This is a genomic window from Streptomyces sp. 142MFCol3.1, assembly GCF_000424945.1.
In the GTDB taxonomy this organism is placed as follows: domain Bacteria; phylum Actinomycetota; class Actinomycetes; order Streptomycetales; family Streptomycetaceae; genus Streptomyces; species Streptomyces siamensis.
Genome location: NZ_AUKV01000001.1, coordinates 1 through 57,671, shown reverse-complemented (window position 1 = coordinate 57,671; position 57,671 = coordinate 1). Strand labels below are relative to the sequence as shown.

The window sequence follows — 57,671 nt, the reverse complement described above, 5'->3', positions numbered from 1 at the left end:
TGTCGGCGTCGTGGATGAGGCGCAGCCGGATGGGCGGCTCGCCGTACCGGATGGCGTTGGTGACGAGTTCGCTGACCACCAGCTCGGCAGGGAACGTCACTTCGGGCCTTGTCTGCTCGGTGAAGTCGTGCGCGGCCACACAGACGCCGCGCACCTGTCCGTCGGCGTCGGTGAGCGGGGCCATCCGGGTCAGCCAGGCCTGCGGGCGGCCCTCGCCGCCCGTCCGCAAGGTGGTCTCCACGTCACGGCCCCGTCCGGAGACGAGGACGTCGTACATGTCCTCCTCCAGCCGCTCGCCGGCCCGCTCGCCGCCGATCTCGGAGATCCGCAGACCCCGGATGCGGTCCTCCACGAGGCCGAGCACCCCGGCCATCGCGTCGTTGATCCCGAGCAGCCGCAGTCGTGTGTCGTAGACGGCCGTGGGGCAGGGCGACTGGGAGAGGACCGCCCGGATCAGCGGGTCGTCCCGGGGCGGCGGTTCCGCGCCCGTGAGGGGGGTGACGACGAACCAGCCGTCGCCCTGGTCACGGCGGTGTGCCAGCAGCCAGACCGGCAGGACGTGGCCGTCCCGGTGGCGCAGCGGGAGGGTGCCGCTCCAGCGGTCACCGGCGGGTTCTGACGGTGCGGCGGCGACGGCGTGGTCCAGCAGGGCCGTCGCGGGGCGGCCCTCGACCTCGTCGGGCGCGTACCCCAGCAGTCGGCGGGCCCCCTCGCTCCAGTGGATCAGGGTTCCGTGCTCGTCGATGAGCGCCCGTGCCGTGGCTGCCTCGTCGAGGTGGTGGACCGGCCTCATCGTCGCCACTCCATTGCGCACACCCACAGTGAACAAGCGCGTCACTCGGGCTCCAGCCTAGTGCGTGGGCGCCCTGCGCACCCCTGAACACGGGCCGACGGGACGACATCCACAGGGCGGGATTCCGGCGGATGTGTTCGGTGGGTCGGAAGTGAGTTCCGCACCCTTGACGGCCACGTGTGCCACCTCGTCAGAATCTGTTTGTTCACGATCAGTTGTGATGCCTTCTGGGTCCTGATGAGGGAGAGTCGCCATGACGGTCACACGAAGAGCGGTATTGATCGCGGGCACGGCCGTGCCCGCGGCCGGCGCACTCACGGGTGCCGCCGACACCCGGGCCGCGGCCGGGCACACCCCGGGGCGGCACACCGTCGAACTGCGCGACGGCTGGCGTTTCGCGCTGGTCGATCCGGGCGGCGTCACCGACCCCACCGGCGCCTACGCGGACGCCGCGCGGCCGGGCTACGACGACTCGGCGTGGCGCGAGGTGGCCGTACCGCACGACTGGAGCATCGAGCAGACGCCCACCACCGAGCACGGCACCACCAGTGGGACGGGATTCTTCCCCGGCGGTCTCGGCTGGTACCGCACCTCGTTCACCCTGCCGCCCTCGTACGCCGGCAAACGGGTGTCCGTGGAGTTCGACGGCGTGTACATGGACTCCTACGTGTACTGCAACGGCACCGAGGCCGGCCGGCACCCCTACGGCTACACGGGCTTCGCCCTCGACCTCACCGGACTGCTGCACACGGACGGCAGGACCCCGAACGTCCTCGCCGTGAAGGTGCAGAACCAACTCCCCAGCAGTCGCTGGTACTCGGGCAGCGGCATCTACCGCGACGTACGCCTGGTCGTCACCGAGCCGGTGCACGTCCAGCGGTGGGGCACCTACGTCACCACGCCGGAGATCACCAAGGAGCGGGCGCTCGTACGGGTGCGGACGACGGTCGTCAACGCGTCGGGCAGCCCGGCCGAGGTCCAGGTGATCTCCCGGATCCTCGACCCCGACGGCCGGACGGCCGCCCGGACGACCACCACGGCCACCGTCGCCGAGCAGGCCGACGAGACCCACGAACTCTCCGTGCCCGCACCCAGGTTGTGGGACTTCGCGACGCCGCAGCACCGCTACACGGTGGAGACCGAACTGCGTACCGGCGGCACGACCGTCGACACCTGCCGTACCCCCTTCGGCATCCGGTCCTTCCGCTTCGACCCGGACGAGGGCTTCCATCTCAACGGCACCCACGCGAAGATCAAGGGCGTCGACCTCCACCACGACCAGGGCGCTCTCGGCGCGGCCGTGAGCCTCGACGCGGTGCGCCGCCAGATGACCGTCATGAAGTCGATGGGCGTCAACGCCTTCCGGACCTCGCACAATCCGCCCTCCCCGCAGATGATCCAGGTCTGCGAGGAACTGGGGATCGTGATGATGGTGGAGGCCTTCGACTGCTGGCGCACCGGGAAGACGAAGTACGACTACGGGCGGTTCTTCGACGAGTGGTGCGAGAAGGACGCCACCGAGATGGTCCTCGCCGCCCGCAACTCACCCGCCGTGGTCCTGTGGTCCATCGGCAACGAGATCCCCGACTCGACCTCCACGGCCGGACTCGCCATGGCCGACCGGATCATCGCCGCCGTCAGGGCCGCCGACGACACCCGGCCGCTGGTGATCGGCTCGGACAAGTACCGCCGCCTGCCGGCGAAGGGCTCGGCGGCCGACCTCATGCTCGCCAAACTGGACGGGCTCGGCCTCAACTACAACACCGCCAAGTCGGTCGACGCCCTGCACGCCGCCTACCCGCACCTGTTCCTCTTCGAGTCCGAGTCGTCCTCCGAGACCTCGACCCGGGGCGCCTACCAGGAGCCCGAGCACCTCAACACCGGGGAGAACCACACCCCCGGCCGGCGGGCCACCTCCTCGTACGACAACAACCTCGCCTCCTGGACGATGAGCGGCGAGTACGGCCACAAGAAGGACCGGGACCGCAAGTGGTTCGCGGGCGAGTTCCTGTGGTCGGGCATCGACTACATCGGCGAGCCCACCCCGTACGACGTCTTCCCGGTGAAGGCCTCCTTCTTCGGCGCTGTCGACACGGCGGGCTTCCCCAAGGACATGTACCACCTGTTCAGGAGCCAGTGGACGACCGAGCCCATGGTCCATCTGCTGCCCATGACGTGGAACCACGAGCCGGGCGACACGGTCGAGGTCTGGGCCTACGCGAACGTCGACACCGTCGAACTCTTCCTCAACGGCACGTCCCTCGGCACACGCCGGTTCGACACCAAGAAGACCACCGACGGCCGCACTTACCTGGAGACCACCGAGGCGACCGGAGACGACAAGACCTTCACCGACGGCCCCTATCCGGGCAGCTACACCAGCCCCAACGGCAGCGCCGGCAAGCTCCATCTCACCTGGAAGGTCGCCTACGAGCCGGGCGAGTTGAAGGCGGTCGCCCGCCGCGAGGGCAAGGTGGTCGCGACGGACGTCCTGCGCACCGCGGGGGCTCCGCACGCGCTACGTCTCACCCCGGACCGCGCGTCGCTGCCCGCCGACGGGCGCTCCCTCGTGTTCGTGACCGCGGAGGTCGTCGACGCCCACGGCGTGGTCGTGCCCGACGCGGAGCACCGGATCGCCTTCGACGTCGACGGCGGCTCGGTCGCCGGACTCGACAACGGCCGGCAGGAGAGCGCCGAGCGCTACCAGGCCGCGACCCGCACCGCCTTCCACGGCAAGGCGCTCGCCATCGTCCGGTGCGGGACGAAGACGGGCACCCTGAAGGTGACGGCCCGGGCGGAGGGTCTGCGCAGGGCGGCCACGAGCGTGCGCGCCACACAGGCCCGGTCGCGAGCGACCACTCCGGCGCCGGTGTTCGGGCCCGACCACCCGGCCGCCCCGAACCATCCGCACGCGGACGCCAGTTACTCGGGCCGCCCCGACACCCTGCCCGCCGCCATGCTCGACGGCGACGCCACCACCGGATGGTCCAACGCCTTCCACAAGTCGGCGACGGCCCTGCTGCCCGCCTTCGACGGGTCCTGCGCCGAGGACTGGGTCTCGGTCACCTGGGCCCGCCCCCGCACCGTCGACCGCGTCGAGGTGTCCTTCACCGTCGACGCGGCCCACGCGCAGCCCGCCTCCGTCGAGGTCTCCGTGTGGGACGGCGAGCGGTACGCCCCCGTGAGGGGGACGGTGCTCGACCGCGCCACCACGTCCGACGCCCCGACCGTGATCACCTTCGACGCGGTGCGCGGCTCACGGCTGCGTCTCGTCATGGCCGGCGCCCACCCGGGGGCGGCCGGCGGCGCGATCAGGATCAGCCGTCTGGAGGTCCCCGCCGCCTGACGGGCCGGCCGGGTGAGCAGACGGCAGCCCGCGTCGCTCGTGCTCGGTCAGGGTGTGGAGCTCGGCAGGGTCGAGGGGCCGGTGGACCTCGACGTACTCGCCGTGCGGCAGGCGTCTGACGACCCCTGTCGCACGGCCGTGCGCGACCAGTTCACGGTCTCGCAGCCGAAGGCCCAGACAGATGCGCCGGGTCACGACGAAGACGACGGCCGGCACCACCGGCAGGGCGATCCGCACCGCCCAGGTCACGGTGTTGATCGACAGGTGGAAGCGCGTCGCCACGATGTCGTTGCCGCCGCCCGCGAGCAGGACCAGATAGAGGCTGATCCACGCGGCGCCCAGCGCGGTGCGCACCGGACGGTTGCGCGGCCGGTCCAGCAGATGATGCTCGCGCCGGTCCCCGGTGACCCAGGACTCGACGAACGGGTAGACGCCGATGAGGACCAGCATCAGCGGGAAGACGACGATCGGTATGAGCACGCCGAGGACGAGGGTGTGGCCCCACAGCGTGATCTCCCAGCCCGGCATGACCCGGACCAGGCCCTCGGCGAAGCCCAGGTACCAGTCGGGCTGCGCGCCCGTCGACACCTGGTCGGCGCGGTAGGGGCCGTACGCCCAGACGGGGTTGATACTGGCGATCGCCGCGATCAGCGCGATGACACCGGACACCAGGAACAGGAAGCCGCCCGCCTTCGCCATGTACACCGGCATGAACGGCGTTCCCACGACGTTGCGTTCGGTCTTCCCCGGCCCGCCGAACTGGGTGTGCTTGTGGTACACGACCAGGATCAGGTGCGCGACCACGAGCGCGGCCATGATGCCGGGGATCACCAGCACGTGGAGCGAGTAGAAGCGCGGCACGATGTCATGGCCCGGGAACTCCCCGCCGAAGAGGAACATCGACAGATACGTGCCGACGACGGGCACCGACAGGAGCGCCCCGTCCACGAACCGCATGCCGGTCCCCGACAGCAGGTCGTCCGGCAGCGAATAGCCGAACAGTCCCTCGAACATGCCGAGGAGCAGAAGCGTCCAGCCGAACAGCCAGTTCACCTCGCGGGGCCTGCGGAAGGACCCCGTGAAGAAGTGCCGCATCATGTGCGTCAGCATCGCCGCCAGGAAGATCAGCGCCGCCCAGTGGTGGATCTGCCGGATCAGCAGTCCGCCGCGCACGTCGAAGCTGATGTCGAGGGTGGACGCGTACGCCTCCGACATGCGGATGCCGTTCAGCGGCACGTAACTGCCGTGGTAGACCACCTCGTTCATCGACGGGTGGAAGAACAGCGTCAGGTACACCCCGGTCAGGACCAGTACGACGAAGCTGTAGAGGCAGATCTCGCCGAGCAGGAAGGACCAGTGGTCCGGGAAGACCTTGCGCAGGTACTTCGCCCCGAAGGCGTGGATGCCGAGCCGGCCGTCGAACCAGTCCGCCACGCGCTCGCCGGACGACGCCGTGCCCACGGGGCGTGCCGCGGGCCCGGCGTCGGCGCTCTCGGCGCCGCTGTGCGCACGGGTGACCGTCCCGTGCCGTTCACCGGTCGTCATGGCTGCCTGCCCTCCGGCGCGTCCGTCTCCTCCTCGCGGCGCACGTGCGCGAGCTTCTCGGGGTTGGTGACGATGTAGACGTCCGAGACGTGCTCGCCGTCGGGCGCGAGGTCCATGACCATGACGGCGTACGGGGAATCACCCTCGAAGATCACGGCGGAGTCGTCGCCGTTGACCCGCCGGTAGCGGATGTCGAGACCGGTCGCGCGACGGGTCGCGAAACCGGCGAACAGACGCGCCACCTTGTCCCGCCCGTGCACCGGCCGCAGCCCGGCCCGCGGGGTCTTGCCACCGCCGTCCGTCCACACCGTGACGTCCGGCGCCAGGATCTCCATCAGCGCGGTGATGTCACCGCCCAGCGCGGCCTCCACGAAGAGTTCGGTCGCCTGCCGGCGCACCCGGGGGTGGGCGCGGTAGAGCGGCCGGCGCGCGTGCACGTGCTGCCGGGCCCGGTGGGCGAGCTGGCGCACCGCGGCGGGGCTGCGGTCGAGGACCCCGGCGATCTCGGTGTGCGCGTAGCCGAACACCTCGTTGAGGACGAAGACCGCGCGCTCCAGCGGGGTCAGCGACTCCAGCACCACGAGCATCGCCAGGGACACGGACTCGGAGCGCAGGGTCCGGTCGTCGGCAGCGCCGGCGGGGGCCGGCTCGTCGAGCAGCGGCTCCGGCAGCCAGGGGCCCACATAGGTCTCCCGGCGGCGGGTGATGGCGGCGCGCCGGGTCAGCGCTTGGTTCACGGCTATCCGGACCAGGTAGGCGCGCGGGTTGGCGATCTCGTCCAGCGGGGAGCGGCCGGCGCGGCCCTGCCAGGACAGCCAGGTCTCCTGGAGCACGTCCTCGGTGTCGGCGACGCTGCCGAGCATGTTGTAGACGATCGCGAACAGCAGCTCGCGGTGGTCCACGAAGATCCGCGTCGCGCCGTCCGCACCACTCGGTCCGCCGGTCTTGGCGCCCGGCCCGCCCTTCGGGCCGCCCGCCCCGTCGTTCGTGCCGCCCGCCCCGTCGTTCGCGCCGCTCGCCCGGTTGTTCGCGCCGCTCGCCTCGTCCCGCGCGCCGCTCGTCCCGTCGTTCGTGCCGCGCGGCCCGTCCTGCGGGAGCGCCCCCGAACGGCGGCCCGGGGACGCCCAGTCGGGCCTGCCGGGCCTTTCGGCGCCGCCGGGTGACGCGCCCCGCGGCCGCGACCCGCCTTCGACTGCGCCGGCCGGCGCGCGGCCCGCGCCCGGACCCACGCCGCCGGTCCCCGCTCGGTGGCTCTCGGACATGCCTCGCCTCCCTTGGTGTGCTCACTACTGCGAGGGGCGGAGGGGGCTCGGATGTGACATCCCGCGGGCCGAATGTGACGTATGTCTCAGGACACTTCTCCGGCGTCACACCCGTCGGCGAGAGCGCCCTCTTGAACGCGAGTTCGCAGCTCCGGCACAAGGAGACACACATCGTGTTCAAGAAATGGCACGGCAACCCATGGGCGATCCTCGTCACGCTCTCCCTGGGGTTCTTCATGACCCTCCTCGACCTGACGATCGTGAACATCGCGATCCCCGAGATGGGCCAGGACCTGGACGCCTCCCTCGACGAGATCCTGTGGGTCGTCAACGCCTACACCCTCGCGCTGGCCGTCCTGCTGATCACCGCGGGCCGGCTCGGCGATCTGCGCGGCAAGCGGAATCTGTTCATGGCGGGCGTCGCCGTGTTCACGCTCGCCAGCCTGGCCTGCGCCCTCGCGCAGGAGCCCGCCCAACTGATCGCCTTCCGCGCGGTCCAGGGGCTGGGCGCGGCGCTGCTCATGCCGCAGACCCTGTCGATCATCACGGAGGTGTTCCCGGCCGACCGGCGGGGCGCCGCGATGGGTGTCTGGGGCGCCGTCGCCGGAATCTCCGGCGCGCTCGGACCGATCATCGGGGGAGCGCTCATCACCCGGCTCGACTGGCGTTGGATCTTCCTGGCCAATCTGCCGCTCGGGGTGCTCGTCCTGGCCCTCGCCGCCGCGGTCGTTCCCGCTTCCCGCCGTACCGTGCGCCACCGCTTCGACACCCCCGGCGTGCTGCTCGCCTCAAGCGCCCTGTTCTGTCTGGCCTTCGGCCTGACGGAGGGACAGCGCTACGACTGGAACGGCTGGATCCGGTCACTGTTCGGTGCTGCGGCGGTGCTCTTCGCCGGCTTCCTGCTGCACGAGCGCGGCCGGCAGACCCGTGACCCGCTCGTGCCGTTCTCTCTCTTCAAGGACCGCAACTTCGCGCTCGTCAACCTGGTCGGCATCACGGTGTCCTTCGGCGTCATCGGGTTGTTCCTGCCGCTGACGATCTACCTCCAGTCGGTGCTGGGCCTCAGCGCGCTCAAGTCCGGCCTCGTGCTGCTTCCCCTGGCCCTCGGATCGTTCGTGACGGCCGGCCCCGCCGGTGTCCTCGCCGACAGGATCGGCGGCAGGTTCATCCTGATGGCCGGCCTGCTGGCCTGGGCCGCCGCGCTGCTGTGGATCGTGGCCGTGGCGGACGCCGGGTCCGGCTGGACGGCGGTCGCATTTCCGCTCCTCCTGGCCGGGCTGGGGGCGGGCTGCACCTTCACACCCATGGCCACGGAGGTCATGCGCGACGTCCCGGTCCGGTTGTCCGGAGCCGCCTCGGGTGTCAACAACGCCCTGCGCCAGGTGGGTTCCGTGCTCGCGGGCGCCGTCGTCGGTGCCGTGCTCCAGGCGCAGCTCGCCTCCTCGCTCACCGACCAGGCCCGGCAGCGGGCATGGCAGCTCCCCGCCCCCTACCGGGACGGCTTCGTCGCCGCCTTCTACGAGGCGGAGTCCGACGTCGGCGCCCGGCAGTCGGCCGCTGCCCCCTCCGGTGTGCCGCACGACGTCGCCGACCGCATGCGGGCGCTCGGCGGTCAGGTCTTCGGCCACGGCTTCGTCGACGCGATGGGCCCGGCCCTGCTGGTCTGTGCCGGGGTCCTGCTGACGGGTGCGCTCGCCTGCCTGGCCGTACGCCGGCATCGCGGGCCGTCCGCCGACCCGCACGCCCTTCCCGTGTACGAGCCCGAACCGGAGGAAGCCACCTCATGAGCATCGACCTCACCGTGATGTACGCCGCCCACGACGCCTTCCGGCGTGACCTGGAGCGGCTCGGCAAGGCGGCCGCGGACGGCACCGCCTTCTCGCCACCGGTCCGGGCCGGCTGGGAGAACTTCAGGAAGCAGCTGCACATCCACCACACGGCCGAGGACAGCGATCTGTGGCCGCGCGTGCAGCGCAAGGTCGAGGGGCGCCCCGAGGACCTCGCGCTCCTCGCGGAGATGGAGGCGGAGCACGGCCGGCTGGACCCGCAGCTCGCCGCCGTGGACGCCGCCCTGACGACTCGGCTGAACGAACTCCCTCGACTGGTAAGGGCGTTGACCATCACTCTCGACGATCATCTGGCACACGAGGAGAGGAGTGCCCTGCCCCTCGTCCAGGAGGTGCTGACCCCCGCCGACTGGGGCGCCTTCACCGGGCGCATCCGTGAGACGCAGGGTCTGCGCGGGGCGGCCCTCTTCGTGCCCTGGGTCGTCGACGGCGCCCCGCCCGCCGACCGCGCTCGCTTCTTCGGCACCGTGCCGCCACCGGTGCGTGTCCTCAACCGCCTTTTCTGGGAGGCCGGTTACCGCAGGCGGGGGCTGTGGCAGACCTGACCGGACCGCGTTGCCGACCGCGGTCCACGGGGGCGGGTGGGCCCTGGCTCCCGAACTGCCGGGGCCCGGGCGGACACGGGCTCCCTCCGATCGCCGGAAGCGGAGCCGCCGCCGGAAGGGGGGCCGCCGCCGGGCACGGTCCGCGCGCCGAGCGTCTGCCGCGGCAGACACAGCGAGCCGGGTGGTCGCGTGCGTCGGCGGCGCCCCGTGCCAGGTGGCCGGGTGGCCGCGTGCGCAGGCTCCGTGCTCGACAGGCACCCGTGCTCGGGTGAACCCGCGCCTGCGCGGCCTCGTGTCCGGGTGGGGTGGGCCGCGCCGGGGTGCGTCCGTTCACGGGGACGGGGCCGGGACCGTCGGCCGGCCGCCCTTCGACGCCGTGGCCGGGACCCGTGAGGACGGCCCCCTCCGCTGGGCCGGAGCCGCCGCCCGGTCCGGGCCCCGCCCTCGGGGCCGCCGACCGAGGGCGGGAGGATCGGGGTCGGCGGCCGGTTTCGCGCGGGAGAGCCGCCGTCCTGCGCGGGGCCTTTGAGAAGGGCCGATTCCAGTGGACTACGGAGTTCCGCGCGCCGGGAGCGTGCGAGGGCCTCCGGCGCGTGCGCCCGGTTCACACGGGGCGTGTCGAATTTCGAAAGCCGGTGCGAGCGGGGCGAGTTGCCGCAGGATCTGACTTTATTTCAATGGGCCTGAGGTTGCTCAAGTGCCTTGTTGGCCGTGAGCGTGTTGTGCGAGGGTGAACTCCCTGCGCCGGGCCAATGGCCGGGTCTGAATCGCTGTTCGCCATTCCGAGTCGTCGGTAGGCTCAAAAAGCCCCTGACCGGCGGTCGTCGTGCGGCCTTCGTCCTCGCCGTTTCCCCGGCGCACCGTCAAAAAGGTATGCACCAACCAGCGCTCCTTTTCGGCGGTCAGGAATTCTGTGTGCCACCTTGCACCTCGGAAGGAACCCGCTCCGTGCGCACCCCCCACCCCCCTCGTCCCCCTTATCCGCCCGGCGGCGTTCCCGGCGAATCCGACGAGAGTCTCGCCGCCCGGCTGAGAGGAGCGGCACAGGACGACGCCGCCCACCCCGTCGCCCTGCTGATGGCCCGGCACTGGCAGCCGGCGTACGACTACGCGGTCATCTGCCTCGCCTCCTCGGCACCCGCCGCCGCCATGGTGGCGGCGACCTCCTTCCACCGGGCGCTCGACCGCCTCGGGGAAGGCGACTCCGCGATCGCCCTGCGGCCCGAACTCCTCGTGGACGTACGCGACACCGTCAGGGAGTGGTCCGCGGACGACCGGATAACCGGTGTTCTGCCGGACCTGGGGAAACCCGCGGGGGGCCGCGGCATGCGTGCCGCGAAGTCCATGACGGCCGAAAATCGCAAGCTGGCGGAGCGTGCTTTCCATACTCTGCCGGGAGTGTCCCGGTGTCTTCTGTGGCACATCGAGGTCGAGGCGGAGCCCATATCCGTACCGGCCGGTCTGTCGGGCATGGACACCGACATCGCGTCGGCCGCCCTGGAGCAGGCCCGCGAGCAATTCCGTGAGGGCTGTGTACGCGCTCACCGGGAACTGGCGCCCAGCAAGGAATGCGGCTTCCACAACCGCCTCCTCGATGTGCCGATCCGCCGCGGCGGCGCCTTGCTTCCCGATGTCCGGCAGCATCTGGCGGAGTGCTCGTACTGCCGGCACGCGGCAGAACAACTCGGCCATTTCGAGCGCGGGTTGGGATCGCTGATCGCAGAGGCCGTGCTCGGCTGGGGCGCACAGCGCTATCTCGACTCACGCCCTGGGCGTGCGGGACAGCGCTTGCGCCCCCGTGGTGGTACCCCCTTCGGCGGACGCCTTCCTGGGAGCGGCGGGCGTACCGGCGGCGGCCGCCGCGACGGCGCGGACGGACGGCCGGGAACCGGCGGGCGTCAGGGCGGCGGTGGGCGGCACCGTCTGCTGGGGCAGTTCCCCACGCCGGGCCGCGGGGCGGCCCGGCAGGGCGAGGCCCCTCCCAAGGCTCTGCTGACCGGCGTCGGGCTGTCGGCCGTCCTGCTCGCGACCGTCCTCGCGGCCGGTCTGTGGCCGCACGACGAGGGAGGTGCCGACCCCACGGCCTCCACGGGCGCCGGCAGCAGCCACAACCTGTCCGAGGCCCCCGCCTCCCGGACCCCGCCCGCCGCCTCGTCGCCCCCCACCTCGGCGGGACTGCCGACGGGCACCGAGCAGACCCGGCTGCGCAATCTCGCCGCCGACCTGTGCCTGGACATCAGGGGCGGCAGCGCGACTCCCGGCGCCGAGACCGAGCTCGCGGTGTGCTCGTCGGCCTGGACCCAGCAGTGGTCGTACGAGTACGACGGACTGCTGCGCAGCATCGCCGATCCCGGCCTGTGCCTGGACTCGCACGCGGACAACGGTGTCGTCCTGCTGCAGCGCTGTGTCGCCGAGAACGCGGCCCGCGGCAAGGACATGCGCTACGACCTCACCGTGCGGGGCGAGTTGCTGCCCCGCCGACGCGAGGGGCTCGCCGTCACGCCGGCGTCGGACGACCCCGACACCGACGTCGTCGTCAAGGTCCGCGACGGCTCCGACGAGCAGCGCTGGCGCACCGACCCCCCGCCGGACCGCCCCAAGTCGCTGTCGGTCGCGGGCACGTCCGGCCCGTCGGCCCCGCCCGCGAGCGACGAGCCCACCGCCGAGGACACTCCCGCGCAGCCGGGCGAGGAACACGGCGAGCCGTCCGCCGAGGTGCCTGCCGACCCCGGGCCCACCGCGGCGGAGCCCTACCAGGAGCCGCGCGCGGTTGCCGTCGGCGACGGCCACGACGACGCGGACCCGCAGTCCGCGCTGCCCCTCGGCCCGTCCGGACTCGTCGACGACGCGGGGCTCCAGGACAGACAGGCCGCGGCCACGACCGCACAGTGAGAGCGGCGGTGTGACACCACCGCGAGGGCACGCCGTGATGCCACCGCGAGTCGTGGCCTGACGCCGGCGTCGGGGCCGTGGCGCGCCGGCCCGTGCCGGATCTCGCGCCGCGGCCTCGCGGTGCCGGGGCGACAGCTCTACGAGACGACGTCCCGGGGCGGCCTGCCCGCCACGAAGTCGGCCGCGTTGTGGACGGCCGCCAGCGCGATCCGCACCAGCGTCTCGCGCGTGACACCGGCGACGTGCGGGGAGAGCAGCACGTTCGGTGCCTTCAGCAACCGCAGGGCGGGGGTGGGCGGTTCGGGGTCGAACACGTCGATGCCCGCGCCGGCCAGGGCGCCCGCCTCCAGCGCGTCCGCGAGGGCGTCCTGGTCGATGAGGGCGCCCCGCGCGGTGTTCACGACGAACGCCGTCGGTTTGAGCAGCGCGAGCCGCTCGGCGTTCAGCAGATGCCGGGTGTCCTCGGTCAGGGGCGCGTGCAGAGTGATGTAGTCCGAGGTCCGCAGCAGTTCGTCGAGCCCGACATGGCGGGCCCCGCCGAGCCGGGCCGCCGTCTTCGCGTCGAGCGGCCGCGGACCGGCGTACACGATGGTCATGTCGAAGGCGACCGCGCGGCGGGCGACCTCCTCGCCGATGTGCCCGAGCCCGACGATGCCGAGCGTCTTCCCGGACAGCTCGGTGATCGACTGCTGGAGCCGCGGCAGGGCCCAGTCGGCCTCGACGAGGGCGGTGTGCGCGGGGACGAGCTGCTTGGCGAGAGCGAGCATCAGGGCGAAGGTCTGCTCGGCCACGTTCTGCTTCTCGGCGCCGCCGGAGCCGATGTTGCAGACCAGGACGCCCTGGGCGCGAGCCGCGTCCAGGGCGACGTAGTCGAAGCCGTGACTGGCGCACTGGATCAGCTCCAGGGCCGGTGCGGCGGCGATGTGCTCGGCGGTCACCGGGGCCAGGCCGGTGATGACGACATGCGCCTCGCGGAGCGCCACGGGGTCCTCGTCGGTGGCCTCCACCACGGTCACCCGGGCCTCGCCGGGGAAGACGCCGGCGAGCGCGGCGCCCGCCGTCCGTCCGCCCACGTGCGGCGAGACGACGGCGAGGACGTTCTTCGGGTCGCTCATACACTGTCCTCGGTCAGGTCGTCGGGGCCGACGACGTCCGGGCGGGCGTGCCCGGACAGGGCGAGCGTCAGGTCGAACTCGGCGAGCAGGCAGCGGATGACGTGCTCCACGCCCGCCTGCCCGTCGAGGCCCAGCCCGTAGGCGTACGGGCGGCCGACGAGCACGGCCCGCGCGCCGAGCGCGAGCGCCTTGAAGATATCGTCGCCCGTGCGGACGCCGCTGTCGAACAGGACGGTCAGCCGGTCGCCCACCGCTTCGACGACACGGGGCAGCGCGTCGGCGGCGGCCACCGACCCCGCCACCTGCCGGCCACCGTGGTTGGAGACGACCACGCCGTCCATCCCCGCGTCGGCCGCGAGCCGCGCGTCGTCCGGGTGCAGGATGCCCTTGAGGACGATCGGACCGTCCCAGTTCTCGCGCAGGAAGGCCAGGTCGGGCCAGGTCTTGCCGGGGTCCGCGAACATGCCCACGAAGTGCATCACGGCCGCGTTCGGATCCTCGTGGACCGGCTTCGCCAGACCCGCCCGGAACGCCGGGTCGGAGAAGTAGTTGGCGGTCCCCACGCCGTGCAGGAACGGCAGGTACGCCTGATCGAGGTCGCGCGGCCGCCAGGCCAGCAGGGGAGTGTCGAGGGTGACGAACAGCGCGGTGAACCCCGAGGCCTTGGCCCGGTCCAGGAAGCTCCGGGTGACCTCCCGGTCCTTCGCCCAGTACAGCTGGAACCAGCGCTCCCCGTCGCCCATCGCCTCCGCGACCTGCTCCATGGGGGTGCTGGAGGCCGACGACAGGATGTACGGGACGCCCTGCGCCGCGGCGGCCCGCGCGGCGGCCGGCTCGGCGCCCGGATGCATGATCGACAAGACCCCCACCGGCGCGAGCGCCAGCGGCGCGGGCAGTGCGCGGCCCAGTACCTCGACGGACAGGTCGCGCTCGTGCACGTCACGCAGCATGCGCGGCACGATCCGGCGCCGGTCCAGGGCCTCCCGGTTGGCGCGTGCGGTACTTCCGCTGCCCGCGCTGCCCGCCACATAGCCCACCGGACCGGGACCGAGGCGCTGCTCGGTGAGCTCCTCCAGCCGGGTCAGATCGGTGGGCAGCCGGGGTACGGCACCCGTCATTCCGTTCAGATAGATCTCGTACTGGAAGTCGGCCCAATGCTTCGCCATCCGTACGTCCCGCCTCTCGTCCCTGAGACCGCGCTGTGCGCCGACGATCCTTGCGACTGCGACAAGATCCGTCCAGCATGGTGCGCACATCGCGCCACTGGGGCTGTCACCGGGTGACCAACAGCAGGACGGACGCCGGCTCCGGTCCCGCGCCGAGGGCCGGGGCCGAGGAGCGGCCGGCCACCGCGACGGGCGGGTCCCCGGCGGCCCGGACCCGGGTCCGGCGCGACATGGCCGCCGACCCGAGGGTCGTGGAGGTGGTCGTCGCGGCCGTCGACGCGCGGGTCCCGGTGTACGCGGCGCTGGACGACAGCCGGCGGTGGAGCGCGTTGTGGCGCGACGGGAGGAAGGCCGGTGACCGCCGCTGGGGTGTGCGGCGTGCGGGGACGCCGTCCTCGAAGGGGTGCGCCGAAGTTACGGCGGCCTGTCGAGCACGCCGGTGGGTGAATCATCCATCCCTCGCGGACGCCCCGGAGCATTCGTCCCTTCCGTGCCGGCCGCCGCCGTGAGCGGCGTGGGGTGCGGGTCGGCCCGGCGGGTCCTCGCCGTGGGCGGCGAGCCATCCGTGCCAGCGGTGGACGGCGACCGCGATCACCGGGCCGTCCGGCGGCCGGCCGCGGTACTGGGCGTACTTCTCCCGCAGCGCGGCGACCGCCGTTCCGTACGTCTCCCGCGCACCCACCTCCGGTGCGGCGGGCGGCACGACGCGTGCGTCGCCGTCCGCCCGGACCCACCACAGGCGGCTCCAGTCCTCGTCGAACGCGTCGACGAGCAGACAGACGGCCGGGTGCGCCGCGATGTTGCGCAGCCGCTTCAGCCGTGGTGACCGCTTGGGCTTCCCGTCGACCGCGGTGACGATCTCGTCGCCGAGTACGGCGAACACGACCGGTACCAGGTGCGGGCGCCCCTCGGCGTCCACGGTCGCCAGCCGCGCCACCCGCGCGGTGAGGAAGCGGCGTCGCGCCTCCGTCTCGTCCATGTCCGGCAAGGTGAGCCTCCGGTCCTTCCCGCCGGGCGAAGGCCCGACGTCCCGACGCGCCCGCGATCCCCGGGGTGCCGGCGACGCCCGCAGTGCCGTCGGCGTACGGACGTGCCCTCGGCCGGAACGGCCGGTCGCCTGGAACGCGGCCGTCCGGTTGTGTCGGCTCCCAGTGTGGCGCGACGGCCGGGAGGCGGGTGCCGTCCGTGCGCCGGAGGAGGGAGAACCGGTCACTCCTCGTCGGTGGCGCCGTCCTCCGGTTCGGTGTCCGGACCCTGCGCCCGTACCCGCTGCACGTGCTCCAGCGACTCGCGCAGTTCCGCGAGCCAGTCGTCGGTGTGGCGCTGCACCAGGCGTACGCACCACGCGAGGGCGTCGCTGCGGCTGCGGGCGACCCCGGCGGCGACCAGGGTGTCCAGGACCTGCCGCTCGGGCTGGCGCAGCCGCGTCATGACCGGCGCCGCGACGTGCGTGAACAGGGCGCGCACGGTTCCGCACTCCACGCCCCAGGACACCTTCTTGCCGAACCGGTGCTCCGCCTCGCGCGCCACCGCGATCCTGTCCTCGCGGGTGCGTTCCCTGAATTCCTGGACACGTGCCTCGGCTGCCGCCTCCTTCTCGGCGGCCGATGCGCCGTCGCCGAGCCGGGGTTCAGGGATGCGGCCGACGACCGTGATCTCCTCCCGGTCGACCGTGACCTCCACGAGGCTCTCGAAGAGATCGTCGGGCAGGCGGCCGGCGAACCAGCCGCGCAGCTTGTCGCGCTGCTCCGATGTAATCATGTAATCACCATTACTCCACGGGCAAAAATGGGCAAGAGGGTCCGGTCGAAGTCCGCTGTGGGCGGACGTCACGGTCGGTGCGCGGCTCCGCCGGGGGCGCGCACAGGGGTGCCGCGGGGGTCCGGAGCGGGGTGAAGCGGAATGTTTCAGGCCGATTGCCGAGCCACGGAAATCTGGCCATGAGGGCCCGGCGGGCGATCAACGGTGGCTCAATCACGGGGCCCAGGAGTTCGAATTCCGTGACTTCACGCCACTGTTTCAACACTCAAAGTTACCTAAATGCGTGGGGTCGATGTGTGTTTCTCGTGAGGACTCGGCAGACTCGCGCTCGCCGAACCGGCACCCGACCGAGCCGGTATCGCATTCGATCGAGCGGAAGGATGCACACAATGCCGAACACCGCGCGTTGGGCAGCGACTCTCACCCTGACGGCCACCGCCGTCTGCGGACCCGTCATCGGTTCCGCCCACGCCGCCCCCGCCGCCGGCCCGTCCGGGCTCTACGCCCCGTCGGCCCTGGTGCTCACCACGGGCCACGGCGCCACCGCGGCCACCGTCACACCGGAGCGGGCCGTCACCCTGAACTGCGCCCCGACGGCCTCCGGCACCCATCCCGCCGCCGTGCAGGCCTGCGCCGAACTGCGCGGCGTCGGCGGCGATCCGGGCGCGCTGACGCTCAGAGACGGCGTCTTCTGTACCAGGCAATACGACCCCGTGGTGGTCACGGTCGAGGGTGTCTGGCAGGGCAAGCGCGTGTCCTACGAGCGCACCTTCGCCAACGAGTGCGTGAAGAACTCCTACGGGACGACCGTCTTCACGTTCTGAGAGACCGGGATCGCGAAGTCCCCGTGAAGAGCGACCGAGGTCCGTGACTGGGGAGTGCGGGCCACGTCGCGGGGACACCACGCGATTTCGCACCGAGGGCCGGCCTGACGGAGTGGGGCCGTCGGCCGGCCCTCGGCATTTGCATGCCCAGGATCTCCCCCGGCTCTCGGGCCGGACTTCCCCGCGCCCCGTCCCCCGGCGTCCCGTCACCTCCATGTCCGTGACGCCTGCTCACCCGGGGTCGTGCCACGCACCGGCCCGGGGCCACCAGCCGGGCACCGCCCGCCGGTAGCGCTCGTACTCCGCGCCGAACCGCGTCATCAGCTCCGGTTCCTCGTACCACCGGGCGAAAGCCGCCATCACCAGCCATGCGATCGCCCCGTACGCCAGGAGGAGCGGCCGCGCGAGCAGCAGGGCCTGCCCGAGGATCACCGCGACGACCGCCACGTACATCGGATTGCGGAGGTACCGGTACAGCCCGCCGACGACCAGATGCTCGGGAGGCGCGACCGGCGCCGGGGTGCCGAGGCCCTCGCGGACGAACCGCACGAAGGCGGACAGCAGCACGTATGCGCCCGCGGCCAGCGGCAGCAGACCGAGCGCGCGCACCGGCGGCCACCAGTGACCGGGTCGCCAGCCGGTCAGCCACCAGGGGATCAGGACGGCCACGGTGCCCGGCGCGAGTGCCAGGAAGAACGAACTGCCGGCCGCCGCCGCGGATCTGCGCATGTCCCCACCATGGCCCAGGCGGCCCGCGCCGGGAAGCCGCTGCGCCGCACGGCGCAGCCCCGTCACCGGTCCGAGTCGCCCGGGATGCAGGCACGGACGCGACGCCGTACCGGTGGAGCATGCGTGCACTGGGCGAGCTGGACGAGCGGCTGTTCACACGGGTGGCGGGGGCGCGGATGGCCGGAGCCGATCCGGCGCTGCGGCGTCTGAGCCACTTGGCCGACCACGGAGCGCTGTGGTTCGGCACGGCGGCCGGGCTCGCGGTCGCCGGTGGACGCACCGCCCGGCGTGCGGCCCTGCGGGGCGTCGGCGCGCTCGCGCTCGCCTCGCTCACCGTCAACACGGTCGTGAAGTGGAGCGCCCGCCGCCCCCGGCCGCTGCTCGACATGGTGCCGACGGTCCGTCACCTGCGCAGCCAGCCGCACACCACGTCCTTCCCGTCCGGGCATTCCGCCTCCGCCGCGGCCTTCGCCACCGGGATCGCCCTGGAGTCCACGCGGTACGGCGCCCTGGTCGCTCCCTTCGCCGCCGCGGTCGCCTTCTCCCGTGTCTACGTGGGCGTGCACTACCCCGGGGACGTGCTGGCCGGGGTGGCGATCGGCGTCGGCGCCGCGGCGCTCACCTGCCGCTGGTGGCCGCCTCGACAGGTCGTCCCCGGGAGACAGCGGCCCGTCGCCGACGCGCCCGCGCTGCCCCGGGGCGAGGGGCTGGTCGTGTTCGTCAACAGCGGGGCCGGCTCCGGCGCACCCGCCATGTCCCCGCCCCCGGCCGAACGGCTGCGCGCGCTGCTTCCCGGGGCCGAGCTGATCGAGCGGGGCCCCGACGACGATTTCGCCGCGCTGCTCGCCGAGGCCGTCGGCCGGGCCGCGCAGAGCGGGGGAGCCCTCGGCGTCTGCGGCGGGGACGGCAGCGTCAACGCAGCCGCCCGCGCGGCGGCCGAACGGGGCCTCGCGCTGGCCGTGTTCCCCGGCGGCACCCTCAACCACTTCGCCCAGGACCTGGGGGTGCCGGACTACGAGGACACCGCGGACGCCGTGGTCCGGGGCGAGGCGGTGTCCGTGGACATCGGTGTGGCGCGCACGGCCGGCGGCGAGGACGTGCGGTTCCTCAACACCTTCAGCATCGGCCTGTACCCCGAACTCGTCCGGATGCGTGAGCGTGCGCAGGAGCGGTGGGGCAAGTGGCCCGCCGCCGCGTTCGCCCTGGTCAGGGTGCTGCGCACCGCGACCCCCGTCGAGCTGAGCCTCAACGGCCGTCAACGCCGTCTGTGGCTGCTGTTCGCGGGCAACGGACGCTACGTCCCCGAGGGCTTCGCCCCGTCCTACAGGCCGCGGCTGGACGACGGACTGCTCGACCTGCGCGTGGTGGACGGCGACCACCGTCTCGCCCGCACCCGCGTCGTCGTCTCGGCGCTCGCCGGGGCCCTGCACCGCTCCCGGGTCTACGGCGCGGAGCAGGTCCCCTGGGTGCGGCTGGAGAACGTCACGGGTACGGACTCCCTCGCGTACGACGGTGAGATCGCCACGGCCGAGGCGTCGTTGAGCCTGGAGAAGGAACCCGGTGCGCTCGTGGTGTACCGGCCCGCGGTGCCGCACGACGAAGCGGCGCGGCAGGTGCGGCCGGCTGCCGGGGCGGCCGGCCGGGGCGGCCGGGCGAGGGGCCGCCGTCTCCCCGCCGTCGGCGGCCCCTCGGACCGGGGGTGATCGGTCCGCGACCGATCACATGTGGACGACGGGTGCGGCGTCCGGGCCCTGCGCCGGCTTCCCGCGCCGGTGGAGCAGGAAGGCGATGACGGCGCCCGCGACGCCGTCCGAGAAGCCGAGGTCGGCCTGGGCCGACGGCAGGGCGATGTGCACGATGGGGGCTCTCGTATGCCTTGACCGGCATATAACCAAGGGGGCATATTGGAGTCATGTCCGAGGCATCCCTGTGGGCCGCGCTCGCCGACCCGCACCGGCGCGCCATCGTGGCGCTCCTCCTGGAGCGCCCGCACGCCGTCGGCGAGATCGTCGAGGCCTGCGGTCTGAGCCAGCCCAGCACCTCCAAGCACCTTCGGGTGCTCCGCGACGCCGGGCTCGTCCGGGCGCGCCAGGACGCGCAACGCCGTGTCTACGCCCTCGACCCCGCCCCGATCGCCGCACTCGACGCCTGGCTCGCCCCGTACCGCAGCCTGTGGAACGAGAGCCTCGACGCCCTGGGCCGACGCCTGGACGCCGCGGCGGAGGAGCGACCGGACGACCATGACACACCCTCCCCGAAGGACTGACCGCCATGTCCGCCGAACGCACCGGCACCTACCTCACCCTGGACGACGGACGCCCGGCCGTCCGCTTCAGCAGGACCTACGACCACCCCGTCGACCGGGTCTGGCAGTTCGTGACCGACCCCGACGAACTCGCCCACTGGTTCCCCTCCCGCGCCGAGTTCGAGCTGCGGCCGGGCGGCACCGTCACCTTCAGCGGCGACCCCAACACGGCGGACTCGCAGGGCCGCGTCCTCGCCGTCGACCCGCCCCGGCACCTCTCCTTCGCCTGGGGCGGCGACGAACTGCACTTCGACCTGGAAGCCCTGGACGACAAGCGCACCCGCTTCACGCTCACCGACGTGCTCGGGGCCGTGGACACCGCCGCGCGCAACGGCGCCGGCTGGGAGGTGTGTCTCGGCGCCCTCGACGCGAAGGCCCGCGGCGAACACCCCGAGGGCCCGCACGCCGGCGCCGGAGCACCCTGGAAGGAGTTCTACCGCGGCTACCTCGACGCCGGGGTCCCCTCCGGCGCGCCCGTTCCGGGGCTCGACTGAGCAGGCGGGCCACCGCGGCCGCGCGCCGTCCCGGACTACTGCATCTGCCGTCGCACCAACTCGTGCAGCCGCCCGCCGGTGTCCGCCAGCAACTGCGCGGGCGGGCCCTGCTGGGCGACCCGGCCGTCCTCCATCACGATGACGCGGTCCGCGTCCATCACGGTCGACAGACGGTGCGCGATCACGACACGGGTGGCCCGCAGCGCACGGGTGCTCTCGATGACCGTGCGCTGCGTCTCGTTGTCGAGAGCGCTCGTCGCCTCGTCGAAGAAGAGGATCCTCGGACGCCGGATCAACGCCTGGGCGATCATCAGCCGCTGGCGCTGACCGCCGGAGACCGCGCCGCCGCCGGAGACGATCGTGTGCAGCCCCATCGGCATCCGCTTGATGTCCTCGGCCAGACCCGCCATCTCGGCCGCGGCCATCGCCTCCTCGGGGGTGTACGGCTCGGTGCCGCAGATGCAGTCCAGTATCGACCCGGTGAACGGCTGCGCGTGCTGGAGCACGACACCGCACTGACGGCGCACGGCCGACTGGTCGAGAGCCGCCAGGTCCTGGCCGTCGTACAGGACGCTGCCCGAGACCGGCCTGTCGAAGCCGATGAGCAGGCGCAGCAGCGTGGACTTGCCGCAGCCGCTCGGGCCGACGATCGCCACGAACTCGCCCGGCCGGACCTCGAAGGACACGTCGTCGAGGACCAGCGGACCGTCGTCGGCGTAACGGAAGGAGAGCCGCCGCGCCTCCAGGCCCCCGGACAGGACGCCCGGGCGCGTGTTCGCCGCGCGCACCTCCGGCGCCGCTTCGAGCACCGGCCTGATCTCCTCGAACATCGGCAGCGCGGCAGCCGCCGAGACGAACGCGCCGGTGATCTGGGTGACCGAGGTCAGCAGCATCGTCACCGACGTGCTGAAGGTGAGGAAGTCCGCCGCCGACAGCGAGCCGCGGGCCGGGCCGGCGAGCAGCATGAACATGAGCAGGGTGCACAGCGGCAGATAGACCGCGCCCATCACCGTGTTCAGGTTCTTGATGCGGCCCACCTTCTGCTGGAGCTCGCGGCTGCGCGCGAACTCGCCCGCCCAGGCGGCGTAGGCGTAGTTCTCAGCCGCCGCGACCCGCAGCTTGGGCAGCCCCCGCAGAGTCTGGAACGCCTGGTTGTTGAGCTTGTTGCCGAGCACGACCAGGCGGCGCTGCCAGCGCACCTGCCACAGTCCCAGGCCGAGGAACCCGGCCGCGATGACGACGAGCATGGCGATCGCGGCCAGCGCCATGGGAACGCTGTACCAGAGCAGCAGCCCCAGATTCATCGCGCCGACCGTGCCCGCCTGCGTGAGCGTCGGGCCGACACCCGCGAGCAGGCGGCGGATGCCGCTGATCCCCATGGCGGCGCTGGCGAGTTCACCGGTCGACCGGGACGTGAAGAACTTCGTCGGCAGGCGCAGCAGCCGGTCCCACACCGCCGGCTGGAGCGTCGCCTCGATCCGCCCCTCCAGCCGCAGGATCGTGAGGTTCTGCATCAGCATGAACGCCGCCGACACGACACTGGTGAGCATCAGGGCCAGACACACCTGCACGATGAGGTCGTGCTGGGCCTTCGGCACGTACTCGCCCAGCACCTTGCCGGTCGCGATCGGAACCAGGGCGCCGATCGCGACGGTCACCAGGCCGCTGACCGCGAGACCGCGTAGATCCGCGCCGGTACCGCGGAGACAGAACCGCAACAGCCCGAGCGGACTCGGCGTCCGCTCCGGCAACGGCCGGTAGAACATCACCGCCCGCGGCTCGAACTCCGCCGCGTTGGCCTTCTCGACCGGGGTCTCCCGCCCGGAGGACGGCTGCACGGCCACATAGCCGCCACGCCGCCACAGCAGGGCGACCGGCGCGCCGGACACGGCGCGGTGGCCCACCAGCGGGCCGATGTTGTCCCGCCACCAGCGCCCGTCCAGGCGTACCGCACGCGTGCGGATCCGCGAGGCGAGCGCGATCCGCTCGACCGGGTCGAGCCGGTCGCTCTCGGTGTCGCTCTGCGCGGGCTCCGCGAGGTCGATGCCCGCGGTGCGGGCGACCAGCTTGCACGCCGCGTACGTGGCGTCCGCGTCGGCGGCGGTCGGACGCTTCGCTGACGACTTGCCGATCGAGGCCAGCAGGGTCCGGTCGGCCTGGGCGCGGACCGCCTCACCGGCCTTGATGCCGGCCGCCGTACGGTCCTCGTGGCTCGCCTCCAGCTGCTCGATCCAGCGGTCGAGCGTGGCCAGCAGCCGGTATTGCTGGTCGACCATGCCCTGCCACACGCCGGGGTCCATCAGCAGATCGGCCGCGGCCTCGGCTCCGTACAGCGAGCCGTACTGGACGCTGCCGGGTGGCACCTGCATCCAGAAGACGTCGTCGTCCGTGAGCACGGCGGCGTTCTCCGTGGCCATCGGGGCCTGGAAGAGTATGGACAGGCTGCGGCCGACCCCAAGGGCGAGTGCGTACTCCAGCGGGCTGGACGTCGGAGGCACGTACTGCGGGTTGCCGTACGCGTCGTAGGACCAGGTCTCCGTGTTGACGGGCTGGTACAGCTCGCGCAGCACGATCCGGTGCACCACGCAGTCGCGCAACGGCCGCCCGACGAGCGTGTGCTGGGGACCCGCGACCGGGCCGAGCAGCAGCGAGCCCGCTTCGAGCCGGCCCAGATGGTGCCAGTGACCCTGCTGCGCCGCGTCGACCGCGAACAGGTCCATGGCGCCCGCGGCGACCAGCCACAGCACCTGCGGGCCCTCCAGGTCCAGCCGGTTGAGGCCGGAGCAGTCGATCGGCGTGCCCATGCCGCCGAGTGCGCCGAGGACGAGGTCCCCCTCGTGGACGCCCTCGTGAACCGTGGTCATCTCATCGCTCCTTGACCAGCTCGGCGTACGGGCCGCCGGCCGCCACCAGGGCGTCGTGCCGCCCGCGTTCCACGATCGTGCCGTGCTGGAGGACCACGATCTCGTCGCTGTCGCGCACGGTGCTCAGCCGGTGCGCGATCACCACACAGGCGCAGCCGCGCTTGCGCAGGTTGTCGATGACGAGCTGCTCGGTCTCCGCGTCCAGCGCGCTGGTCACCTCGTCGAGCACCAGGATGCTGGGCCTGCGCACCAGCGCCCGCGCGATCTCCAGACGCTGGCGCTGGCCGCCGGAGAAGTTGTGCCCGTCCTGCTCGACCCGGCTGTGGATGCCGCCCGGCCGCCGCGTCACGACGTCGTACAGCGCCGCGTCCTGAAGGGCGGACACCACCGCCTCGTCCGGGATCGACGGGTCCCACAGCGCGATGTTGTCGCGCACGGTGCCCTCGAAGAGGAAGACGTCCTGGTCGACGAAGGAGACGGAGGCGGCGAGCGCGCCGCGCGGGATGTCCTCCAGCAGCTGCCCGTCGATGCGGATCGTGCCCTCCCAGGGGGCGTACAGGCCCGAGATCAGCCGGGAGACCGTCGACTTGCCGCTCCCGGACCCGCCGACCAGCGCGACCTGCTGACCCGGTCCCACCGTCAGTGAGAATCCGCTGAGCAGCGGCTTGTCGAGCGGGCTGTAGCCGAACGTGATGTTCTCCAGTTCGACATGGCCGTGCAGCCGCCGGGTGGACTCGCCGGTGCCGGGGCGTGCGTAGAGCGGGTCGGCCTGGAAGTTCTCCACGTCCTTGAGCCGGGCGACGTCGGCCGCGAAGTCCTGGATACGGCCCGCGACACCGTTGAGCCGGGTGATCGGCGCCGTGAAGCGGGTCACCAGGGCCTGGAACGCGACGAGCAGGCCGACGGAGATGTGTCCCTCGACGGCACGCAGCCCGCCGATCCACAGGATCAGCGCGGAGTTCAGCGTCGCGAGCGTCGGGGCGACCACGCCCAGCCAGGCGCTGGGCACACCGAGGCGCTGCTGCTCCTCCAGCGTGGTGGCGTGCTGCCCGGCCCACTTGCGGAAGTAGCCGTCCTCGCCGCCGGTCGCCTTCATCGTCTCGATGAGCTGGAGCCCGGTGTAGGCCGTGTTGGTCAGCCGCGCGGTGTCCGCGCGCAGCTTCGCGGTACGGGTCGCGCGCATCCGGACCACCACGCGCATCGCCACCACGTTGAGCAGTGCGACACCGATCCCGACGGCCGTGAGCTGCGGGTCGTACGTGTAGAGCAGCACCGCGTAGAGCACGACCACGATCGCGTCCACACCGGCCGCGGCGAGGTCGCGGGCCAGAGTCTCGGACACCGCGTCGTTCGACTGGAGCCGTTGCACCAGGTCGGCCGGACTGCGCTGGGAGAAGAAGGTGACGGGCAGCCGTAGCAGGTGCCGCAGGAAGCGGGCGCTGCTCAGCGTGGAGGAGATGATGCGCCCGCGCAGCAGATTCGCCTGCTGCAGCCAGGTCAGCACCACCGTGAGCAGCACAGAGGCGCCCATCGACGCGAACAGCACGCTCAGCAGCGAGGTCTGGCCGCCGATCAGATACGTGTCGATGTAGGTCCGGCTGAGCGCGGGCAACGCCGCGCCGACCGCCACCAGCAGGAGGCTGGCCAGCACGGCCGCCGGCATCGTGCCCGAGGTGCCCCGCAGCCGGGCCGGCATGGCACCCAGCACTCCGGGCCTGCGCCCGCCCCTGCGGAAGCCGGGCCCCGGCTCCATGACCAGGACGACACCGGTGAAGCTGGTGTCGAAGTCGTCCATGGGGACGAAACGCCGTCCCTTGCCGGGGTCGTTGATGTGCACGCCGCGCCGGCCGAAGCGTCGCCCCATGCCGTCGAACACGACGTAGTGGTTGAACTCCCAGAACAGGATCGCGGGCGCCTTCACCTCGGCGAGCGCGACCGTGTCCATCTGCATGCCCTTGGCCGTGAGGCCGTAACTGCGGGCCGCCTTGAGGAGGTTGCTGGCGCGCGAGCCGTCCCGCGAGACACCGCAGGCGATGCGCAGCTCTTCGAGCGGGATGTGCCGGCCGTAGTGGCCGAGCACCATGGCGAGGGATGCCGCACCGCACTCCACGGCCTCCATCTGGAGCACGGTGGGGGTGCGCACCGTCTTGCGCCGCCCCTTGGGGACCGGCCGCTTGGGCGCGGGCGCGCGGCGTCTGCCCCGCACCGGCGGGGGGAGCGTGTCCTGGGGAGCGGTCACGGCAGGAGCCAATCGACGGGTCGCTGATCGGCCATGCGGATCGAACCCGTGGCCAGGGTCATGGAGGTGAGCGCGTACGGCGGCCCGTCCGCAGAGGACCACTTCAGGCCGCTCCTGGTGGCGGACGAACGGTCGAGGCGCACCAGGACGGCCACCGGGCGGCCCTTCTTGGTGAACTGCTCGCCGAGCTGGCTGTCGCCGAGGTAGGCGGCGATCTGCTGCTGGGTCTGCACCGTCCGGCCGACGGACTTCACATGGCCGCGCAGCACTCCGTACTGCTGGGTCGGCACCGACTGGACGCTGAGATCGACGGCGGCGTCCGCGGGAATGGTGGCGGCGTTCTCGGCGGGGACGTAGACGGTCGCGTAGAGCGGGTCGTCCGAGTGGGCGACCTTCTCGACGGCCGCGACGTTCGCGCCGGTCGAGATGATGGCGCCGATGGTGGCGACGAGCGCGGTGATCCGGCCCGCGGCGACGGTACGGACGACGGCTGTCTCGCCCTGGGCGGTCCGCACCTTCAGCAGGGGGGCGTTCGCGGGGAGCCGTTCGCCCTCCTTGGCGAGGACCGCGGTGACCTGGCCGGCGACGGGGCTCTGCAGCACGTAACTGCCCTGCCCGTGGGTGAGGACGGCCGGTGCGCCGACCGTGGAGGTGACGGTGCCCGTGACGGCCCAGACGGAGGCCGCGGCCATGGCGACGAGGGTCACGGAGAGGACGAGCCAGCCCTGCGGGCGGGCGAAGCGCACCGGGAGGTCGAGCTCCTCCGGCGACTGCAGCTTGGCGAGGGCCTGTTGGCGGAACTGCACGGGACTTCCCTCACCTGTTCGAGAGATTCGCGGCATCCGAGAGTCCCGGAACCGGGAAGCGGTTCCGGGACTCGACGGTGTGGAACGGGATCAGAGACCCGCGACCAGGCCGGTGACCGGGGCGGTGTTCAGGCCGGTCACGCCCTCGACGGTGCCGACGGCCGTGCCCACGAGGCCGGAGACCGGGGCAACGCCGTCGACCAGGCCGGACACGGTGCCGACAGCGTTCAGCGACAGGCCGCCGGAGACGTTGTCGAGGTCGGCGTCCGAGATCTCGGCGGTCTCAACACGGGGGGTGGAGTTCATGATGGAACTTCCCTTCGTATGGATATTTCATAAGGGGGGAGCGGCCCCCTCTGGGGACAGATGACGGCCGCCGCCGCGGGGCTGCGACACCCGTTTCCAGGCGTCGGGTGCGACCTCCGCGGTGCAACGGATCAAAGCACGGTGGCGGGGCACGCTTCCAATCAACCAGGGCTCTCACCTGGGAACTTGAGTGCGCGACAGGTTCAACCGTGCAGGTGTGCGCACGTCTTTGCGGCGACTTCTTCACATGCTGCGCGGCATCCATTCGTGCACGCGCTTGCCGTCCGCGGACCGAATGGGACAGTCCCGTCGCAATGGCGCGGAGGGGGGCGCGCGGCTGTGCAGATCCCTCGCACGCGGTGACCTGGTTGCGTAATGGATGTGCAGATTCGCTGAAGCCGGGATTCCGCTCGTGCTCGAAGACGATCCGTTACTGATCGGTAGCGGAACGTGTCGGCGGGATCGCGGACGTGTTCGGCCGGGCGAACGGGCGTGTGTCGCGCGGCCTCGCGACGGTGTGCCGTGCGGCCTCCTGCCGGTTGCCGGGCGGCTCCGCGAGGGCGCCCGGGTGGCCCCGTGACGGAGTGTCGGACGGGGCTCCCGGCCGCCGGCGTGCTCAGCCCAGCAGCGCGTACACCGTGCTCGCGCGCGCGGCGACCTCCCCGGACCCCTCGGCGGCCATCGTGATGTCGGCGAAGGCCATACGGCGGCCGAGCTTGGTGAGGACCGCCTCGACCAGGACGTCGGCGTCCGTCACCGCCCGCTGGAAGCTCGTGGACTGCTGCACCGTCGTCATCGGGACGAACGCGCCGCGTGCCGCCGACACCGCGATCACGGTCGCCGTGTCGGCGGCGGCCATCAGCGCCTGTCCCGACAGGGAGCCGCCCTCCCGGGACAGTCGTGCGGACCACGGCAGCCGCAGGACGGCGCGGCGGTCGCCCAGTTCCGCCACGGACAGGCCCAGATCCAGGACCCAGGGGGCGAAGTTGTCGTCGAGGATCTTGTCGGCTTCGGCAAGGTTCAGCGTCATACGGGGCATTGTTCCCCGACTCCCTGGCCGAAGTGGCCCTTTGCCTGGCGTTCCGCGCCTTTGAGTCGCCTGGATCCTGCCATTTGCAAAGGCAGTTGAACGCCACCGGCGGCACACGCGTATCAACCACCATCCAGGCGCCCCCCAGTCAGCTGCCGGACGGCGGCATCGACCCCGTCCCCAGGAGGTCAAGAGTTGAGTCACAAACGGATACCCAAGCGCAAGGCCGCCATCGCGGCGGGAAGCGTGGCGGCGCTCGGAGCTGCGGCCCTTCTGCTGCCCAACGCCAACGCGTCCCAGTCGAACGGGGACGACGCCACCCCGAGGACCTTCAAGGCGGGGGACGTCGCGGACGTCGCCTCACAGCTCGCCGCGCAGCTGGGCCAGTCCTTCGCGGGCTCCTACTACGACGCGGGCAAGCAGCAGCTCATCATCAACGTCGTCGGTAACGACAGCAACGTCGTCAACCGGATCGAGAAGGCCGGCGCGGTCGCGAACGAGGTGCAGAACAGCACCGCCGAACTGAAGGACGCCGCCAGAACTCTCAAGGCGGACGCGACGATCCCCGGCACGGCGTGGGCCGTCGACCCGAAGACCAACGAGATCCGGGTCACCGCCGACTCGACCGTCACGGGCGGCAAGTGGGACACCCTGGAGTCGACCGTCAAGGGTCTCGGCTCCAAAGTGGCAACCATCAAGAAGTCCGCCGGTACCTTCAAGACGTTCGTCGACGGCGGTGACGCCATCTTCGGCGGGGGTGCGCGCTGTTCCCTCGGCTTCAACGTCACGGCGGGCGACGGCAGCCCGGCCTTCCTGACCGCGGGCCACTGCGGTGTGGCCGCGGCCCAGTGGTCGGACTCCCAGGACGGCGCGCCGATCGCCACCGTGGACCAGGCCACGTTCCCGGGCGACGGCGACTTCGCCCTCGTCAAGTACGACGACCCCAACACGCAGGCCAACAGCGTGGTCAACGTCGGCAACGGCCAGTCCGTCGAGATCACCCAGGCCGCGGACGCCACCGTCGGGCAGCAGGTCCTCCGGATGGGCAGCACGACCGGTCTCAACGACGGCAACGTCACGGGGCTGGACGCCACGGTGAACTACCCGGAGGGCACGGTCACCGGACTCATCCAGACCGACGTCTGCGCCGAACCGGGCGACAGCGGAGGCTCCCTGTTCACCCAGGACGGCACTGCGATCGGTCTGACGTCGGGCGGCAGCGGGGACTGCACCAGCGGCGGCGAGACCTTCTTCCAGCCGGTCACGACCGCGCTCCAGGCGGTCGGTGCCACCCTCGGCGCCGGCGGCGCCGGAGCGGGTGCGGGTGCGGGCGATGCCGGGGCCGGTGACGCCGGAGCCGGTGACGCGGGTGCCGGCACGGTGGACCCGAGCGCGGGCGCCGGCGATCAGGCGGGTGCCGGTGACGAGGCCGGCGGGGCCGCCGACCAGAGCGGCACCGGCACGGACGACGGCTCGGGTCTGGTGAGCTCGCAGCCCTGACCCGGACGGCGAGCACCCCCGACGGTTCGGGAACACGAGCATCCCCGACGGTTCGGGGACACGAGAACCACTGACCGGCCGGGAACAGCCGTCCCGCCCGGCGGTGACAGCGGTCCGGCCCTCCGGCGGGAGGGCCGGACCGACTGCGTGTACGGGCGCCCGCGGAGCCCGACACCTCAGTCGTGGCCCCGCGCCCGCAGCAGGAGCAGCGCCACGTCGTCGAGCCGTTCCCGGGACTCCGCCCCGCCGTGCCGTACGAGGCTGTCCGCGAGCGCGTCGAGCGGCTGGTCACCGGTCTCGCCGAGCCGCCGGCCCAGGTCGGCGAGGGCGTCCTCGATGTCGACGCCCGGCGACTCGATCAGCCCGTCGGTGTAGAGCGTGAGCAGCGAGCCGGGCGTGAGGGTGACCTCCGTCGTCGGGTACCTGGCGTCGGCGTCGATCCCGAGCAGGGGCCCGCCGGCCAGGTCCAGCACCCGGACCTTCCCGTCCGGCCGCCGCAGCAGGGGCGGCGGATGACCCGCGCGCGCCATGACGGCCACCTCGTGCGCGGGGTCGAGGCTCAGGTAGAGACAGCTGGCGAAGAGGTCGACGCCCAGGTCGATCAGCAGCCGGTTGGTGCTGCGCATCACCTCCTCCGGCGGCTGGCCCACCGTCGTGTACGCGCGGACGGCCGTACGGATCTGCCCCATCAGGCCCGCCGCGGTCACGTTGTGCCCCTGGACGTCGCCGATCACCGCCGCGGCCCGCCCCCGCGAGGGCACCAGGTCGTAGAAGTCCCCGCCGATGTCCATGCCCCGGGCCGCCGGGAGGTAGCGTGCCGCCGCGTCGATCGAGGGCAGCACGGGCAGGGAGTGCGGCAGCAGCGCTTCCTGCAGACCGTGGGCCAACTGGTGCTTGGCGTCGTACAGGAGGGCACGCTCCAGCGCCTGCGCGACGAGACCGCCCAGACTGGTCAGGACGGCGCGCTCGTCCGCGGCGAAGGGGTGCGGCTGCGCGTACGCCAGGACGCAGGTGCCCACCGGACGACCCGAGGCCACCAGAGGCAGGTACGCCCACGCGGCCATGCCGTCGGGCGTCCCGCTCCTGGCCGGGTAGAGGCGCTCCAGCTGCGCCCGCGAGCCGAAGAACGCGGGAGCCCCGGTCTTCAGCGCCTGCGTTCCCGGCGTCGGGGCGGTGAGCGGCACCCCGTCGAGACGGTCCACGACCTGAGGGTCCGGGTATCCCCGGTGCCCGAGCACGTGCAGCCGCCCCGCCCGTGCGGCGAGGACGATCAGCGCCTGGCTGCCGACCGCGGGCGCGATCTCGTCCGCGACCAGCTGCACCACGTCCTGCACGCCCGCCGCCTGGGTGAGCGCGCTCGCCAGGCTCAGCACGTGGGAGATGGTCACCAGCCGCGGCGTGCCGTCGCCGGGCTGCGGGCCGGCCCGGGTCATCTCGGACACCGCGCGGGCCCGCGAGATGCGCACGCTCAGACCGGTCGTGCTCGGATACAGCCGGAACGACAGCCATTCGCCCGGCGGCCGCAGCGCCACGAACGAGGTGACGTGCTGGCTGAGCAGCGCGGCACGGTAACGGTCCTCGTACACGGGGTCGTTGAGCCACGGCACGGACGCCCACAGCTGGGTGCCCAGCAGCCGGCCGACCGGCAGGCCGAGCAGCTCCGCCGTCGCAGGGTTGGCGTAGCTGACCCGCCCGTGCAGGTCGAGCGCGCACAGCCCGTACGGCAGCCGCGCCACCATGCGGGTCGCCTCCAGCGTGCCGAGGGTGCCGGCCGTGGTTCCCGCGGACGGTGTCAGCAGGTCCGGTTCGGGGGGCACCGGCCGGCGTTCCTCGGCGGCACGCTCCAGGCGCAGTGCGAGCCGGTCGCAGGCGGCCGTGAGCTGGACCCGCTCACGGTCGGACAGGTCTGGCGGATGCGAGCCGGGCCAGGTCACGAAGACCGCGCCGTACGCCGTGTGTTCGGTCACCACCGGCATCGCGGCGAGCGCGAAGGGATAGGGAAGCACCACGGCGATCCGGGGATAGCGGCGGGCCATCTCCTCCTCGCCGCTCACCCAGATCAGCCGCCGGTTCCGCAGGGCCTCGGCCACCGGGATCGGCGCGCTCAGCCCCACCCGCTCCCACGGCGCCGCGAACGCCCGGGGCAGCCCCGCCATCACGGCCATCTCCAGCACCGGCTCGTGGTCCGCGAGCAGGTACACCGCTCCGGAGTGCGCGTGGACGTCGTCCAGCATCGAGGTCAGCGTCAGCGACAGCAGCGGGCGTCCGACCGGCGCCGGCCGGCTCGCTGGTGCCTGCTTGGCCCCCTGCCAGTCGGACACGCCGACCACCTCCTCGCGGGGCCGCACGACTGCTCAGGGGACCAGGCTCTCTCCTGGGGCCGTATCGCGCACGGCGAGCGTGCCCGGCGGGCGGGCACGCTCGTACCCCCGACGGCCGAGGCCATGCCCCCTGCTTCGAAGCAGGGGGCGGCGCGTGGGTGCTCCCCATGCGCGCCCCCGCGCACCCTCTTGGCCGGTTCTTCGCGCCCATGAATGGTCGCGAACGCCAACAATGGGCACGCGATCAGGACGACAACGCCGTCGATCGGTCACCTGGAGGAGCCGACGTGATCCGGGTACTACTCGTGCACGACGCATGTCTGGTGCGGCAGGTACTCGCGGAATGGCTGCGCCGAACGCCCGACCTCGGGGTGTACGACACCCCGTGGCGCAGCGCGCCCGGCCACGTCCGCTCGCTCGGGCCGGACGTGTGCGCCGCGGATCTCGACTGCGTCGACACGTACGGCATACCGCCGCTCGCCGAACTGTGCGGGCGGGGAGCGGGGTCCGCGGCGCCGCGGCTTCTCGTGCTTGCCCGTGCGAACAGGCCCGGCCTGCTCAGACGGGCCGCCGAGGCGGGCGCCCTCGGCTATGTCGACAAGGAGGGCTCGCCGGAGAGACTGGTGTCGGGGATACGCCGCGTCGCCGAGGGGGAACGTTTCGTCGACGACTCACTGGGCTTCGGGTTCCTCAAGGCGGCACAGATGCCGCTGACCCGGCGCGAGCTGAGCGTGCTCTCCCTCGCCGCCGCCGGAGCCTCCATCGCCGAGATCGCTGGAAGCCTCCATCTGTCCCACGGGACCGTGCGCAACTACATGGCGGCGATCACTCGCAAGACCGGGGCCCGCAACCGCATCGACGCCATCAGGATCTCGCGGGGCGAGGGGTGGCTGTGAGCCCGCAGGCCCGCCGCCGATCAGGTCGCGGTAGAGCGACGAGCGTTCCAGAAGGTCCTCGTGCACCCCGAGGTCCACGCGCCTTCCGTCCATGACCAGCACGCGCCCGGCGCGACGCGCCGAGCTGACACGGTGGGCGACGACCACGAGCGTGCCGCCGGGACGCGCGGCGAAGGCGCGCTCCGCACGTTCCTCCGCCACCGGATCGAGGTGGCAGGTCGCCTCGTCCAGCAGCGCGAGCGGTGCATTCGAAAGATATGCCCTGGTCAGCGCGATCAGCTGGCGTTCGCCCGCGGACAGGGTGGCCGGGTCGACCTCGGCCGACGGGCCGCCCAGCCGGTCCAGCAATTCGTCCAGCCCGACGGTCCGGGCCGCCGCCCGCAGCTCCGCCTCCGGTACCGGGTCCGGCCGCAGGTACCCCAGGTTCTCGGCCAGTGTGCCCGTGAAGACGTACGCCTCCTGGGGGATGAGGACACGTCGCCCGGTGGCCGCCTCGCCCCGCACCGGGTGACCGTGCACCCGGATCTCGCCGCGCACCGGCTCCAGGAGCCCCGCGACGAGGCCGGTCAGTGTCGACTTGCCGATTCCGCTGGGCCCCACGACGGCCAGATGCGTCCCGTGGGGGAGCCGCAGGTCGAGGTTCTCGATGACCGGGGCGCTGCCGGGACCGTAGGCGAAGGTGACCCCGGTGAGGTGGAGGGCGGCGGGCCCGGTGGTGTCCTCCGGCGCGGACCCGGTGCGGCTCGTGTCCTTTCGCACGGGCCCGGTGCGGTTCGGGTGCTGCCGCGCGGGCCCGGTGGCTTCGGCAGGCTCCGGCCGGGGCCCGCGGGGCCGAGGGAGCGCTGCCGGGGTGGCCGGAGCGGACGGTGCGGCCGGGGCCTCGGGCTCCGCCGACACGGCCGGCGGGGCCAGGCGCTCAAGGACGACGGCCAGGCGGGAGCCGCTGGTGCCCAGGCCGTGGACCAGATTCTGCAGCGCGGGGAGCAGCGACTGGGCGACATAGGAGAGGGCGCCGACGAGCGCGCCCGCGGTGACACCGTGCGCCAGCAGCCACGGGGCCGTGACGAGCAGCAGGACGAGGGGGAACTGCCCGCCGACGGTCAGGGACGCCACGCGCAGCACGCCCCAGCGGGCCAGCGAACGGGCCGCCCGCGTCTCGGAGTCGACGCGCGCACCCAGCTGGGCGCCCACCCGGGCCTCCGCGCCGGCCGCGGTGACGTCCCGCAGCCCCGCGCACACGACGCCCAGCCGGGAGGCGAGCTCCTCGTCCGCGAGGAGGAACGTCCGCTGCCGGCGCGCCAGCGGACGCAGCGTCACCACGAACAGGGCCACTCCGGCCGCCAGCGGCGGCGCGACCACCAGCAGGAGCAACGGGTCGAGCGAGCACAGCCCGACCAGCGCCCCCGCGGACGTGAACAGGAACGAGCGCGAGACCATCACCAGACCGGCGAAGGTGTCCCGGGCGATCTCCACCTGCTGGGTCAGCCCCGACAGCGCCGCGCCGTCCCCTTCCCGCACGCCCCGCCCCACGACGTTCCTTACGAGCCCGTCCCGGAGAGGTTCGACGAGCGCGGCGACGGCCCGGTACACCCGGCTCGTACCGTACGCCCCGGCCAGTACGGCGAGTGCGGCGAGTGCGAGCCAGCCGATCCCGACGTCCGAACGCCCCGCCAGGAACCCGTCGTCCAGGGCCCGTGCGGGCGCGTACCCCATGAGGAAGGTCTGTCCGGTCTCCACCACCGACCAGGCTGCCAGCCGCACGACCACGGGCCACCGGGCGCCCAGGAACCGCAGCCCGCGCCGGTAGTACGCGGTCACGGCCGCTCCTCCCCGTCCCGTGCCGCCGCGGACGCCCGGCGCGCGCCGCCGTCCCGGGGCCGTCCGGCGGCGAACAGGTCGCGGTATCCGTCCAGTCGCCACAGCCGCTCGTGCGGCCCGCACGCCCGGATCCGGCCACCGTCCAGCCACACCACCGCGTCGGCCCGCGCGGCCGTGGACACCCGGTGCGCGACGATCAGCCGGCTGCTCCCGGGAACGGGCCGGAACAGGACCTCGGCGATGTGGTGCTCGGTGACCGTGTCGAGGCTCGACAGGGCGTCGTCGAGGATCATCAGGCGGACGTCCTGGGCGAACGCCCGGGCCAGGCCGAGGCGTTGGGCCTCTCCGCCGGAGAGCGGGGCATCGGCGCAGGGGGTGGCGTACCCCTCCGGCAGCCGGCGCACGAAGGTGTCCGCGCGGGCCGTGCGGGCCGCCGCCACCACCCGGTCCCGCGACGGCGCGGAGAGGGCGAGGCCGATCGTGTCCGCAATGGTGTCACCGAGCAGGGCGGGGCGTTCGAAGGCGTGGCCGACCGTGCCGCGCAGTTCGTCCCGGGTCAGTTCGCGCAGGGGCACCCCGTCGAGCAGGACCTCGCCGTCGTCCGGATCGGCCAGCCGGCCCGCGAGCGCCGCGAGCAGCGACTTGCCGGACCCGGAGCGTCCGACCACGGCCAGCGTGGACCCGCCGGGGACGATCAGGTCGATCTCGTCGAGCACGACACGCCCGGCACGCCGGACGCTCACCCCGCGCAGCTCCAACCGGCCGTCCCCCGAGGGCAGTTCAATGCTTCCGTACGGGATCGGCGGCTCCTCCAGCAGCTCACCGAGCCGCCGCGCGGCCGCGCGCGCTCGCACCAGCCCGGACAACTGCCCGACCAGCACGCCCACTCCGGTGGCGAGGACCGCGTACCGGGACGCGGCGAGGACGTCACCGACCGACAGCCGGTGGCGTACGAGCAGGACACCGGCGACGGCCAGCACTGCGATCTGCAGGAGCGGGGCGACGGCGACCGCCTGTGCGGCGGCGCGCCCCTGGACCTGCCACATCCGGCGGCCCTCCCGGGCGAGTTCGGGCAGCGGGCGCAGGATCCGAGCCGTCTCCCGGCCGGCGGTGCCGCCGGCGGCGATCGTACGGAACCCGCCGAGCGCCTCGGCCAGACCCGCCGCGATCCGGCCCTGGGCCTCCTGGTAGCGCGCCACGCAGCGGGAGGAGTCGCGGGCGAAGGCGTGCAGGAGCAGCGTGAGCACCGGGGCTCCCGCGAGGAACACCGCGGCGAGCAGGGGGTCGACGAGCCACAGCGCCACGACGGCACCGAGGGGGGCGGCCAGTGCGGCCAGCAGCGCGGCGGCGGTGGCGGGCGCCGTCCCGGCGTGGGCGGCGTTGCCGACCAGGCGTGCCACGAGATCTCCCGGCCCGAACCGGCCCGCGGCCCGCGGTCCGACGGCCAGCACGTGCGCGGTGAGCAGTTTGCGCAGCCATGCGGTGCCGCGGGCGTTCGTGGTCGCCGCGAGGACCGTCTCGACGGCGTCGAGCAGGGCGAGCAGCAGGACGAGGGCGGCACACCCGAGTACCCACGGGGTGGCCCGGCCGCCGCCGGGTCCGGCGAGCAGGAGATCGACGGCCCGTCCCAGCGCGGCCGGCAGCAGCAGGCTCGCGGCCGCGGCGGCCGTGGTCGTGAGGAAGAGGGCCGTGCAGCGGGCTCGGTTCTGCCGGGCCGTCGCGCGCGGTAGCCGGGCCGGGGGAGTCGTGCGGATGTCGTCCGAAGTGGTCACGCGGCGGAGCCCCTCGCATTCCCGGCGCGGCGAAGGACCCCGGACGGCCCCGCCCCGCAGAGGGGAGAGCGCCGCCCGGGGCGTGCCCGCGCAGTGATGTCAGAGACAGAGCAGTACGCTCGCGGCGGAGATGCAGGAGAGCAGGCTCACCGTGCTCGCGCCGCCGCCGCCCGTGTGCTCGTCGGACTCCATCGTCTGCAGGTCGAGAAGTGCCATCTCGTGTCCTTTCCCTTGGTCGGGGACGGGGTGTCGGGCCACGGCTGCGCCACGTCGCGCAGCCGTGTGTGGTTCACGACTCCGTCGTGTCGCGGAGCCGCGTGCGGGGGCCGCCGTCGAGCGGCGGCAGGAACGGCAGTCCGCAGGAGACCTCGTCACCCAGGGCCGCGCCCAGTGCGAGCAGGCACCCTGCCGTTCCGGTGCCCAGGTCCATGGAGAGCCGCATCATCTGGTGTCCGGGGAAGGCCAGCCGGCCTCGGTACGCCATCGCGAACCAGCCGAGCCCGGCCACCTGTTCGGGGAGCCGCTCGGGGCGGGCCCCCGGAGCGTCGGTGCGACCGAGGTGCAGGATCATCCCGGCGCGGCCCTGGAAGAGACCCGGCTGCGCGTAGAACCGCGAGGTCGCTGCGGTCAGGACGGCGGCGCGCGCCCGCTCGAACTCCGGCGGCGCCCCGTCGGGCGCGAGCGCCGCGTAGTCGTCGAGGACCATCCCCAGCCCGGCGCTGCCGTCCCCGAGATAGGGGAGCGTGCGCCAGCCCTCGTCGACCTCGAGGCCACCGCCCTTCTGCACGACACAGCAGTCCAGGTCGACCCGCAGTGCCGCGGCGGCCGCGTCGAGGAGCCCGGGGTCGCCGGTCGACTCGTACCGCCGCAGCAGGAACAACGCGGGGCCGCTCGCGCCGCGCAGCAGTCCGGCGCGCCGACGGGGAGCGTCGGGCCGTGCCTCGGCGAGCCGTCCGACGAGCAGGTCCGCGGCCTCTGCGGCGTGCCGTCCCAGCTCCGGTTCGCCGGTCGTGCGGGCCAGATGGCCGAGGACCAGGCCGAGTCCGGCGAGTCCGCCGTGCAGGCCGGACGACAGGTTCTGCCATCGCTCCGCGAGGATCCGCTCGACGAGATCGAGCGCCCGCCGCCGGTGGCCGAGCTCCTCGAGGACGTACGCGACGCCCGCGAGCCCGTCGTACAGGCCGAGCGGTGTGCCGGCCGGCGGGGGATCGGTGCGGTCGAGCAGCCAGCGCTCGCCCGCCTCGTAGCGCCCGGCCCCTGTCACGGCCAGTGCGTACAGCACGCCCGCGGCCCCGTGCGCGAGTCCCAGCCCGCCGCCGTCGGAGAACTGTGCGATGTCCCCGGGGAAGAGCCGGTCGTCGCGCTCAGGAGTGGCCGACGCCAGGATCGCCGCGGCCATCGAGTCACGGCTGCGGGGCCAGTCGCCGGGGTCGGGGAGCGAGGAGACCGGTCCCCGGAGGGAAGCCGCGGACGCAGGCGCGCCCGCCCCTTGCTCCCCGGGGACCGGCGTGGACGGGCCGGCGTGGTCACCGCCGCTCCCGCCCGGCGAGCGCCGGCCACGATCGTCGTCCGTGATCTCGGAGAGGGCCTCCGCCGGGGCCCGGCGACCGCGACCGTCGCCCGTGATCTCGCGGACGGCCTCGGCCAGGAACTCCTCGGGCACGTCCGGGAACTGCCCGGCGATCACCTCCGCCAGATGGGCGGCCTTGTGACGGTCGACCACGAAGAGCGTGGTGACCGGCATGAACAGCGCGAGCCGCAGGCACGCCAGCGCGTACCGGTCGACGGCGGCGCCCGTCCGGTCCGGCGGAGCGAAGAAGCCCGGATGGGCGACCACCTGACGGCCGTTCTCCTCGACCGGCGCCGCGGCCTCGAAGTCGATCAGGCACACGGACTCATCGTCGGGCGCGACCATGATGTTGAAGACGTGCAGGTCGTTGAAGACGATCCCCCGCCCGTGCACCGCCTCGACGGCCTCCTCGACGGCGCGGTGGATGCGCAGCGCCCACGCGGTGTACGAGGCAACGGCCCCCGGGTCGGGTTCCGGGGTGAGCAGCGGGTGCCGCTCGGCGAAGTACGCGTTGAGGGGCCGCCCCTCGACAAAGTCCATGACGAGGAAGCGGTGGTCGCCCAGCGTGAACCAGTCCCGTACCTCCGGCACCACGCCCAGCCCGGACACCCGCTCCAGCGCGCACTTCTCCCGCTCCAGGCGGGCGATCGCGTCGGCGCCGTCCGCGGCGAGCCCGGCGTGCGGCCGGCCCTCCTTCAGGACGACCTTGCGCCCGTCACGGGTGTCAGTGCCGGCGTACACCCCGCCGCCGTTGGAGAAGTGCAGGGCCTTCTCGATGCGGTACGGCAGTTCGCCGACGGTCGTCGTGTTCCGGGCCGCCAGCTGCGGCTCCAGGAAGGCGGGCAGGGTCACCCACTCCGGTACCTGGAACGAGGGCTGCCGCCGGTCCGGCACGAGCCGTCCCCCGCCGTCGCGCACGGCGGGGACGAGCGTGCCGCGCTCGTCGACGACGAAGGAGCGCGCGAAGGCGCCGTACCGCACGTAGAGCGGCCCCTCGTTCCAGCGCAGATCGGTCAGGACGTACGGCCCCTCGAAGCCCTCCAGCAGGTCGCCGAGCTCGCGCAGCACCCGGTGGAGCTGGTCGTCGTCCGCCGGATAGACCGTCACGAACTTCCCGCTCGTGTCGCGGGCCGCGTACTTGGCGTTGCGCAGATGCAGCAGATGCGGACCCGGCACGAACTTGAAAGGGATCAGCCGGGGCACGCAGTAGTCCCACACGATCCGGGCGATCTTCTCCGCGTTGTCCCGAGTGGCCGAGACGTGGACCTTCCAGCCCTGGGCCGGCCCCGGCAGCGGAGCGCCGTCCCGGTCGACGGGCGTCAGCGTCAGCCAGTCGCCGATCCGCGCCGCGCGCCAGCCCTCCGGCACCTCGCGCATCGCCGTCCGGTACGAGGGAGGAGCGCTCCCGGCACCGCCGGCCATCCGGTCCGGAGTCTCGTAGAAGTGTCTGTCGGCCAGCGCGTAGACCTCGTACCGCTTGTCCATGCCATGTCCCCCTCGGCCCTGTGCGACCGAGCCTTCCAGCCGGCCGGGGACGCGGACAGTCACGCCTGTCACCACATCACCGTGCGGAACGCATGCGTCAAGACCTGTTCGAGCGCGTTCGATCATTCGGGTTCCCGTGCAGGCCCGACAGGCCCGGAACGGTCACAGGGGCTGCGCGAGCGCTCCGGAAGCGCTGTAATGACGGACGTGGTCAGTGAGGGCGCTACGGGACGCAGAACGCGAACGCCGCGTGCCGAACTTGCCCTCAAGACGCTCGCCGCCGGCCTGGACCCGCGGGAGCGGCTGCGCCGCGTCCTCGAACAGGCGCTCGTCTTCACCCCTGCGACCTTCGCCGCCGTCTACGCGCCCGGACCGGGCGGTGACGAACTGCACCTCGTCGAGTCCGCCGGAGTGCCCAGAACGCTGTACGGGCTGCGCGACCGCTATCCCCTGTCCGGCGGATCCCCCGCCGCCGAGGCACTGCGCTCGGGCCTGCCCCGTCTGCTCGGACCCGGGGAACTCGCCCGCTGCGCCGACGCCCCGCGGCTGCCGTCCCAGGACATCTCGCTCGCCGCACACCCCCTGCGGGACGGCGGCTGTCTGATCGCCGTCACCGAGGACCAGGACGGCTTCGGCGGCGAGGACCGCGACTGCCTGGGCCTGGTCGCGGACGCCGCCGTCTGTCCGCCGCCCGCCGAGGCCGAGGGCGCCGAGGAACTGCCGACCAGCCAGTTCGGCCTCTCCATGGACACCGGGCACGTCGAGGTCGACGACGACGTGCTGCACCTGTTCGGACTGGACCCCGCCGACTTCGACGGCAAGGTCGAGACGCTCCTGTCGATGACCGTGCCCGAGGACCTGCCCTCACTGATGTCCATGGTGGAGGCGGACCACATGTCCATCGGCGACCGGGAGCTGGAGTTCCGCATCCTCCAGCCCTCCGGCGGGCACAAGTGGCTCCGGATGCGCGCACGGCTGCTGCCCGCGGCCGAGGGCGGCTCCGCGCGCCTCGTCGGCACCGTCTCCGACGCCTCGAAACCGCGGGCCGGAGTCAACGACGTGACGCGCGTCCAGCGGCTCGCCGCCGCCCTGGCGACCGCCGGCACCGTCCGGGACGTCGGCAAGGCCGTGGTCGCGGCCCTGCGCAAACCCCTCCAGGCCGACCGGATCGCCCTCGCGGAGCTGGAGGGCGACCGCCTCGTCGTCACCGTCCTGGACCCGCCCGAGCCCGAGTACTGGCCCGAGCTGTGGCGCACCGAATGGCGCACGGAGTGGCCCGACGCGCCGGTCCGCGCGATGCCGACGCTCGCGACCGCCCTCAGCGAAGGCCGGCCCGCCGTCTGGCCCGCCGGGGCACCCCTGGAACCCGCGCTCGCCGAGGTCGGACCCGGCGGCCTCGCCGTGCTGCCGCTCCCCGCGGGCGGACGCATGGCCGGAGCCTGCCTCATCGGCTGGGACGCGCCGCACGAGTTCAGCCCCGAGGAGCGCGCCCTGCTCACCGCGTCCGCGGGCCTCGCCGGCCAGGCCCTGGTGCGCGCCCACGCCTTCGACGCCGAGCACGAACTGATCGGCATGCTCCAGCGCACCCTGCTCCCGCGCCGTCTGCCACGGCTGCCGGGCGCGGTCGCCGTCGCCCGCTACCTGCCGACCACGGCGGGCCTGGAGGTGGGCGGGGACTGGTACGACGTGATCCCGTTGCCCGACAACCACGTCGCCCTGGTCATCGGCGACGTCCAGGGGCACAACGCGTCCGCCGCGACCCTGATGGGACAGATGCGCACGGCCCTGCGCGCCTACGCCGTCGAGGGCCATCCCCCCGACGTCGTGGTCTCGCACGCCAACCGGCTCCTGATGGACCTGGAGACCGACCTCTTCGCCACCTGCTGCTACGTCGACGTCGACATGGAGGAAGGCTCCGCCTGGTACGTCCGCGCCGGGCACCTCCCGCCGGTGCTGCGTCACCCGGACGGCAGTACCGAGGTCCCCGAATCGGAGCCCGGGCCCCCGCTGGGCGTCGTCGCGCAGGCCGACTTCCCGATGAGCCCGCTGCGCTTCCAGCCCGGCACGATCGTGGCGCTGACCACGGACGGGCTCGTGGAGTCCGTCGAGATCGACATCGAGGACGGCCTCGACCGGCTCGCCAGGGGTCTCGCGGCGTCCGACCCCGGCCACCTCGGGCTCGTCGCCGACGGACTGCTGGCCCACGCCAACCGCAGCGACGACGTCGCCCTGCTCCTCATGCGGTACGACGGCATGGCCCGGCGCCCGCTCCGTGAGAGCTGGACCATCTGGCGTGTCCCCGAAGCGGTCCGGCACGCCCGCCGCTTCACCAAGCGGACGCTGCGGGCGTGGGGCGTCGACGACGAGGCCGACGCCGTGCTCCTCGTCGTCTCCGAACTCGTCACCAACGCGCTCGTCCACACAGGCGGGCAGGTCAGACTCGACCTCACCATGATCAACCACCGGTTGCGGATCGCCGTCGCCGACAATTCGCCACGGAGCCCCATCAAGCCCACCAGCATCGGCTGGGAGGCCACCGGAGGCCGCGGCATCCTCCTGGTCGAGGCGATGTCGGCGGCGTGGGGGACGATGCCGGTGAGCGGCGGCAAACTGGTGTGGAGCGAGATCCTGCTCGGCGAGTGACGGGCGGAGGGAATGCGCCTGCGGCTCAGCGGGTGGCCCGCGGACGGTGTGCGCCTGGTTGCCGGTGGGGACAGGTGGGGGGTGTGCGGTGGGTCCACCCCCGCATCCGGGTGCGGGGGCCCGCGGACGGTGTGCGCCTGCTTCCCCGTGGGTGACACCCTGGCTGCGTGCGCCTCCTGCTGATGTCCGACACCCACCTCCCGAAGCGGGCGAGACGACTTCCCTCCGCCATCCTGGCCGAACTCCCGCGCGCCGACGTCGTCGTGCACGCGGGCGACTGGGTGGACACCGCCACCCTGGACCTGCTGGAGGACCGCTCCCGCACCCTCATCGCCGTGTACGGCAACAACGACGGACCCGCCCTGCGCGCCCGCCTCCCCGAGGTCGCCCGCGCCGACCTGGGCGGACTCCGCCTCGGAGTGGTCCACGAGACGGGTGCCGCCAAGGGCCGTGAGCAGCGCTGCGCGGACCGCTTTCCCGGCCTCGACGTCCTGGTCTTCGGACACAGCCACATCCCGTGGGACACGACCGCCGCGACGGGTCTGCGCCTGCTCAACCCGGGCTCCCCGACCGACCGCCGCCGCCAGCCCGACTGCACGTACATGACCGCCACGGTCACGGACGGGCGTCTGTCCGAGGTGACCCTGCACCGGCTGCCGCCGCGCACGCCGGGCTCCGGGAGCTGAGCGACCGGGGAACCCGGGTGCGACCCGGCCGACGGCACCGCCCGGGGTGAGGGCGGCGACCGGTCAGCGGCGCCGCACGTGACGCCGTACGCGCAGGAGCACCAGGACCGCCACGACGGCCGCGGCGACGGGCGCGAGACGTTTGACGACCGGCACCCCCGCCGTGCCGAGCAGGTCGATCGGCTCCGCCTCCGGACGCGCCGTCACCGCCGGCCCGTCGAGCCGTCGGGCCTCGGCGGGCGCGGCGGCCCCGGATCCGGAGCCGGAGCCCCGCCCGGCCTCAGGGACCGCCGCCGGCAGCGGCGATCGCTCCGCACCGCCCAGCCGTCCTGCGAGACAGTCCGCGAACCGCCCCACCAGCCTGTCTCCCACCTCCGCCATCACGCCCCGCCCGAACTGCGCCGGCCTTCCCGTCACCGTCAGATCGGTACGGACGGACACGAGCGTGCCGTCCGCCCGTCCGTCGAGCGTGCCCGTGACCCGGGCCCGCGCCGTGCCCTGGCCGCGGACCTCCTTGCCGGTGGCGACCAGCACCAACCGGTGGGCCTTCGCGTCCTGTTCCTCGAAGACCGCGCTGCCCCGGTACGTCAGGGTGATCGGCCCGACCTTGACCTTCACCGAGCCGGTCACGCTCTTGCCGTCGTACTCCTCCACCGTCGTGCCCGGCATGCACGGGGCGACGCGCTCGATGTCGAGGAGCACGTGCCACGCCTCCTCGACCGGAACGGGGACTGTGAACTCGTGGTGCAGATCCATCATTTCCTCCTGGACCGCAATCGCGCGGAGCCCGCCGGGACCCGGCTACCTCGGATGAATCGCCCCGGCCGTCGCCGTGAGGGGCGTCCCGGTGCCGCCCCAGCGCAGCGCGACGATCTCCGCGGCGACGGACACGGCCACTTCCTCGGGCGTGCGCGCGCCGAGGTCGAGACCGACGGGTGAGCGCAGCCGGGCCAGTTCACGCTCGGTCAGGCCCGCCTCGGCCAGCCGTTCCATGCGTTCGTCGTGCGTACGACGGCTGCCCATCGCCCCGATGTACGCGGCCGGCCGGCGCAGGGCCTCCTCCAGCAGGGGCACGTCGAACTTCGGGTCGTGGGTGAGGACGCAGATCACGGTGCGTGCGTCGGTCGTCGTCCCGCCCAGATAGCGGTGCGGCCAGTCGACCACGACCTCGACCCCCGGCGGGAACCGCTTCGGCGTGGCGAAGACCGGGCGGGCGTCGCACACGGTGACGCGGTAGCCGAGGAAGTCGCCGATGCGGGCGACCGCCGCCGCGTAGTCGATCGCGCCGAAGACCAGCATGCGCGGCGGCGGCGCGAAGGAGTGGAGGAAGACGCTCACCGCGTCCTCGCGGCGCTCGCCGTGCGGGCCGTAGTGCCGCTGTCCGGTGGCGCCGAGGGCCAGTTCGCCCCGCGCGTCGGCGGTGACGGCGACGTTGAGGCCGGTCGTGCCGAGCGAGCCGGCCACCCCGCCGGCCCCTGCCGTCGCCGCGCCGGACCGCGTCGCCGCGCCCCCTCCCGGTACCGCTGCCGTGCCGGGCGTGACTGCCGCGCCTGGCCCGGACACGGTGCCGGCGCCCGCCGCCGTGTCCGGTCCCGCCGCACTGCCCGTGCCACGGCCCGCGCCCGAAGCCGTGTCCTGCGTCGTGCCCGAAGCCGTGTCCGTGTCCTGCGTCGTACTCGCCCGCGCACCCGAGTCCTGCGTCGCACCCACCCCCGTGCCCGAGGCCGGCGCCGGGCCCGGTTCGGGTTCGGTGTCCGGCCACACGGCGAGCGTGGCACCGCGCGGTGCCGGTCCGTCGATCACCGTCGCGACGGTCACGGGGCGGCCCGCGGCCACCGACTCGGCCACCGCCGCGAAGGCCGGGTCGTCGGCCGGCGACACCCGGCGTACGAGCACCGTGATCTCGCCGCCGCAGGTGAGCCCGACGGCGAACGCGTCCTCGTCGCTGTATCCGAAGGTCTCCAGCCGCGCCTCGCCCGACGCGACGACCTCACGCGCGAGTTCGAAGACCGCGCCCTCCACACAGCCGCCTGACACGCTGCCGACGACCTCGTCGCCCGGACCGACCGCCATGGCCGCGCCGGGATCGCGGGGCGCGCTCCGGCTGACCGCGACCACCGTGGCGAGTCCGAAGGGGGACCCGGCCGCGTACCACTCGTGCAGCGCCGGGAGGATCTCACGCATCGTGCGCTCCCTCCATCGTGGGACACGTCTCCCTCAAGGGTCCGCTCCTCTCACCACCGCCGCCAGACGCTCCAGCGCGGACAGGCTGTGCCCCTCGACGAACGCGTCCACGCTCGGCAGCGCGGCCGCCATCCCGGCGGCCAGGGGTGCGTAACCGGGGCGGGCCTTGCGCGGATTGGCCCAGATCACCCGGTGCGCGAGCCGGTGCAAGCGTCGCATCTGCCCCGCGAGCAGGGCCGGATCGCCACGCTCCCAGCCGTCCGAGAGCAGCACCACCACCGCCCCGCGCGCCATGCCGCGGCCGCCCCAGCGATCGAGGAAGCCCCGCAGCAGTTCGCCGAGCCGGGTGCCGCCGCGCCAGTCGGGCACGGCCGCCGCCAGGGCCGCCATCGCCGTGTCGGGATCGCGGTGCCCGAGTTCCCGCGTCACCCGGGTCAGCCGGGTGCCGATCGTGAACACCTCCGTGCGGGTGCCGCGCGAGGCGGCGTGCGCGAACCTCAGCAGCGCGTCCGCGTACGGGCCCATCGAACCGCTGACGTCCACGAGCAGGACGATCCGCCGCGGGCGCTCCACCTGGGTGTGCCGCAGCAGCCGGGCGGGTTCGCCGCCGCGCCGCAGCAGCTCCCGGACCGTGCGCCGCGGGTCCACGTCGCCGCGCCGCGACGGGTTCCGCCGGGCGGAGCGCCGCGTCTCGCCGCGCGGCCGGAACTCGGCCAGCAGCCTGCGCAGTTGCTCCCGCTCGGCCGCCGTCAGCAGGGCGATGTCACGATGGCGCAGTACGTCGGCCGGGTCGGCCCGCACGGGTGTGGGCACGGTGGCGTCCGGGCCGGCCCGCGTCGCCCCGCGCGGCAGGGCCCCGGGGGCCCGGACGACCCCCCGTCGCCGGGGCGGCGGAACGGGGCGCGGCGGCGGGCCGCTCGTGTCCCGCTCGGCGAAGTAGGCGGCGAAGACCCGGTCGTAGCGCTCCAGGTCGTCCCGGCTTCCGCACAGGGTGAGCCGCCCGGCCCAGTACACGTCGAACCGTCCGGCCGGGTCGAGGAGGGCGAGCGCGCCGAGCAGGGCCTGCACACGGTCGGGTCCCGCGTCCACCCGGGCCGCGCGCAGGGCCCGTGCGAAGCCCACGAGCACCGCGGTGGCGTCGGCACCGCCGGCCGGTGCGCCCGGTGGCGGGGCACCGGCGCCGCCTCCGGGAGCGTACGGACGCCGTGTACCGGCACCGCCGCCCGGCACGGCCTGCCGTCGGGTCCCGGCGCGGCCGGCGCGCGGTTCGGTGCCGTCCACGCCGTCTCACCCCTCCCGTGCCGCGAGGATCGCCGAGAGGTCCAGTCCCCGGGCCCGGTCCGCGTCCTCGCGGTACTTGAGGGCGGAGCCCAGCGTGACGACGGCCAGTTCGGCGTCCACCTCGGTCGCCCCGAGTGCGTGCAGCGCCCGTGCCCAGTCGATCGTCTCCGCGACCCCGGGCGGTTTGAGGAGGTCCTCCGCGCGCAGTGCCTGCACCAGCGCGGTGACCTGCTCGGCGAGCCGGTCGGTGACCTCCGGCAGTCTCCTCCTGACGATGGAGAGTTCGCGGGCGAACCCGGGATGGTCGAACCAGTGGTACAGGCACCGTCGTTTCAGGGCGTCGTGCACCTCACGGGTGCGGTTGGAGGTCAGGACCACGACGGGCGGCGACTCGGCGCGCAGCGTGCCCAGTTCGGGGATGGTGACCGTGTACTCGGACAGCAGCTCCAGCAGGAACGCCTCGAACTCGTCGTCCGCGCGGTCGACTTCGTCGACGAGCAGCACGGACGGCTGTGTCTCCAGGGCCCGCAGGAGGGGCCGTGCGACGAGGAACCGCCGGTCGTACAGCTCGGCTTCGAGCCGGTCCGCGTCCGTGACGCCGGCCGTCTCGGCGGCCCGCAGATGGAGGAGCTGGCGCGGGAAGTCCCAGTCGTACAGCGCCTGGGACGCGTCGATGCCCTCGTAGCACTGGAGCCGGATCAGCGGGGCGCCGGTCGCCTCGGCGAGGGCGGACGCGAGCGCGGTCTTGCCCACGCCCGCGTCGCCCTCGCAGAACAGCGGCCGGTGCAGCCGCAGTGCCAGGAAGCAGGCCACGGCCAGCCCGTCGTCGACGAGGTAGCCCGTCTTCTCCAGGCGGGCCCGCACCTCGTCCGGACCGCTGGGGCCGTCCGTGCTCATGGCGGCGATGGGCTCCTCACCCCATCCCGGCGGCGGCGAGCACCGCGCGCCGGGTGAGTACCCGGGCGAGGTGCGCACGGTACTCGGGCGACGCCGACGGGTCGGACGAGGGACGGGTTCCGTCCGCCGCCGTCTCGGCCGCCCGACGCACCGCACCCACCGCGGTGGCGCCCTCCAGGGCCTCCTCGGCGGCCTCGGCGCGCAGGGGCGTCGAGCCCATGTTGGTGAGGCCGATCCGCGCCTCGGCGATCCGTCCGTTGTCGCGTCGCACGAGTGCGGCCACCCCGACGACCGCCCACGCCTGTGCGACGCGCTGGAACTTCTCGTAGTGGAAACCCCAGCCGTCGCGGGCCGGGATCTCCACCTGCACCAGTAGTTCGTCGGGCCGCAGCGCGGTCTGGAGGTAGTCGACGAAGAACTCGCGGGCCGGGATGGACCGCCGTCCGCCCGGTCCCACGGCGACGAGGGTCGCGCCAAGCGCGAGGATCACGGCGGGCAGGTCGCCGGCCGGGTCGGCGTGCGCGAGGGACCCCCCGAGCGTGCCGCGATGGCGTACGGCCGGGTCCGCGACGGTGGCGGTGGCCGCGGCGAGCAGCCCGGCGTGCCGGCGCACCCGCGGGTCGCGGACGACGTCGTGGTGGGTGGTCATCGCTCCGATGACCAGGGTCCCTTCGTCCTCGCGGATCCCGCGCAGTTCCGGTATCCGCCCCACGTCGACGACGAGTTCGGGGAACGCCAGCCGCAGGCGCAGCAGTGGCAGCAGGCTCTGCCCGCCGGCCAGCACCTTCGCGTCCTCGCCCGCGTCGGCGAGCGTGCGCACCGCTTCGTCGACGCTCGTGGGCCTCGTGTACTCGAATGCCGGGGGAATCATGCCGACGCCTCCTTCGCGGACTCCGCGGACGCTGTGGGGCCGCCGGAGGAGTGCCCGTCGGACCGCGCGGCGCGGAGGGCGTCCCAGACCCGCTGCGGGGTGCAGGGCATCGCCACCTCGCTCACCCCGAGCGGACGCAGCGCGTCCACGATCGCGTTGACGACGGCGGGCGTCGAGGCGATGGTTCCCGCCTCGCCGACGCCCTTGGCGCCCAGGGGGTTGGAGGTCGCGGGCGTCTCCGTCCGGTCCGTCACGAAGGCGGGCAGATCGGGCGCGGAGGGCACCAGGTAGTCGGCCATCGTGCCGGAGACGAGGTTGCCCTCGTCGTCGTAGACGGCCTCCTCGTACAGGGCCTGCGCGATGCCCTGCGCGATCCCTCCGTGCACCTGACCTTCGACGATCATCGGGTTGACGACCCTGCCGACGTCGTCGACGCTGACGTACGAGCGGATGGTGGTCCGCCCGGTCTCGGTGTCGACCTCGACGGCGCACAGGTGCGTGCCGTGCGGGTAGGAGAAGTTGTCCGGGTCCACGAGGTGCTCGGCGTTGATGGTGGGTTCCATGCCGTCGGGCAGGTCGTGCGAGGAGAACGTCTCGAAGGCGATCTCCTGGATGGACCTGCGCGCCTCGGGCGATCCCTTCACCGAGAACACGCCGTGCGCGAAATCGAGGTCGTCCTCGCTCGCTTCGAGGAGGTGCGCGGCCACCTTCCGTGCCTTCTCCACCACCTTCTCGGCGGCGTGGTGGACGGCGGCCCCGCCCACCACGAGCGAGCGCGAGCCGTAGGTGTCCATGCCCTGCGGAGCCGCCTTGGTGTCGCCGTGCACCACCTCGACGTCCTCGAAGGGGACCCCCAGCACGTCGGAGGCGATCTGGCTCCAGCAGGTCACGTGCCCCTGCCCGTGCGGGCTGGTGCCGGTGACCACCTCGACCTTGCCGGTCGGCAGCATGCGGATGCTCGCCGCCTCCCAGCCCCCGGCCGCGTACCGCAGATCGCGGAGCACCCGGCTCGGCGCGAGCCCGCACATCTCGGTGTAGGTGGACACTCCGATGCCCAGACGCACCGTTTCGCCGCTCTCGTTGCGCTTGTGCTGCTCGGCGCGCAGTTCGTCGTACCCGAAGAGTGCGAGCGCCTTGTCCGTGGCCGCTTCGTAGTTGCCGCTGTCGTACGTCAGCCCCGCGATCGCCGTGTAGGGGAACTCCTCGTGGCCGATCCAGTTGCGGCGCCGCAACTCGACGGGGTCCAGGCCGAGTTCCACGGCCAGTTCGTCCATGATCCGTTCGATGGCGTACGTCGCTTCGGGGCGTCCCGCGCCACGGTAGGCGTCCGTCGGCGTGCGGGTGGTGAACACGCCGGTGCACGTGAAGTCGTAGGCGTCCATCTTGTAGATGGCGGGGTACATGAACGCGCCGAGGATCGGGATGCCCGGGGTGACGAGCATCAGGTAGGCGCCCATGTCGGCGAGCAGGTCGACCTTGAGGCCGAGCAGCCTGCCCTCCCGGGTGGCGGCGATCTCCACGTCCTGGATCATGCCGCGGCCGTGGTGGGTCGCGAGATAGCCCTCGGACCGCGACTCGGTCCACTTCACCGGCCGTCCCAGGCGACGGGCGACGGCGAGGGCGAGGGCCTCCTCGCCGTACACCTGGAGTTTGGAGCCGAAGCCGCCGCCCACGTCCGGAGCGATCACGCGCAGCTTGTGCTCGGGGACCCCGGTGACCGTGGCCAGCATGATCCGCAGGATGTGCGGGATCTGGGTGGCGGAGTGGACGGTGTACTCGCCGGACGCGGCGAGCGGTGTGACGACGACCGACCGCGGCTCCATCGCGTTGGGGATGAGCCGCTGCTGCACGTAGCGCCGGCGCAGGACGACGTCGGCGCGGTGCCGCACCGCGGGGTACTCCTCGCCGGTGGCCAGCGGCCACACGTAGCAGCGGTTGGTGCCCTTGTCGGAGTGGACCAGCGGCGCGTCCTCGGCGAGCGCCGCCTCCAGGTCGAGGACGGGCGGCAGTTGCTCGTAGTCGACCTCGACGGCCTCCAGCGCGTCGGCGGCGGCGTACCGGTCCCGGGCCACGACGACCGCCACCGGGTCACCGGCGTAGCGGACCTCGTCGACCGCGATCGGCGGGTGGTCGGGCAGCACCATGTCCTCGGTGACGGGCCAGGCGCAGGGCAGCGAGCCGAGACCCGCGGCGAGGTCGCGGCCGCTGAACGCGGCGACGACGCCGGGCTGTTCGAGCGCGGGCGAGACATCGATCCGCCCGATGCGGGCGTGCGCCATCGGGCTGCGCAGGATCGCCAGGTGCAGCAGCCCGTGGACGTCGATGTTGTCGGTCCAGGTGGTCTGGCCGGTGACGAGGTGGGCGTCCTCCTTGCGCGGCCGGGACCGTCCGACCTCGCGTTCGGTGACCTGGTCGCTCATGTCGTGGCCTCCTGTCCGGAGGCGGCGAGGACCGCGCGCACGATGTTCTGGTACCCGGTGCACCGGCAGAGGTTGCCCTCCAGGGCCTCCCGCACCTCCTGCGGGTCCGGCGCCGGGTTCTCGCGCAGGAGATCGCGGGCGGCCATGATCATCCCCGGGGTACAGTAGCCGCACTGGAGCGCGTGCCGCTCGTGGAACGCCTTCTGCAGCGGATGCCACTCCCCGTCCCGGGCCAGGCCCTGGACGGTGGTCACCTCGCCCGAGTCGGCCTGGACCGCGAGCACGGAGCAGCTCTTGACCGTCTCCCCGTCGAGGTCCACCGTGCAGGCCCCGCAGTTGGAGGTGTCGCAGCCGACCGGAGTGCCGGTCAGGCCCAGCCGGTCACGCAGATAGTGGATCAGCAGGAGACGGGGTTCCACGTCGTCCTCGTACGTCGTGCCGTCCACCTTCACCGAGATACGGGTCATGTGCCCTCCCAGGGAACCGTGCGAGGGAATGGGTGCAGGGCGGCGGCCGCCCGAGCGGGCATCGGCCGCCGACGTGATGGGCGTCACTCTAGGACCGTGTTCCGGGTCGGGGGAGTGCCGCGGCAGGCATTTGTTGAGCGTTAATCCGTTGCCGTCGCAACCGGCCGCCTGCTGCACTGCCGGGGACACGTCCACCGGATCGAGGAGCAGCAATGCGCACACCGTTCATGTCCGCCCAGGAAGGAACCACTCCCATTTCGAAGGACATGACACCCGGTGCACTTGCTGAACCTGGGAATTCTGGCGCACGTAGACGCCGGTAAGACGAGCCTGACCGAGCGGCTGCTGCACTCGGTCGGAGTCATCGACGAGATCGGCAGCGTCGACGACGGCAGTACCCAGACCGATTCCCTCGCGCTGGAGCGACAGCGCGGCATCACCATCAAATCCGCCGTCGTCTCCTTCGTGATCGACGACGTCACCGTCAATCTCATCGACACCCCCGGTCACCCGGACTTCATCGCCGAGGTGGAGCGGGTGCTCGGCGTTCTCGACGGCGCCGTCCTCGTCGTCTCGGCGGTGGAGGGCGTCCAGGCGCAGACCCGTGTCCTGATGCGGACGCTGCGGCGGTTGCGCATCCCGACGCTGATCCTCGTGAACAAGGTCGACCGGAGCGGCGCACGGTGCGCGCACGTCCTGGAGCAGATCGCCGAGCGGCTCACACCGGCGATCGTCCCGATGGGCGAGGCCGTCGCCCCGGGCACGCGCGCGGCCCGCTTCACCCCGTTCGACGACGACCGGCTGCGCACCCCGCTGCTCGACCTGCTGGCGCGGCACGACGACGAACTGCTCGCGGCCTATGTCGAGGGCGACGTCACGGCAGGCCGGCTGCGCGCCGAGCTCGTTCGGCAGACCGGGCGGGCCCAGGTCCACCCGGTGTTCTTCGGCTCGGCCGTGACGGGCGCGGGCATCGGCGAACTGATCGGTGGGATCAAGGAGTTGCTTCCCGCCGCCGAAGCCGACGGCGGGGGCCCGGTCTCGGGCACCGTCTTCAAGGTCGAACGGGGACCGGCCGGGGAGAAGATCGCGTACGCGCGGATGTTCTCCGGGACGCTGCGCACCCGCGACCGGCTGACCATCGGCGGCGGCGAGGAGGCGAAGGTCACCGCCATCAGCGTCTTCGACCGCGGGACCGCCGTCCGTGAGGACGCCGTGGCAGCCGGCCGGATCGGCAAACTGTGGGGGCTCGGTGGCGTCCGGATCGGCGACGCCATCGGTGCGCCGCGCACGACGGCGGCCGGACACCACTTCTCGCCGCCGACGCTCGAGACCGTCGTCGTCCCGGCGAGCCCGGCAGACCGCGGCGCACTCCATCTCGCCCTCACCCAGCTGGCCGAACAGGACCCGCTGATCGACGTGCGGCACGACGAGGTGCGATCAGAGGTCTCCGTGTCGCTCTACGGGGAGGTGCAGAAAGAGGTCGTCCAGGCCACGCTGGCCGACGAGTTCGGTCTCGACGTCACGTTCCGTGAGACCACGCCGCTGTGCATCGAACGGCCCGTGGGCTCGGGCACGGCGGTCGAGTTCAACAAGAAGGACCCCAATCCGTTCCTCGCGACCGTCGGACTGCGCATCGACGCCGCGCCGGTCGGTTCCGGCGTCTCCTTCGGCCTGGAGGTCGAACTCGGCGCCATGCCCTACGCGTTCTTCAAGGCGGTCGAGGACACCGTCCGCGAGACGCTGGGGCAGGGACTGCACGGCTGGGAGGTCACCGACTGCACGGTGACCATGACGCACTGCGGCTACTCGCCCCGGCAGAGCCACGCCCACCAGGGCTTCGACAAGAGCATGTCCAGCACGGGTGCCGACTTTCGCGGGGTGACCCCGCTGGTGCTGATGAACGCGCTGCGCCGGGCCGGCAGTCAGGTGTACGAGCCGATGCACCGGTTCGTCCTGGAGGTCCCGGCGGACACGCTCGCGGCGGTGCTGCCCCTGTTGGCGAACGGGCGTGCCGTCCCGCGGACCACGGAGGTTCGCGGGACGGCCTGCGTCCTGGAGGGCGTCGTCCCGGCCGCCCGGGTGCATGGACTGGAGCAGCAACTGCCGGGGCTGACACGGGGCGAGGGCGAGCTGGAATCGGCCTTCGACCATTACGCGCCCGTCGCCCGCGGCGCGGTCCCGGACCGGCCGCGCACCGACCTCAACCCGCTGGACCGGAAGGAGTACCTGCTGAACCTGACGCGCCGGGTCGGTGGATGAGATGTGCGGGGCACGGCCGGCGACGGGGCCGGCCGCGCCCGTCCCGGGTCGGCGCAACGGTCAACCGGCCGACGGCCCCGTCCAGTTCGCCTCCACATGGCCGAGGCGCACGCGCTGCGGGTGGTCGCCGACCGCTACCGACAGCCTCTTCTGCCCGGTGGCGAAGTCGATGGCGGTGACCTGGTCGGCACCGCTCTCGGAGATGACGCAGTCCTTGCCGTCGCCGCTGACGGTCGCCCAGTACGGCTTGGACGCGGTGACGAGCGGGCCCTCCTGGAGGGTGTCGCGGTCGACGACGGTGGTGTAGTCGTCCATCGTGCCCGCGACGCACAGCTTGGTGCCGGAGGGGTTCATCGAGATTCCGTGGTGGCGGGAGTCGTTCACCCAGGTCGTACGGTCGGTGCTGGTGGCGGGGTTCTTCGGGAGGGTCTTCACGCGGGTGATCCGGTCGGAGGCGACGTCGTACTCCAGGAAGCCGTTGAAGAACGACACCTGGAAGTAGAGCTTGGACTCGTCGGGCGAGAAGACGGCGGGGCGGACCGCGTCCGAGTAGTCCTTGAGTCCGACCGCGTCGAGCCGCTCGCGCATGTCGATCACCTTGACCTGCCGGAACGTGGTCGCGTCGACGACGGTGATGCGCCGGTCGCCCTTCGTCCAGTCCAGCCACGGGTCGTCGAGAGCGGTGTTGACGTCACCGATGGCCATGTTCCAGATGTACTTGCCGTCGCGCGTGAAGATGTTCTCGTGCGGCTTGTCCCCGGTGGCGAAGGAGCCGAGCTGTCTGCCGGTGGTGATGTCGAGGACGTGCACGGTGTTCGCGGTCGACGCCGAGACCGCCACGCGCGTGCCGTCGGGGGAGACGGCCATGTGGTCGGAGCGGTAACCGGCCACCGGGAAGCGCCAGTTGATGCGGCCGCTGGCCAGGTCGATCGAGACGACGTCGGCGAAGCTCGGGCGGGAGACCACCACGGACCTGCCGTCGGGCGTCGAGTACATGTCGTCGACGAACTGGTCGTGGCCCTCGCCGACGCCGTTGCGGATGGCCATGAAGTAGATCCACTTGATGGGGTCGGCGTTGATCGCCGCGAGCCGCTCGGCCTTGTCCGGGATGACATCCACACGGCCGATCCTCGCGAAGTCGCCGGTGGAGCGGATGACGTCGGCGGTGCCGTCCCAGTTGTTGCCGACGAACATCACCTCACGCAGGTCGGCGGTCGACGCCTGTGCCGAGTCCGCGCCGGCGGCGGTCGCCGTGCCGCCGAGCGTGAAGGTGAGCGTGAGGGCGGCGGCCAGAGAACAGAGGTGTCCGGGTCTGAGGACAGACATGGGTGGGTCCTTGTCGTTGTGGGGAGTGCTGGTGGCTTGGGCATGACAAGGGAAAATCTGAACACGCCCGCGTTCAGAATCGACTTACTGGAAAGTAAGGAGGGGGTGGCTCTCTCCACAAGGGTCCGTACACGACAAAATCGTCAAGAGTGAACGACGCGTCGGCACAGGGGAGCACCCGGGCGCCGGAGGGCGGGGACGCTGGAGCGGTGAGGGCCGGAGCGCTGGGGGAGGCGGGCATGACGGGCAGGCTCAGACAGCCGACCGGCCGCTACGGGGGCAGGACCGCCGCGGAGCGGCAGGCCGAGCGGCGCCGCCGCTTCATGGACGCCGCGCTTCAGCTGTTCGGCGACAGCCCCGGCTTCCGGTCCACCACCGTCGCCGCGCTGAGCGAGGCGGCGGGACTGTCCACGCGCCAGTTCTACGAGGAGTTCCGCACTCTGGAGGACGTGCTGGCGGCCCTGCATCTTCAGGTCAACGACTGGGCGGAGGAAGCGGCGCTGGCCGCACTGGCCGACGCCCGGGACCTGCCGCTCCCCGAGCGGGCCACCGCGATCTTCCGCGCGTACGCGGCGAACGTGACGGGCGACCCGCGCCGCATCCGCATCACCTTCGTCGAGATCATCGGTGTGAGTCCGCGGCTGGAGGAGCAGCGGCTGGCCCGCCGGGCCCGCTGGGTGGACTTCATCTGTGCGGAGGCCGCCACTGCCGCGGCGGGCGGGGAGGCGGCCGCGCGGGACTACCGCATCGCCGCCACCGCCTTCATCGGAAGTGTCAACGGCCTGCTCCACGACTGGCGCGCGGGCTGGGTGGACGCCACGCTCGACGAGGTGGTCGAGGAACTGGTCCGACAGCTCCTCGCCATCCTGCGTCCGGCGGGCTGGCCGCCGACCGAGGACTAGGGGGATTCGTCTGGAGCGGGTCGGATCAGGCCGCGGCGCGCGACACACGCCGAACGGGAGGGCCTCGGCGGGGCCCGCCGGCCGGGTCCGGTCGGCCCATCGCATGATGAATTGATTCGGCCATGGCGCAAAATCGCTCTAGCTCCCCTGTGAACCGGGTGATCGAATCGGTCCTCGATTGAACAGAGTGGTGGGGTGGGTTTGCGTGACTGCGGTGTCGTACGTGGATGTGCATCGGCAGATGGCCGCGGAGATCGAGGCGGAGCGGGAGGCCGCGCTCGGGCTGCTCGGCCCGTCTGCCCCGTCCGTCCGGGCCGTCGTGGCCGCGCTCCTGCGGCACCGCACCTTCAAGTACCCCCTGTCGGTGCTGCCGCTGATCGTCCACGCCGCCGAGACCGGCGTGCTGGAACCGGCCCTTCCGCTGGCCGTCGTCCATGACCTGTGGTGGACCTCGGCCTGCTGCCTCGACGACCTCGCCGATGGTCAGGGAACCTTCGCCGTCGGCGACCTCGAAGAGAGCGACGCGCTGCTCGCCACCGTGATCGGCGGAACTCCGCTGCCTCTGCTCGTCGTCCAGTCGGAGCGGATCCCGGAGCAGGTGCGCGGCGCCCTGTCGGCGGAGGTCGTGCGGTGCTGGATCGGCGCGAGTGAGGGTCAGTTGAGAGACCTTCACGGAGACGCGGCCACCGCCACCCGTGCCTCGGTGGCCGCGGCGTACCTGGGGAAGTCCGGCGCCCCGTACAGCATGATCACCACCATGGCCGCGGAGCTGGCCGGCGCCCCGAAGCCGCGTGTGGAGCTGTGGCGCGAATTCGGCGACGTGTTCGGGATCCTCTGGCAGATCTTCAACGACCAGGAGGACATCCTGTCCGGTCGCGACGAAGACCTCCTGAACGGCACCGTGACCTATCTGCTCGCCTGCGCGCTGGAAGAGACCGCCCCGCACTCCACCGCCCGCGTCCTCGCGTTGCACACCGCCGCGCGGAAGTCGCCGCAGGCCCGGACGGAACTGACCGACGTGCTGCTCGCGCCCGCCGTGCTGCGGCGCTTCGCGCAGGACATCGACGAGTTCCGTCACCGGGCCCACCGCGTTCTGGACGAACTCGAAGGCGACCAGGCCTTCGTGCCCGTCCTGCGCGACCTCGTGGACCGGTCGTCCGTCATGCATCTCCAGCCACGTGCCGTCACCGAGACCGCGATGGCGCTCTAGCCCCTCGCCACCGTCAGCAGCACGACGGCCGGCGACACCAGGGCGAGGGCCGTGCAGATCAGGACACCGGCGCACCAGCGCCGCCGCAGCCGGCGGTACCTGTCCTCGTACTCGGCCCGCAGCTCGCCACCGCGTCGCGCGACGTGCTGCCAGCAGCGCCGGGCGAGGACCAGGTGCTCCGCCGCGTAGCGCTCCTGCACCTCCGCCCGCTGGGTGTCCGACAGCCAGGGCAGCGACCGGGCGAAACGCTCCGCCGCGGCGCGCCCCTCGGCACGGGCGGCCTCGACGAGCAGATGGCCTTCGAGCTCGCGTATCAGCGGCGACACGTCGAGCGGCCGGTCGTCCATCGCGGTCACCGGAGTTCCCTACCGGTGGACGGCACAGGTGTGTCCACCGCCGCGGTGCCGGGATGGTGCAGGTCGAACGCCGGGGATTCGGAGCGGATCCGCGGCAGGGTGAGGAAGTTGTGCCGCGGTGGCGGGCAGGACGTCGCCCACTCCAGCGAGCGGCCGTAGCCCCACGGGTCGTCGACGCCGACCGGCTTGCCGTACCTGGCGGTCTTCCAGACGTTGTAGAAGAACGGCAGGAACGAGAGTCCGAGAAGGAACGACGAGATGGTCGACACCGTGTTCAGGGCCGTGAGCCCTTCCACCGCCAGATAGTCGGGGATCCGGCGCTGCATGCCATTGGCACCCAGCCAGTGCTGCACCAGGAACGTGCCGTGGAAGCCGGCGAACAACGTCCAGAAGGTGATCTTTCCGAGCCGCTCGTCGAGCATCTTCCCCGTGAACTTCGGCCACCAGAAATGGAAACCGGAGAACATCGCGAAGACGACCGTCCCGAAGATCACGTAGTGGAAGTGGGCGACCACGAAATACGAGTCGGACAGGGGGAAGTCCACCGGCGGCGAGGCGAGCATCACGCCGGTCAGACCGCCGAAGACGAACGTGACGAGGAAACCGGTCGCCCACAGCATCGGTGTCTCGAAGGACAAGGAGCCCTGCCACATCGTTCCGATCCAGTTGAAGAACTTCACACCCGTCGGAACGGCGATGAGGAACGTCATGAAGGAGAAGAACGGGAGCAGCACACCGCCGGTGACGTACATGTGGTGGGCCCACACCGTCACCGACAGACCGGCGATCGCGATGGTGGCGCCGATCAGGCCCATGTAACCGAACATCGGCTTGCGCGAGAAGACCGGGATGACCTCGGAGATGATGCCGAAGAACGGCAGCGCGATGATGTACACCTCTGGATGCCCGAAGAACCAGAAGAGGTGCTGCCACAGCAG

42 protein-coding genes and 3 pseudogenes (1 of these 45 running past the window's edge) are annotated in these 57,671 nt (G+C 72.6%); 15 read left to right on the top strand and 30 right to left on the bottom strand.

Annotation, left to right across the window (positions count from 1 at the left end; translation table 11 throughout):
- A protein-coding gene (locus H305_RS0100220; protein ID WP_420708002.1) for a PAS domain-containing protein crosses the window boundary here: on the bottom strand, nt 1–457 show its 5' portion. 182 nt of this gene lie to the left of the window's left edge; only the first 457 of its 639 coding nucleotides appear in the window; the start codon lies at nt 455–457; the stop codon falls past the left edge of the window.
- Nucleotides 458–568: 111 nt separating this feature from the next.
- A pseudogene (locus tag H305_RS56265) lies at nt 569–793 on the bottom strand (PAS domain-containing protein); the annotation flags it as partial.
- Between the two features lie 253 nt (nt 794–1,046).
- Here H305_RS56265 and H305_RS0100215 point away from each other — a divergent pair.
- Nucleotides 1,047–4,139 (top strand): glycoside hydrolase family 2 TIM barrel-domain containing protein, encoded by a 3,093-nt coding sequence (locus H305_RS0100215; protein ID WP_028798610.1) that lies wholly within the window; start codon nt 1,047–1,049, stop codon nt 4,137–4,139.
- Here the strand turns inward: H305_RS0100215 and H305_RS44080 are convergent.
- Together H305_RS44080 and sigJ are read right to left on the bottom strand one after the other, a co-directional pair.
- Nucleotides 4,050–5,684 carry a cytochrome b gene (locus H305_RS44080; protein WP_078628807.1) on the bottom strand — a complete coding sequence of 545 codons (1,635 nt, stop codon included), beginning with the start codon at nt 5,682–5,684 and terminating at the stop codon, nt 4,050–4,052. The genes H305_RS0100215 and H305_RS44080 overlap by 90 nt on opposite strands.
- Nucleotides 5,681–6,592 (bottom strand): RNA polymerase sigma factor SigJ, encoded by a 912-nt coding sequence (gene sigJ / locus H305_RS44075; protein WP_037762048.1) that lies wholly within the window; start codon nt 6,590–6,592, stop codon nt 5,681–5,683. Before sigJ ends, H305_RS44080 begins: the two co-directional genes overlap by 4 nt.
- A gap of 527 nt (nt 6,593–7,119) precedes the next feature.
- On the opposite strand from sigJ, the gene H305_RS0100200 reads away from it, so the two are divergent.
- The 3 genes from H305_RS0100200 to H305_RS44070 all read left to right on the top strand — a co-directional run bounded on the left by H305_RS0100200 (nt 7,120) and on the right by H305_RS44070 (nt 12,230).
- A complete protein-coding gene (locus H305_RS0100200) occupies nt 7,120–8,733 on the top strand; it encodes an MFS transporter (protein WP_028798609.1) in 1,614 nt (537 codons plus the stop codon).
- Nucleotides 8,730–9,338, top strand: coding sequence for a hemerythrin domain-containing protein (locus tag H305_RS0100195; RefSeq protein ID WP_028798608.1), 609 nt, complete (start codon nt 8,730–8,732; stop codon nt 9,336–9,338). Before H305_RS0100200 ends, H305_RS0100195 begins: the two co-directional genes overlap by 4 nt.
- 948 nt (nt 9,339–10,286) lie before the next feature.
- Complete coding sequence (locus H305_RS44070) at nt 10,287–12,230, top strand: RICIN domain-containing protein (RefSeq protein ID WP_063611237.1); 1,944 nt, start codon at nt 10,287–10,289, stop codon at nt 12,228–12,230.
- 137 nt (nt 12,231–12,367) lie between these two features.
- On the opposite strand, the gene H305_RS0100185 is transcribed toward H305_RS44070, so the two are convergent.
- From H305_RS0100185 to H305_RS0100165, 4 genes and pseudogenes are all read right to left on the bottom strand, one after another.
- A complete protein-coding gene (locus tag H305_RS0100185) occupies nt 12,368–13,345 on the bottom strand; it encodes a 2-hydroxyacid dehydrogenase (protein ID WP_028798607.1) in 978 nt (325 codons plus the stop codon).
- Nucleotides 13,342–14,511, bottom strand: coding sequence for a lactate 2-monooxygenase (locus H305_RS0100180; protein WP_028798606.1), 1,170 nt, complete (start codon nt 14,509–14,511; stop codon nt 13,342–13,344). Before H305_RS0100180 ends, H305_RS0100185 begins: the two co-directional genes overlap by 4 nt.
- 553 nt (nt 14,512–15,064) lie before the next feature.
- Nucleotides 15,065–15,499, bottom strand: a pseudogene (locus tag H305_RS44065) (TIGR03668 family PPOX class F420-dependent oxidoreductase); the annotation flags it as partial.
- A gap of 221 nt (nt 15,500–15,720) precedes the next feature.
- Nucleotides 15,721–16,272, bottom strand: a complete 552-nt coding sequence (locus H305_RS0100165) for a hypothetical protein (protein ID WP_028798605.1) — start codon at nt 16,270–16,272, stop codon at nt 15,721–15,723.
- A 389-nt stretch (nt 16,273–16,661) separates the two neighbouring features.
- Here H305_RS0100165 and H305_RS0100160 point away from each other — a divergent pair, with 389 nt between their 5' ends.
- A complete protein-coding gene (locus H305_RS0100160; protein ID WP_028798604.1) occupies nt 16,662–17,096 on the top strand; it encodes a protease inhibitor in 435 nt (144 codons plus the stop codon).
- A 231-nt stretch (nt 17,097–17,327) separates the two neighbouring features.
- Here the strand turns inward: H305_RS0100160 and H305_RS0100155 are convergent, their stop codons facing one another.
- Nucleotides 17,328–17,825, bottom strand: a complete 498-nt coding sequence (locus H305_RS0100155) for a methyltransferase family protein (protein ID WP_028798603.1) — start codon at nt 17,823–17,825, stop codon at nt 17,328–17,330.
- Nucleotides 17,826–17,944: 119 nt separating this feature from the next.
- Between H305_RS0100155 and H305_RS0100150 the strand changes: the two genes are divergently transcribed.
- The gene (locus H305_RS0100150; protein WP_028798602.1) at nt 17,945–19,528 is read left to right on the top strand and encodes a bifunctional phosphatase PAP2/diacylglycerol kinase family protein; all 1,584 of its coding nucleotides are present in this window, start codon (nt 17,945–17,947) and stop codon (nt 19,526–19,528) included.
- A 15-nt stretch (nt 19,529–19,543) separates the two neighbouring features.
- On the opposite strand, the gene H305_RS53165 is transcribed toward H305_RS0100150, so the two are convergent.
- Nucleotides 19,544–19,681: a hypothetical protein gene (locus H305_RS53165; protein ID WP_158690458.1), complete on the bottom strand. Its 138-nt coding sequence runs from the start codon at nt 19,679–19,681 to the stop codon at nt 19,544–19,546.
- 56 nt (nt 19,682–19,737) lie between these two features.
- On the opposite strand from H305_RS53165, the gene H305_RS0100140 reads away from it, so the two are divergent.
- Nucleotides 19,738–20,091 carry an ArsR/SmtB family transcription factor gene (locus tag H305_RS0100140; protein ID WP_028798601.1) on the top strand — a complete coding sequence of 118 codons (354 nt, stop codon included), beginning with the start codon at nt 19,738–19,740 and terminating at the stop codon, nt 20,089–20,091.
- Between the two features lie 5 nt (nt 20,092–20,096).
- The gene (locus H305_RS0100135; protein WP_028798600.1) at nt 20,097–20,624 is read left to right on the top strand and encodes an SRPBCC family protein; all 528 of its coding nucleotides are present in this window, start codon (nt 20,097–20,099) and stop codon (nt 20,622–20,624) included.
- Nucleotides 20,625–20,659: 35 nt separating this feature from the next.
- Here H305_RS0100135 and H305_RS0100130 read toward each other — a convergent pair whose 3' ends face one another.
- The 5 genes from H305_RS0100130 to H305_RS0100110 all read right to left on the bottom strand — a co-directional run bounded on the left by H305_RS0100130 (nt 20,660) and on the right by H305_RS0100110 (nt 27,869).
- Nucleotides 20,660–23,488 (bottom strand): NHLP bacteriocin export ABC transporter permease/ATPase subunit, encoded by a 2,829-nt coding sequence (locus H305_RS0100130; RefSeq protein ID WP_028798599.1) that lies wholly within the window; start codon nt 23,486–23,488, stop codon nt 20,660–20,662.
- Nucleotide 23,489: 1 nt separating this feature from the next.
- Entirely contained in the window at nt 23,490–25,727 is a 2,238-nt protein-coding gene (locus H305_RS0100125) for an NHLP family bacteriocin export ABC transporter peptidase/permease/ATPase subunit (RefSeq protein ID WP_028798598.1), read from the bottom strand.
- A complete protein-coding gene (locus tag H305_RS0100120; protein ID WP_028798597.1) occupies nt 25,724–26,533 on the bottom strand; it encodes an HlyD family efflux transporter periplasmic adaptor subunit in 810 nt (269 codons plus the stop codon). Before H305_RS0100120 ends, H305_RS0100125 begins: the two co-directional genes overlap by 4 nt.
- A 90-nt stretch (nt 26,534–26,623) precedes the next feature.
- A complete protein-coding gene (locus tag H305_RS0100115) occupies nt 26,624–26,839 on the bottom strand; it encodes a hypothetical protein (RefSeq protein WP_028798596.1) in 216 nt (71 codons plus the stop codon).
- A gap of 616 nt (nt 26,840–27,455) precedes the next feature.
- The gene (locus H305_RS0100110; protein ID WP_028798595.1) at nt 27,456–27,869 is read right to left on the bottom strand and encodes a PaaI family thioesterase; all 414 of its coding nucleotides are present in this window, start codon (nt 27,867–27,869) and stop codon (nt 27,456–27,458) included.
- Between the two features lie 195 nt (nt 27,870–28,064).
- Between H305_RS0100110 and H305_RS0100105 the strand changes: the two genes are divergently transcribed.
- The gene (locus tag H305_RS0100105) at nt 28,065–29,369 is read left to right on the top strand and encodes a S1 family peptidase (RefSeq protein ID WP_028798594.1); all 1,305 of its coding nucleotides are present in this window, start codon (nt 28,065–28,067) and stop codon (nt 29,367–29,369) included.
- 176 nt (nt 29,370–29,545) lie between these two features.
- Here the strand turns inward: H305_RS0100105 and H305_RS0100100 are convergent, their stop codons facing one another.
- On the bottom strand, nt 29,546–31,699 hold the full coding sequence (locus H305_RS0100100) for a SpoIIE family protein phosphatase (protein WP_028798593.1): 2,154 nt from the start codon (nt 31,697–31,699) through the stop codon (nt 29,546–29,548).
- Nucleotides 31,700–31,977: 278 nt separating this feature from the next.
- On the opposite strand from H305_RS0100100, the gene H305_RS49900 reads away from it, so the two are divergent.
- Nucleotides 31,978–32,586, top strand: coding sequence for a response regulator transcription factor (locus H305_RS49900; protein WP_078628804.1), 609 nt, complete (start codon nt 31,978–31,980; stop codon nt 32,584–32,586).
- A gap of 228 nt (nt 32,587–32,814) precedes the next feature.
- On the opposite strand, the pseudogene H305_RS49895 reads toward H305_RS49900, so the two are convergent.
- The 4 genes and pseudogenes from H305_RS49895 to lanKC form a co-directional block, all read right to left on the bottom strand.
- Nucleotides 32,815–34,023 (bottom strand): annotated as a pseudogene (locus H305_RS49895) (ATP-binding cassette domain-containing protein); the annotation flags it as partial.
- 377 nt (nt 34,024–34,400) lie between these two features.
- On the bottom strand, nt 34,401–36,176 hold the full coding sequence (locus H305_RS44055) for an ATP-binding cassette domain-containing protein (protein ID WP_051370309.1): 1,776 nt from the start codon (nt 36,174–36,176) through the stop codon (nt 34,401–34,403).
- Between the two features lie 99 nt (nt 36,177–36,275).
- Entirely contained in the window at nt 36,276–36,392 is a 117-nt protein-coding gene (locus tag H305_RS0100085) for a SapB/AmfS family lanthipeptide (RefSeq protein WP_028798592.1), read from the bottom strand.
- Between the two features lie 73 nt (nt 36,393–36,465).
- Nucleotides 36,466–39,231, bottom strand: a complete 2,766-nt coding sequence (gene lanKC, locus H305_RS0100080; protein ID WP_028798591.1) for a class III lanthionine synthetase LanKC — start codon at nt 39,229–39,231, stop codon at nt 36,466–36,468.
- A 198-nt stretch (nt 39,232–39,429) separates the two neighbouring features.
- On the opposite strand from lanKC, the gene H305_RS0100075 reads away from it, so the two are divergent.
- Together H305_RS0100075 and H305_RS0100070 are read left to right on the top strand one after the other, a co-directional pair.
- Nucleotides 39,430–41,874, top strand: coding sequence for a SpoIIE family protein phosphatase (locus H305_RS0100075; RefSeq protein WP_078628803.1), 2,445 nt, complete (start codon nt 39,430–39,432; stop codon nt 41,872–41,874).
- Between the two features lie 167 nt (nt 41,875–42,041).
- Nucleotides 42,042–42,560: a metallophosphoesterase family protein gene (locus tag H305_RS0100070; RefSeq protein WP_028798589.1), complete on the top strand. Its 519-nt coding sequence runs from the start codon at nt 42,042–42,044 to the stop codon at nt 42,558–42,560.
- A gap of 63 nt (nt 42,561–42,623) precedes the next feature.
- Here the strand turns inward: H305_RS0100070 and H305_RS0100065 are convergent, their stop codons facing one another.
- The 7 genes from H305_RS0100065 to H305_RS0100035 are packed head-to-tail and all read right to left on the bottom strand — an operon-like array spanning nt 42,624 to nt 50,680.
- A complete protein-coding gene (locus tag H305_RS0100065; protein WP_028798588.1) occupies nt 42,624–43,316 on the bottom strand; it encodes an SRPBCC family protein in 693 nt (230 codons plus the stop codon).
- A 45-nt stretch (nt 43,317–43,361) separates the two neighbouring features.
- Entirely contained in the window at nt 43,362–44,744 is a 1,383-nt protein-coding gene (locus H305_RS0100060) for an XdhC family protein (protein ID WP_028798587.1), read from the bottom strand.
- Between the two features lie 33 nt (nt 44,745–44,777).
- Entirely contained in the window at nt 44,778–46,025 is a 1,248-nt protein-coding gene (locus H305_RS44050) for a vWA domain-containing protein (protein WP_420707996.1), read from the bottom strand.
- A 6-nt stretch (nt 46,026–46,031) separates the two neighbouring features.
- Entirely contained in the window at nt 46,032–46,922 is an 891-nt protein-coding gene (locus tag H305_RS44045; RefSeq protein ID WP_107439928.1) for an AAA family ATPase, read from the bottom strand.
- Nucleotides 46,923–46,938: 16 nt separating this feature from the next.
- A complete protein-coding gene (locus H305_RS0100045) occupies nt 46,939–47,793 on the bottom strand; it encodes an FAD binding domain-containing protein (protein WP_028798586.1) in 855 nt (284 codons plus the stop codon).
- Entirely contained in the window at nt 47,790–50,213 is a 2,424-nt protein-coding gene (locus H305_RS44040; RefSeq protein WP_051370308.1) for a xanthine dehydrogenase family protein molybdopterin-binding subunit, read from the bottom strand. Before H305_RS44040 ends, H305_RS0100045 begins: the two co-directional genes overlap by 4 nt.
- The gene (locus H305_RS0100035) at nt 50,210–50,680 is read right to left on the bottom strand and encodes a (2Fe-2S)-binding protein (protein ID WP_028798585.1); all 471 of its coding nucleotides are present in this window, start codon (nt 50,678–50,680) and stop codon (nt 50,210–50,212) included. Before H305_RS0100035 ends, H305_RS44040 begins: the two co-directional genes overlap by 4 nt.
- Nucleotides 50,681–50,956: 276 nt before the next feature.
- On the opposite strand from H305_RS0100035, the gene H305_RS0100030 reads away from it, so the two are divergent.
- Nucleotides 50,957–52,939, top strand: a complete 1,983-nt coding sequence (locus tag H305_RS0100030; protein ID WP_028798584.1) for an elongation factor G — start codon at nt 50,957–50,959, stop codon at nt 52,937–52,939.
- Nucleotides 52,940–52,999: 60 nt separating this feature from the next.
- On the opposite strand, the gene H305_RS0100025 is transcribed toward H305_RS0100030, so the two are convergent.
- On the bottom strand, nt 53,000–54,265 hold the full coding sequence (locus H305_RS0100025) for a YncE family protein (RefSeq protein WP_028798583.1): 1,266 nt from the start codon (nt 54,263–54,265) through the stop codon (nt 53,000–53,002).
- Nucleotides 54,266–54,504: 239 nt separating this feature from the next.
- On the opposite strand from H305_RS0100025, the gene H305_RS0100020 reads away from it, so the two are divergent.
- Together H305_RS0100020 and H305_RS44035 are read left to right on the top strand one after the other, a co-directional pair.
- Nucleotides 54,505–55,167 carry a TetR/AcrR family transcriptional regulator gene (locus H305_RS0100020; protein ID WP_028798582.1) on the top strand — a complete coding sequence of 221 codons (663 nt, stop codon included), beginning with the start codon at nt 54,505–54,507 and terminating at the stop codon, nt 55,165–55,167.
- 205 nt (nt 55,168–55,372) lie between these two features.
- Complete coding sequence (locus tag H305_RS44035) at nt 55,373–56,377, top strand: hypothetical protein (protein WP_107439927.1); 1,005 nt, start codon at nt 55,373–55,375, stop codon at nt 56,375–56,377.
- Here H305_RS44035 and H305_RS0100010 read toward each other — a convergent pair.
- Nucleotides 56,374–56,724 (bottom strand): hypothetical protein, encoded by a 351-nt coding sequence (locus H305_RS0100010; protein WP_107439936.1) that lies wholly within the window; start codon nt 56,722–56,724, stop codon nt 56,374–56,376. The two genes, H305_RS44035 and H305_RS0100010, sit on opposite strands and share 4 nt — an antisense overlap.
- Nucleotides 56,725–56,729: 5 nt before the next feature.
- Nucleotides 56,730–57,671, bottom strand: a 942-nt coding sequence (locus H305_RS44030; RefSeq protein WP_037761923.1) for a cytochrome c oxidase subunit I, incomplete at its 5' end; no start/stop codon positions are given.

Coding starts and splice junctions, on each gene's coding strand:
- H305_RS44080 (WP_078628807.1), bottom strand. CDS start 5,684: ATGACGACCGGTGAACGGCACGGGACGGTCACCCGTGCGCACAGCGGC.
- H305_RS0100110 (WP_028798595.1), bottom strand. CDS start 27,869: ATGACGCTGAACCTTGCCGAAGCCGACAAGATCCTCGACGACAACTTC.
- H305_RS0100010 (WP_107439936.1), bottom strand. CDS start 56,724: ATGGACGACCGGCCGCTCGACGTGTCGCCGCTGATACGCGAGCTCGAA.
- H305_RS0100075 (WP_078628803.1), top strand. CDS start 39,430: ATGACGGACGTGGTCAGTGAGGGCGCTACGGGACGCAGAACGCGAACG.
- H305_RS0100130 (WP_028798599.1), bottom strand. CDS start 23,488: ATGACCACGGTTCACGAGGGCGTCCACGAGGGGGACCTCGTCCTCGGC.
- H305_RS0100155 (WP_028798603.1), bottom strand. CDS start 17,825: ATGCGCAGATCCGCGGCGGCGGCCGGCAGTTCGTTCTTCCTGGCACTC.
- H305_RS0100060 (WP_028798587.1), bottom strand. CDS start 44,744: ATGCGTGAGATCCTCCCGGCGCTGCACGAGTGGTACGCGGCCGGGTCC.
- H305_RS0100185 (WP_028798607.1), bottom strand. CDS start 13,345: ATGAGCGACCCGAAGAACGTCCTCGCCGTCGTCTCGCCGCACGTGGGC.
- H305_RS0100195 (WP_028798608.1), top strand. CDS start 8,730: ATGAGCATCGACCTCACCGTGATGTACGCCGCCCACGACGCCTTCCGG.
- H305_RS0100085 (WP_028798592.1), bottom strand. CDS start 36,392: ATGGCACTTCTCGACCTGCAGACGATGGAGTCCGACGAGCACACGGGC.
- H305_RS0100180 (WP_028798606.1), bottom strand. CDS start 14,511: ATGGCGAAGCATTGGGCCGACTTCCAGTACGAGATCTATCTGAACGGA.
- H305_RS44040 (WP_051370308.1), bottom strand. CDS start 50,213: ATGAGCGACCAGGTCACCGAACGCGAGGTCGGACGGTCCCGGCCGCGC.
- H305_RS0100215 (WP_028798610.1), top strand. CDS start 1,047: ATGACGGTCACACGAAGAGCGGTATTGATCGCGGGCACGGCCGTGCCC.
- H305_RS0100065 (WP_028798588.1), bottom strand. CDS start 43,316: ATGGATCTGCACCACGAGTTCACAGTCCCCGTTCCGGTCGAGGAGGCG.
- H305_RS0100150 (WP_028798602.1), top strand. CDS start 17,945: ATGCGTGCACTGGGCGAGCTGGACGAGCGGCTGTTCACACGGGTGGCG.
- H305_RS0100115 (WP_028798596.1), bottom strand. CDS start 26,839: ATGAACTCCACCCCCCGTGTTGAGACCGCCGAGATCTCGGACGCCGAC.
- H305_RS0100135 (WP_028798600.1), top strand. CDS start 20,097: ATGTCCGCCGAACGCACCGGCACCTACCTCACCCTGGACGACGGACGC.
- H305_RS0100025 (WP_028798583.1), bottom strand. CDS start 54,265: ATGTCTGTCCTCAGACCCGGACACCTCTGTTCTCTGGCCGCCGCCCTC.
- H305_RS44045 (WP_107439928.1), bottom strand. CDS start 46,922: ATGAGCACGGACGGCCCCAGCGGTCCGGACGAGGTGCGGGCCCGCCTG.
- lanKC (WP_028798591.1), bottom strand. CDS start 39,231: ATGGACAAGCGGTACGAGGTCTACGCGCTGGCCGACAGACACTTCTAC.
- H305_RS0100140 (WP_028798601.1), top strand. CDS start 19,738: ATGTCCGAGGCATCCCTGTGGGCCGCGCTCGCCGACCCGCACCGGCGC.
- H305_RS0100160 (WP_028798604.1), top strand. CDS start 16,662: ATGCCGAACACCGCGCGTTGGGCAGCGACTCTCACCCTGACGGCCACC.
- H305_RS0100020 (WP_028798582.1), top strand. CDS start 54,505: ATGACGGGCAGGCTCAGACAGCCGACCGGCCGCTACGGGGGCAGGACC.
- H305_RS0100165 (WP_028798605.1), bottom strand. CDS start 16,272: ATGATTACATCGGAGCAGCGCGACAAGCTGCGCGGCTGGTTCGCCGGC.
- H305_RS0100035 (WP_028798585.1), bottom strand. CDS start 50,680: ATGACCCGTATCTCGGTGAAGGTGGACGGCACGACGTACGAGGACGAC.
- H305_RS0100045 (WP_028798586.1), bottom strand. CDS start 47,793: ATGATTCCCCCGGCATTCGAGTACACGAGGCCCACGAGCGTCGACGAA.